Here is a 56,119-nt window from a genome sequence, read left to right on the forward strand (position 1 = left end):
GATATAAGGCCTTCTGCCCGGGGGTCGCGCTCAAATATACCGGTACGCTACAATATCGGTTTTGGCGCGCAGATCGTGCACAGCCGGGCTATATGCAGCCCCGAATAGAGACGCTCGGTTCGCTGGTTGGAACCCGACGTTCATGTCGCCCTCGCCGCCGCCCCACGAATTCCGTATGCAGGAGCCTGAATGACTCACGTTGTGACCGAAAGCTGCATTAAGTGCCGCTATACCGATTGCGTGGACGTGTGCCCGGTGGATTGCTTCCGCGAAGGTCCCAACTTTCTCTCGATCGATCCTGACGAGTGCATCGACTGCGCCGTGTGCGTCGCCGAATGCCCGGTCAATGCAATCTATGCCGAAGAGGATGTCCCCGGTGATCAACAGCACTTCATTGAACTGAATGCCGAACTGTCGCGCGGCTGGCCGAGCATCACCAAGACCAAGGCGCCGTTGCCCGAAGCCGACGAGTTCAAGGACGTGAAAGACAAGCTCGAACTGTTGGCGCGTTGAGCCCGAGGGGCTGCAGGTTGCCCTGCTGTCGTTGTCGCATCCCTCGTAACGCTTCACTTGTTTGTGACTTTTTAAATTGAGATGAACGCAGGGTGTTGACAGGCTAGATTCCCCTCCATATAATTTCGTTTCTCTGCTGCAGATGTTCCTCGATAGCTCAGTTGGTAGAGCGCCGGACTGTTAATCCGTAGGTCCCTGGTTCGAGCCCAGGTCGAGGAGCCAGAAGAATCAAACGCTTAGCCCAACTTCAAAGAGTTGGGCTTTTTGTTTTGCGGGACCGTGTAGGCACCATGTAGGTTTTTGCCAGAAATCCTAGCCCGTCTTAACTGTCACCTTCGCAGGTCATGAGCCAGACCCTCACCTATTTATCAACTCTGGTCAGCTTGGTTTCGGGCGCAATGACCATCCTCGGCGTCAGCGGCCTGTTGACCTGGAGCCTGACCGACAAAAAGCGTGGGACATTCGATGACAACGTCATTGGTGTAATGGCCGCGACAACCAAGTTGGCTATTGCAGCCGTCGTTCTGCTTGTCGGCGCAGGCATTGGCTTCATCACGCACTTTTTTGTTTTGCTTCTTGCCAAGGGCAGCATTACCGCGTCGGACAACATCTATTGGGATGATGCTTTCGCTGGCGCGCACATAGCGGGGTACGCGGCGGCAGTCATTCTTTGGCTGCCACTAGTGGTCCTCTGCGTCTCCAGCGTATTTTCGTGGTCGCTCTCGCCGTTTGTTCGCTTCTATCGCGCTCTTTCGAACAAACAGCCGTAGGCAACGTAGAAGGGAATTCAAGGCCCGCGTCATCCCGACGTTACCCGGCGCACACTACTTCGGCCACTCGGGCGGCAGAATGGTCTGCCTATACCAACGGAAACGTCGAAACATGCCTCGGCAGCCGATTCGAACGACTTCGCCCCTCGAAGACAAAGTGCGGCGCCTCGAAGACGACCTGTACATGGCGCGGGCTGTGATTATCGATTTGATGCAACCGGAGTTGGAGAGGCTGCTGTGGGGCCAGGTATCATGCGAGACCTTTGACGAGGTGCGGAAGTGGGCAGACGTTGCCACTGAAAGCATCATCGAGTTCGCATCTCGGGCTGAACAGCCAGCGGAAGTTAACTGGGACGGTCGGCTCCGTGTACTGTGCCCTCTCTGCAACCGAGGGCCGCAGTCCCCGTATGACAATGGCTTCCTGCTCACTGAAGGTCTAAGGCGGCATTTGCTGGGCACATACAACTCCAGACAATGCTCCGTCTTCGCGGCGGCACATGCGATGGCGCTTGACCGTGCGCGACGCGCCGCCGGCCGCTAGCTCTGCGCCGCCCGGTCGATAAGCTGCGCCTGCGGCATCAGCAAAGCCAAAACCTGGATACTTCAGAAAGCTGGCATCGCGCTCGAATCTGAGAACGACCCGCCGAGCGGAACGGAGGAAGCGCGGCAAGTCCTGAGCGCTTTCTAGGCCAACGCGTAGGCCTGTGTGGAATGGGCCTACCGCGTTGCGTTCACTAGACTCTCACTTTTGCTAGGGTCTTTTTGCCTTTGGCCGTCAAATAATCTTCAGGAAGGTCTCGCAGGTTATAAAAATATTGAAACCCGCACCGGCACCCCTCTTCCTCTAGCGGCTTCGTCGTTTCGTCTGTGAACCCATCCCCGTGGCCGATTAGTCCCTTCTCCAGCGCCCAGTTTCCCCGAATAATGTACACAGCGGCATCGCGGGCTTGGTGCTCGGGCCTGTAGCAGCCGGTTGTTCCGCCGCGCCAAATCCATTTAGCAGCGATGGCGCCGCCGTTCACCGCAGTCGATTCATGGTCGAGTGCTATCTTTTGAAAAGGAGTGAGCGGCCTGCGAGCCGCCGTGCGCCGTTTAGTCAACGAAACGCGTTCCGGCTCCATCGGCGGCGCGTCGCTTGCAGGCTCGCTCTCGCGCCGACCAACGAAGCTAAATAGCTGTCGCAACTTCATGTCATATCACCGCGTCATAGCTGCACTGACAGCACGCCGCCGAGCATGTTTGCACCGGCAGAGTGGGCGCTTCATTTATCAGGTATGTCGCTCGCAGACGTTGAACTTCCCGACAACTGTCCGGAATGCCCATCGGCGATACGCGCACTTTTTGAACCACGCCCGACTGTCGATACTGCACGAGATGTTGCCGCCGGCTGATAACGTGGAAAGCGGCGATGTGCATATTACGCACAGCACTTTTCGGTTCGACGCTGGCGAACATATCCGGGCGACAACATTCTATAAACGCGTGCGAGTACTTCATTCTCGTGTTGAGCCCCAGCCGTTTCTTCTCTGCCACGGAGAGGAGCGTCTCGCCTGCGAACGCTGCCTCAGTGTCGATATGCTGAAAGGGCCCGGTCTTCGCACGCACACGGTCAACCAAGAGAGGCACCTTCTCCGGCCAAAAGAGACCGGACTGAATGAGATGCGCCTCAAGCAACTTCAGCATTTCGGCCTGACCGCTTACCTCAGCGTTCACCATCGAAGGCGTCGCAGGAATGCTCATGGGCGTTGAGCGGCCATCGCCAGCCGTCGACTGCGCCGGCTTTGCCCCGAACAGCTTTCTGAAAATATTCATACCTGCCGTCAGTCGTCCAAGCCCGGGATAATCGGCTTGTATGCGCAGAAGCAACGCTTTCCATTGCAGTCCGGCACTGGAAGCACGGGAGCGTTGTCAATCGGATATTTCTTCGTCAGCTTTTTGACCTTCGCGCAGGCACCCGTGTCTTTGACAAAGGTTATCCGCACGGACTCAATGCCGATGCCCTTCATGCGAAGCAGCGCGTGCCGATTCCGGGCAAGGTTGGCGCTGTGCGTACACGCTTGCTGAAGGAACGTTGCCGGTTCCGCGCCGGATGGGAGCGTGGGAGCCAGACAGTCTGCCAATGTGATGCGCACTCCCTCCGCGTCGGGGCGCGCTTTTTTCCCGAGAATCAAATGTGCGTTGACCGGCGTGAACGGCGGGCTGTTCGCCCGGATGGCGGACATCATGGCTGGCACAGCCTCGGGTTTGAACATACCGGAGGTCGTGAGCTGCGATTCAATCGACGCGAACGCCTCCGCTTGCATCTGGCGTTCAGATTCGACACGCTCAGGACTAGCCGTAACGGTCATCGCCTCTGCGCGCGGGTCGTGGCGAGGCGTTGGTGCATCGGCCGCTAATGCTGCCGGCTTCCGACCGAACAATCTCCCGAAGATGCCCATGGCGTTACCCCGCGTTTGTTTTTTGGCAGCTTAGCACTGCGCTATTCAATTCGGCTTCCGAATCCCCGTGGCGACGCTTTTTTGGGTCGCAGCCTGCCACTACACCTGCTACTTCCTGCGCTGACCACGCCCCGAAAATCATCGCTCTCCATGCGAACCTGAGTGCGAACCTCGGCGGTGCGAACCTCGTTCGATGTTGCATCGGCTGTTAGAGCGCCTCCGATTACGAAGTTGGAAATTCGTAATTTCGTTCGTAATGTTGTACGCGGCGTTCGGGTTTATGTGCGAGGTTATCGTTTCGAAACTCTTGGGCGCGTGAGCCGATGCCCGTTGTGGCGCAAGGGGTTCGGCGTATTGGAGTGTTTGGAAATCTGCGCGGAAACTGCGGAAATTACTTCGGCTTTATATTTCGCCGAACGCGATTTGATAAATGTCGATATTTTTTCAAAGCGGCGTCCCGGCCACCAGAACCTAATTGCCGATTGCGTTCGATTGGGTTAGGAAACGGCCCAACCCGTGGAAACGCCACTGGAAACAGGGGCGGTGGAAACAGGCCCAAACCGTGGCAACCAGAGTGGCAACCAATGCATTGGCAACCACGGAGATGACGGCTTTCCCTGCGTACCGGTCTGCGTACTATCCATCTGTGCGCCACCGCTGAAAGGGTCATTCTGCTGTTACAGAGGCTGTTACAGGAGCATGTGCCGCAGGCTGCAACTCCTCGGGAAGTGGAATCGGATTCCATCGATACCGCATTAAACTCGGCGCTAACCGCAAAAAGGGCCGTTCCCTTGGTAACTATGCTTCACGGAAAGGGGCGCGGGGCTGAAACCTTGCCCGTAACCATGGTCGGGCCCTCGGTTCGGTGCGGATTTATTGGGGCGCTTGCTCGCCCCGCTAGCAAGCATGCTGAGCGGGTTCGAGTGCAGACTAATCGATTTGTTTACATTTGAGATTTCAGCCCCAGTTGACAATTGCTTGCACATGTCGCGCGCCTCGGGGAAAATGCGCGCAGACTAGTAAGTTGATTTACAAAGCCGCGCATACGTCGCGGTAGCACACACGGGGAGAACTGCGATGGCGAGTGTTTTCGACGTTGCACATTACGTTCTAGAGCGCCAAGGAGCCATGTCAGCGATGAAGCTGCAAAAGCTCGCGTATTACTCGCAGGCGTGGTCTTTGGTCTGGGACGATGTGCCGCTATTCGATGAACGCATCGAGGCTTGGGCGAACGGCCCAGTTGTCCGCGACCTGTATATGGCCCACAAAGGACAGTTCACCGTTCATCACAAACTTCTCGGAGAAAAGGGCTCTTCCGCGAATCTCACCAACACCCAGCGTGAAACCATAGACGCCGTTTTAGATGCCTATGGAAAACGTTCTGCGCAGTGGCTAAGCGACCAGACTCACGCGGAAGCACCTTGGCTAAACGCACGCGAGAACCTTCCTGACAATGAGCGGGGCAACGCCGAGATTACCTTAGCGTCGATGGCCGAGTACTACTCCTCCTTGTCCTGACGCTTCAATGAACGGCAAAAAGGGAAAGGCGGTTCCGGGTAAAGCGGTCCAGCGCGAGGACGAAAAGCGTGTGCGCGCGCCCGAGCAAAGCCTGTCGCGCACGCCTTCGTGGCGGTTCTCCACGGTAGACCTCAATGGACCTTTTGCGTGGCCGAAGTCTGAACAGGGCGAATTGGATATCCTGCAAAAGCTCCATGGCTTTGATTCGATGGCATGGCCGGAAATCGAGGGGCCGGACCACCACGCCATCGACGTCGGCAAATTGTCTGGAGAGGCACGCAAGCGGCTCGAACAGATAGGGCAAGACGATATTTCAGAGGTCTTTTCATTCCATTTTTCCGGGAAAAGCCGAATCATTGGGATACGCGACGGCAGCGCCGTCAAGCTTCTCTGGTGGGACGCCGAACATCAGGTGTGCCCAAGCCCCAAAAAGCACACGTGACCGATACGACTCCGTGTTGTCGCCACCTACACCGGCCGTAACCGTGGATACCTAGTTGGATACCGAGTACCTGGCTACCGCAACAACGACCATGCGCGCCGCCTCAACTTTGACGGGCGCTTCGGCGAAAATCCCGCATAGCCTTGGCGTACTTTGGATTGGAGCGAATCGACCCTAGGATTCTGTCAAAGCTGGGTCAAAGTAATAGACTTCGAACGCCACTGCAAGATAGACAGCTCTCTGCCCAAAAATCCCGGAAACCGCCGCCGCGCATCGAGGTAGCGGAAACCGGCACCTCGGTTTCGTCAACGCTGGGTCAACCTAGGCGTACGGTCTCCGACGCGTAAATCTTCCAGCACCACTGCACTCGACCGGCCAGGGCAACTAGGCTCTCCGAATCCGTATCGGCTGGGTAATGGTAGCAACGGAGTGGCGCAGGCACTTGTCATGCGCGACCTCATTCATGAGGTTGTTTCGATTAACTGCTACATGCGACGCTATAAAGCACGGCGGTGATTGGAAAGCGCGCCAACTAACTGATTCAGCAACAGCTTTCGGGACGCGGCCCGCGTCGTTATCTGCGAACTTATTACCGTCTCTCCGAGCATTAAACGCCTCGCGCCGCCCCGTCCATCAAGGGCTGATACCTTTTAAGGCTGCGAACTTATTCACCTCTTACGCTTCAGCGCTGCCGCTCGCCGGCATGATGCGCAGGAGAAGAGCACGCGCCGCCGCCCGCAACGCTGTTTGGCCGTCGGCGATTGCTCCTACGTCCCGGCGTTCCATGTAGGTCCCGAATGCCGCTCTCGTTTCATCCGCGCGGCCATTGGCCTTGATTAACTCTTCTGAGTAATAACTCGCGTTCATGATGCGGATTGACGCAGCACCGAGAAATTGCCTTTGCTCTTCATACAGTTCGGGGAAGTAGAGCTCTCCAAGCGTTTGGAGCTCTGCCCTAGGGTCGTGCAGGTCGTTCAGCTTGCCACGACCGGCACTGCGCTCTGTTGCTTCAACGTAGCGGACGACACCGTGGGCGTGGTTCAGGAACTCCTCCAGCTTGACGCGCCGGAGGTTTGTCCATTCTCGCTTAGCCCAGTCTTGCTGCCCGATGTCCGTCTTGACTTGCTCGACAATCTCGGTTATCTGGCCTACGTCTTCTTTGGTGGCGAGCCCTTTCCCCTTTTCTTGAAGGTAGGCGCCGAAGTAAGCGCCCACGCCAGCGACCACGAACGTTAGGAGCATTGATAGAACTTGGGCAAGAGTCATCGGTGCTAGACGAGTCGTAAAAGAGTGTGGAGTTTAGCGCGCTTGTCGGGCGCGCCAGACGCAACGCCCTTCAGTTCGGCACGTTGTATGGCGAACCGTGGAACGCCGTCTCCCATCGCCCATTCGGATTTCGCTTTCCAATTCATGCGAGACGTCAAACATCGCGAGTGTCCCTCTGGCTTCCTTTTACGGAGACTGCACTCGATTCCAACGAATCGACCGACCAGCGTAGCGCCACGGCAAATTTCCACCCGAAAACCGTAAGAGCCAGGTAAAACTAAATCGCTACAACTGCAGGAGTGTTCCCAGTTGTTTCGGAAACGGGCGAACCCGTGGAACTCGGTGGAAACAGCGCCATTGGAAACCGCCTACGAACGTGGTAACCGGCTGGTAACCACACGATGGTAACTATCGGTTTCGCTGCGAACCCCGGCGGCACGAACCGAGACCTTTCCCGTGCGTACCCGTGCTGCGACCCCGGCGGCGCGCCGCCTTGCGCTGTATGAAATTCGAAAGATAAGCCGTAATAATCCGGCAGACCGTGCGGACTTATCTGCGTCGAAATCCGTTCGGAAATCCGGGGGCGCGCCGACCGCCCTGCCTTGTCACATAAGGGTTTTAATGTTTCGAAACGTGCGAACAAATACGCGGAAAAATTCGGCCCTTTCAACGCTCTGAATGGTCTTCGGGGCGCTATCATCTGCCGACAAATATACCAAGGGGAAGCGTCGTGTTTCGCAAGCTAATTACTACAACCATTGCCGGAACTGTCGCCGTCCTCGCCGGATGTAATCAGCCGGCGAGGACGGCGGCATCCCAGGCATCCGCTTCTACCGGTTCTGCGCCGGCCGTCTTGCTCCCCGCTTCTCCAACGGCTGCGCCATCAGCTAGTTCTGGCCTGCCTGTCTCTGGCCTGCCTGTCTTTCCGACTGCGCTTGAGGGACACCAGTCGTTCGAACTGGGCCAACTGATATACCTGCTCATGCCGGCACCGAGCATTAGAGTCGGCTGGGATTGGGCGGTCGATTCGCCAATTGTATGGATTGACGATGGCTTCGTAAGCACCGACGTCTCGACCTACCGGCGAGGGTTCTCCCGGGTGAACTTGATGGGCAAGTGGAGCACCGAGCTGAGACAGAAGAAGGACGAACTTGGCTGGGAGGTACAGCTCTTCACGACGGCACCGGCCAAGTTTGGGCCTCAGGAAATCAACATCCAACCCGGCACGGATGACGGCGACGATGCCTGCTTCGGTACCCGGTTCGACAACTGCTGGTTTGACCCGCGTCCGTCGCTCAAGGCAGCCGGTATCGAGGCAAAATCGGTGTGCCAGTACGGCCCGAACGAGGCGAACTCGACGCATATCTATCAACTCGCGGCCCCCGGGAAAGCCCCCATACTGTTCTCATGGCTGCAAAGCGAAGGTTCCGGCGGCGACAGCGCCAGCGTCTCGCTACTGCTTGATGCTGACAAGAAGGCGGCCTGCACGCCACCCAATCCATGACCTCAGCCGCCGATGAGAAGATGCCACGGGACCGCGACCGTCTCGCGCGCGCGCGTACTGGTCGCGAAATGCGGCGGGCGCCTTAGCAATTCTGAGCATGGCGTTTCGCGAATTCAGTTTTACGGTGAGGTGAGTGAATTTCCCAAAAAGCACCGCCCAGCAGGCGTTTCAGGGAAATAAGCAGTCAGAATCCGTCAAGGCTGGGTCAAGGTAAATCCCGTCACGGCTTTGTCTTGCTCGGGCACTCACGCTCCTCGCCGAGTATCTCGAACAGCACTGGGCGGAATGCCGGTTCCACGATGCGCCACGCAGTGCCCAGACGCATCACCGCACCGCGCCCCGTCAACCTCGCCTCGTGTCGCCGTAGCCATTTGCCCATGTCAGCGGGGCCGGTCAGGCGCGGACTGCCGAAGCGCCAGATGGACCGGGCGCGTGCGTTCTCATGCAGCCACGTTTCGAGCGGCACGAGGCGTTCGACTTCGACCACCTCGGATTCAGTGCAGGTCACGGTTACCTCCTTGCGGTCCCCCGCACACGATGCGGAGCTGAGGCGGTTTGCGTTCATGGTCGCCGCAGCAATCATCAGCCATCGCTCGGCGGAGCTCTCCGCTGGCCGGGTCGACGAAGCTCACTGCGTTCCAGCAGCCATCAGCTTCGTCGAACGAGGTGCAATTTGCGCAGCACTTCCCTGGTCGTCCGCTCATGGTTGCCTCACAGGTCATCATTCATGTCGTCGAAGCCGCTGCCGTACATCCGGCGGCCCTGCTCGGCTCCGTCCATCATCTGGCTCTGTGAAGTCGGAGCGCAACCGGAGGCTGCATGACTCTTCTCTAACGTCGGAGAGGTGGGCGAACCTACCGTGTCACCTTGTACCTGCTGGCGCTTTCGTCGAACGTGGTACGTGGTCAGAACGGCATGGGCCACAAGGTCGAGCGCCGGTTTTGCCTCGCCGTTCCTATCGGTCCACACCTTCGGCGTCAGTGCGCCCGCCAGCGCCACGCTATCTCCATCACCGAGTGCCAGCAAAGCGGTCTTCGCAGCATCGTCAAACGCAATCACGTTCGCGAACAGCGACTCGCCATCACCCATGGCGGCGCGCACCTTGGCGGTCACGAATGTCTTCCCGCTCTGTCCTGTCCGGCTGCTCGCCGTGCCGTATAGCTTGCCGCTCACCAGTCCGTCAATCATGTTTCACCTCACAATCGGCAGCGACCGCCGCCCAGGCCTCAATCGAACCCTCACAGGTCCATTCGTAACCGCTCCACATGCAACCGTGCTGCACGGCCAGTCCGACCGCCAAAGGCCACACGGCGCGCCAATCGTCGCGGCCCCGCCGGTAGAACAGGACGGGCAACTTGCCCTCCGCTGTCGCCTGCCGTGCTGCCTGTCCATACCATGTGCGGATGTCACCGCGCGCCGCCGTCGCATGCCGCTTCACCTCGGCGCACCACTTGGGTATGCCCTCAAGGTCGCTATCCCCTCCGTGCTGTCTGACCCGTCGTTTCACATCCCAACCCGTGAGGTCTTGAATCAGCCCAGCAATCTCGCGCTCGCCGGTCTTGCCCTTGGTTCTCGACTTCATGCCCATGGCGACACCTCCCGGGCAAGCACAGCAAGCTGCAAAAGCGTCGGACGAGGCGAAAGCAGCGCGCCGCCGACTAAACGTTGATTGGCGTTCATTCGCGTTCCCCTTCGCTAGGCAAGGTGTCCAACTTGTCCATGTTGTCCATGTTTTCCACGTTGGACATGCTGGACAAGTTGGCCAAGTTGGACGACTTGGGCAGGCTCCAATACCACTTCCCGCCGTCTCCTCGCCGCTTCTTCACGCCCAAAGTGTCGGACGCTCGGCGGATGGTTCGCCACGCAATGCCGGCATCTTTTGCTTCGGCTTCCACCGATTTGGTGGGCACCACGTCATCGCCCAAAACCTGCAAGAGGAAATCGGCGGCGGCATCTTCAGCGCTCGCCTCTTCCTGGTCTTCGTCGGACGGGTCCGTAAGTAACTCTCGCGCCGAACCCTCAACGGAAGTGCCCCAGGCCACATGCGAGGCAAAGATTCCCGGCAGGGGCTCGGACTGCTCAAGGTGATACTGGAAGCCGCCATCGTCCGGCCCGATGTTCGATTTACTGCGAGCGAGAATGCGCCGGTCCTCGCCGTCCTCGGACTTAACCTTGGCGGCGACGAGCACCACGCGCGCGACCGCCGTGAAGGCGATTGAGCCGACCACCCGCTGCGTCGGGTCGGAACCCTGCCCGCCCTTTGAAAAGTGGGTAATGCCCAGAAGCGCGGCATCCATCGCAGCAGCCAGGTCCACGAGCGGCTGCAATGCCCTGCGCGTCTCCGTGTTTTTATGGCTGTCGCCGGTCACCGCGCCCACGACCGGGTCGACGACGATTAGCCGGACGTTACCGATATGCTCGGCCGCCTCTTGAAGCGCCACCATGTCGCGGCTCGGGTCGAATGAATGGAGCTCACCCGCGACGCGTGCGCCAGTGACGAAATAGACTCGGGCCCGGTCCGCCCCGGCAGCGATAAGCCGGGGGAGCAACGTATCTGCAGGGTCATCTTCACCGGACCACACCAGGACGTTACCGGTGGGGCACCTGGAGCCGTCCGGCCAGCGACCACCGGCCGTCACTGTGGCAGCGAAGCCAATCGCGATGGTCGTCTTGCCCTGCCCCGGGGCGCCGGCCAAGATGTGGAGCTTCCCTAACGCCAGCCAGCCATCCCACAACCAGCGAACCGGCTCGGGCGTCAGGTCGGCACCGTTCACCAACACCACGCCGTCTTTGGGCGGCTCGACCTTCCGAAACCGCTCAGCCTTGGCCAGAACTTCGCGCATGATTACTTCGGGTGCGCTCATGCAGCCTCCCGGAGTGCGTCGTTCAGGTCGTTCTGAGCCTGCCGAGTAACCAGCACTTCACAGTCGGAATCAACCCACCGTTGCGCGCACGCTTGCGCCGCGCCGATTCCGGCAGCGTCGTTGTCCGCACCAATTACCAGGCTTTGAATTCCGGTCAGACGTGGGAAGGCGGTCAGGTTGCCGGCGTCGATACAGGCCCAGACCGGCTTGTGCGCCCACGCGAGACTTAGCGCCGTCTCGATGCCTTCGGCAATGCCGAGCCCGATGGTCACCGCGTCGTCCGGCCACAAGCGAATCACGCCGCCCTGCTTGCGGTGGCCGCCGAGCAACATGCGCGAAGGCTCAACATCTGCCTTGGTGCCGTCGGCGCAAATCCACGTCCGATGCAGGCTGAGCGGGCGGCGCGTGACCGCGTCGGTAATAAGCGCCACGAGCGCCGGTCCCACGTACCCTTCCGGGTGCTTCAGTGAAGGATGAAAGCGCAGGTCTCCGTCGGCGGGCGGGACGACGCACTTCCTAGCCTGGAGGTATGCAGCACCAACACCGCTGAGCTTCTTGCACTCGCGCCACAACGCGTCGCCGAAGTCCGACAGCGCTTCATACCGTTGAGCGGTAGCGGCCTTTACACGGGGTTGCGCTGGCGTCGTCAGCCGAGCGCCGCGCTCCGGGCGGAAGCTCTCCGAGAGGTCGCAGCGAAAGCAATGGGCCACGCCGCCGCCATCCTGCTCGATGGTCAGACCGAGCGTCTTGTCCCGGTCGTTGCGCCCGCAGGCGGGGCAGCTTAAGCGATGGCTGCCTACTTCATAGTGGGTCCATGCAATCACGCAGCACCTCGCAGGGAGCGCGCGGCCAGGATAGTCTTCGGGTCGAGCCAGTAGCGCTTAATTGGGCGGTGATAGCCGGGCTCTTTTACCCATTCGCTCTTGACGGGCCAGCCAAGATAATCCAGCTCCTTCACGTAGGCGGCGAGCCTCCAGCGATTTGTGCCGAACGAAGGCTGGGTAATTCGCTCCCCCGTCAGCATGCGGTCGAGCGCGGCTTTCGGGTTCGTACCGTGGGTAGGCCAGACGGGGTTAAATTCAGGCGGCGGAAGCAGTTCAAACTGTTCCGGTTCGCGGGTATTATCGGAGGGTGACTTAGGCGTTCCGAAGAAACCCGATTTTGCTTGGCGGCGGTCGGGTTTTTTCATTATTGGCCCCCGTTCAGCAGAGCCTGGATGTCCGAGACGCGCCAAGCAAGGCGGCGGTGAATGCGGACTGGGCGAATCGGACCGTTCTCAAGGCATGCCCATTTGCGAAGCGTCTGGGTCGCACGGTTCAGCGCGCAAGCAGCTTCCTCGGTCGTGAGCGTGGCCTCGATGCCTCGTGCGGCGAGGGTGATTCTTGAGGTTGATTGAGTGGCATGCATCGTCGTGTTCCTTCCCGCCTATTGCGGTTCGTTGATTGACGATGCGAAGATTCGGCGCGCAAGCCACCCTTGCGACAAGGGGTCGACGCAAACCCCTTATGGGATGATGATTCGCGGACCGCAAGCGCAAGGGCTTGCGACTCAACCACAAGGGGGTTGCGACGCGCGCTAACTTCGTCTTGGAGGCTTCCCAAGGCGAATGTTGAACGGGTCGTGAGAAGCGAAGATATCCTTTGGAGCCCCTTTCTTTGGGGCTACCAACTGCCTGACTCGTTCGGCGGAAATACCCAGTTCACGCCCTGCCGCAGCTTTATTTCCCCCATGTTTTTTGAGCACGGCCATGACTCGCTGCCGACGCTGCTCCGGCGTCTCCGGAGCTTTTTCGGCGCCGCTGTCGGGCTGCATGGGCGACTCTACAGGCAGCCCCTTATCACGCGCCCACTGAAGCCACGGCACGACGAAGCCCTTCCGTTGCGCCCACTCGACGTAATACGCAGGTGCACTTCGGGGCGGATGGTCGCCGCTGCTCCACACCCGCTCCGCCTTGGTGAGCTCTTTCGATACCCGGTGCAGCATCACCGCACCTACCGGGTAGTAGTGTTCTTCAAGCGACGGACATTCAGCACGGCGTTTTTGCATGTCCTGGAAGTCATTCCAGCCCTGCCAAGCGTCGAAGCTGACGAGCGAGCCATCTAGGTGACGCGCACTTACCAGGCGGGCGGCCCCTTCTTTATCCGTGTACCGGACAAGGTCGTCTGGCGACAAGCCAAATAAAATTGGCAGCGCCTCCTCCGCTTTCCACGTGTCGTGTCCAAGCCAATCAAGTAGCGCAATTGGTTCCGAACCGTCATGATGCGCCCGAACTTTCTCGTGTTCGGCTTCGGCCAGCACGGTCAGCACGCCTTGAAATGTTTCTTCTGCGAGAGCTTCTTGCGAAGCGGTATCGGGGAAACGTGGTACATCGTTCAACAGACTGAGAAGCTCGTCACCATCAATCACGGCGCCATCGATAGCGTCTGTTGGGACGAACCGAACCGGGTCGAAAAGCTTCAGAGTTCCTTCTGACGCAAGCCGGCCGACAATACGCCACAAGTAGGTATGCTCGACGCGCTGAACTGCGTACATAGTCGACAAGTAACCGGGCGCTCCGCCGGCCTTTTCTAATGCGGCGGCGGCCGATTCCTCCTCGCCGTGGTTGCTCCATCTGAGCTCAGCCAGTTCTGCGACAATCTCTGCCAGTGGCACAAGTGCGGCTGGCGTCTGTTGCGCTATGCTTGCCAGCGCTCGCATTTCATCAGGCACAGTCCATCGCATTGTGTTCAGCGCCCATTCCGCGAACCTAGCCAGGTACACCTCACCATCGTTGCCCCCTGTCACTGTCGACAACGTGCCGCCAGTTCCAGCATGGCTTTTTGCGATTCCGAGCCTGCGCGATATTTCGCCTCGCACGTCCTTGCTGGCGGCGAATTGCGGCAACAGTTCCGCTACGAAGAATGCGCCCACGTCATGTGGGACTGCTCCTGGCGCGGTATTGCAAGACAGGCATACAGCATCACGTAGAGTCAATTTCAAAGCATGACGCCATACGCCCCAGTCTGGCTCGTGGGGATTGTCAGCGCCAACCGCATTGGCTTCGTCGGTCGCGCCTGAACTGACCAACTCGTTCTTGCGCACCACTAGCACTGCGCCGTCCGGCAGGTCCTGTGCATGAGGCACTGCGCCATCGACCGGCTGCAATTGCATCAGGCGGTAAATCTCATCGCCTCGCTGCACGAATATTCCGAACGTGACTTCAGGGGTGTCTACGGTCGTTCCGTGTTTGAGTGCAAAGTATCTGCACCTGACGACGTACAGATTGGCGTTGTACAGCTTCTTGTCGTCATAGAGAGTAAGGTCCCAAACGTACCTCACACGCCGTAGCTCGTTGGCGACAGATGCTTTCACGTCCCCGTTGTCCGTCAACCAAAGCGGATTTGAAGTTTTAACCAATTGCGCGGGAGCGTTCTTCGCAAAGAACACGGACGCTTTTAATCTGCCATCGAGGAACCGCTCGTAAATGCCGGCTTCGTCGGTCCCGATGATTTTCGCGGCCTCTGCTATGGTCCAATGCTCGTCAAAATCAGGCGCAGGCATGTCCGGTGTGGTCCAGTTAGTAGCCGCAAGCGCCGGCCAGCATTTGTCAGCGATTGCAACGGCTCGAACGTCCGCGACGGCCAGATATTGATATTCGCGCACGTCAATGCCGACGACAGGAACGCCCTTAGGCTGGCTGGCGGGTAAGCCGTTGTAGGTCCTGCATTGCAGGCCAAGCGATTCGAGCCATCGAGTGACGCCGAGAATCTGTCGGGAGCGGCCCTCGCCCTGTGGCGGCGCGTCAGGTGTGAGAATGACCATTGCCCATGCGACGTGGTCAAGGCGAGCGTATCGCTGCTCGATAATCTTTCGCGCTTCCTCCCTGTCACCGTGAGTTACCGCGCCAAGGGGAACATCGAGAAAGTTGGAAAGTTCGGCGCGGGCGAAGCCGATTTGATGCTCGCGCATGAAGTGCTTGCCATAGTCCCACTGCCCGCCGTTCGGGTCGCGCGGTGCCGGCCCGACAACGGCGGGGTCGAGGTCAGTCCGAACGCAAGCCATCGTGTGCTCATAGTGGTTCGTGGTTTCGCGGCCGTACCATTCTGCAGCATGCATCAGGATAGCCATGCCTTCGACGGCAACCGTATCGTTGAATAACGGCCTGCCGATAGTTGCGTGTATCTCAGCCCATCGCGGGCTGTTACCCAGAGCGTTGTGCAGACGCTCGTAGAGCATCTTGGCAGCCTCAGAGGCCCGCCACATCGGCTCATCCTCAACGGTAGTACGCCCTTTCGGTACCTCGACATCCCTTGCGATGAAGTTCAGTGCTTCGGCCAGAGAGATAGCATCCATGCTATTGGGCAGTGTTGTTTGGGGGAGAGGTGATGCTCCTGCCGTGGTGCCCGAGGGCTGATTCGCGGCAGGCAGATAGGACTCCGGCTGTGCGTCGTACCTAAGCCGGTTGGCTGTCACGTCTAACTTCGTGTACGTCAAGGTGTCGTAAAGGTTGAGGTCGCCGTCGTAGACCGCGCACAATAGCTGGCGGTCGTAGCGGACCATTACGAGGTCTCGGAGCCGGGAAACCGGATTCGATGGCTCGGCAATGTCATGCGCGGCCTTGAGTTGCAGTCGGGCGTCATCCGGGCTGGTGCCCTCGGGGACGACGTTCCACGCCATCGCGTCCGACAGAATTTCATATGAGACGTAGTGATGGTCGGTGGTGTAGTCGCCAGTCCTATCTGGCTTGGCAAGCAGGCTTTCGAACGAAAGATGGAGTTTGTTCGAGACGGCCCACGAGTCCAATTCGGCCACGCTGAACATCGCGCCATTCGCGCACTCGATTACAGCCAGATGGCGGTTCTTGTGCTTCTCTGCAGCGTCCAGCTTCCCGGTTTTTGCCCCACTGTCTGCACCGAGCGTTATCGCCGGTCCATCATTTGGGTATGCATCGCCCAGCAAGTAGCCGGCTTCAACACGGGCGCCGAGGTCCTGCTCATTGCGCAACGGCAAGGCGCCGACTGTATCCAGCCATGCCAGTAGGTCAGCGGTCAGCACCGTCGATTTCTCTGGGTCGACCGGCGCGATGGCGGTGTTGGTCCACGTGGCGAGAAGTGGCTTTACGTCGGCCGGGAGGCGTTTTAACTCTGCCGCTTCAGCGAGAAGCGAAACCGCGTCGGCCCATCCGCCCCCGAGCCTTTCGATTATGAGATATGCAGCCTCTTGGAGCGTCACCCGCTGTCTGTGCCGGAGTAGCCGAGCACGGTCGTTATGGTTCATCAGCGCCCTTCAAGCGCAACCTTCAATTGGGTGCCCCTGCCAGGCCGGTGAAGGTCTCCGACTTTTCGCTCCGTCGAGCTAGGCAGGGGCAAAGTGGTTCAACTTGGCCATGCTGTCCACATTAGCCACATTAGCCACGTTGGACAACATGGACAAGTTGGACAACATGACCGACTGGGATAGTGTCTCTTATCTCGCGTGATGTGTCCGGAAAGCTTTCAGGTCGTCCATATTCAGCTGATAGCGTTCCACGACCTTGGCGAGTTGGTCATCGTTCGCGGCAGGGCGAATAACAATGAATGTTGGCCCGTCGGCGGCCTGTCCCGCCCAACACGCGGCATCGTCAAGGCAGACCAGGCGCGGGTCGCCGTAGGTCGTCACGATGACTTCGCGGTTGCTGAAGCTGCCATAGTCCGTTTGCTCAAGCATGGCTCACCTCTTCCGTTTCGAGTTCGGCGTGGCTGGTGCTCCTGGCCCTGCCGTTCATGGTGACAACGCCACATATCCTCAGGTCATCGCTCATTTCCACCATGCGGTCTGACCAAGACGGATTGAGCGCCTTCAGATATTTGGTGCCGCCCTCGGTGACGAGTTGCCTGAACGTCGACCATGCCCCGTCGTGAGACTCGACGACAACCACCGAGCCGTTTTCTGCGTCACTCTGCGGCCGGACAAGGATGAAGTCACCAACGGCGAACGAGTCGCGGTCGGCTGGGTCGTACATGCTGTCGCTGACCACGCGAAGGAAGTATTCAGAGCTTACCGACTTATTCATGGCATACCTCCGCCACGACACGTTGCTGCGCCCCGTCAAACATCAAACCCGCTCCAACGACGTTAGCAGGACCCACGACGCGGCAATAGCGAACCTCGTCGAGCCCGAGCCTGTCTGCCACGGCTTGCCCGAAGTCCGTCGCCCCGTCGTGGGTCGGGAAAGTGCCGTACTCGTTACCCTTCGCGTCTCGCACCGCCCAGTAGACCGGCCTGTCCGTCATGAAGGCGAAGGTGCTCGGCGGGACAATCATGTCAACCCGGTAAATTGCCGCGATATCACACCAACGCACCTTCAATTGAGACGACGGGTGCCAAGCCGAAAGTGTAACTGTGCGCGCCGAATATCCTTGTACCGTTCGGAGGTGCCATTTGCCATCATCAAGTTGCGCCAGCACTTCCTCTCCCAACTCATCCGCGATGTCACCGCAATTCTCCAGCAGCGCAAATTCGCCCATCTTGATGCGCGGGTGCATGGAATCGTCCGGCATCTCAAAGGCCAGGATACGGTTCGGCAACGTAATGAGAGCATCGGCGGCGCGTACGCGGGTCACTTTATGCTCCGCATCCAAAACGGCGGTGGCTTCCTCAGTACTACTTGAAAGTTGGTTCACGGTTATGCCCTTTATCCGAATGAACCGCCGGCCGCCGAGACGGCGGGGTGGGCGGGCGCAAAGCAGGGTTAGCAGACCGGTCACGTAAGCACCCGGCAGACCCGAAGGTCTCCCCGCCAAGGCCCGCCCATAGAAGAGGCGCACGAAGGCGACACGCACAAAAAAACCGCTTAGCGCGGTTAGTGCGCTTACATGATGCGGGCTGCTAAACCCGGTCGCGTCTGTGTTCGCGACAGTTGAAGTTTACGAGCGTTCGATAACACACACAAGCCTTTTAGCGTTGCTTCACAGTCTTTTCGTGAAAAACGGATGAACGCTCATCAACTATGGTGCAGATTACCGAATCGCTTGAAGGTTTGATTGCGCGAATAGGCGGCGGAAAGCGAGTCTGTTCGCGCCTGCCGCCGACCGCGAGCGCAGGACTGCCGCCGCTCTTGGCCGAAACCGTTAGGCGGCGGCAACTACTTTTAAGGTCGGTTTGCTCTGTTCAGCAGGCTTGAAATCTATCCCGGCCTGGCTGAGCATCCAGCCTTCAATCTTGTCGTGCCACATACGCAAAAGGTCCAACGGGCGGCGACGGTAATGTTTCTCCGCGATTGCGCTCGGCTTGTGCCCTTGAATCTGCGCCACCACGCCTACCGGAACTTCACACCACTCGGACAGAGTCCCAAAAGACCGGCGCAGCCCGTGGATGCTTAGATGAGGTAGGCCGGCAGCAGTCAACGCCGCGCCGTGTCCGGACCTCGGGTCTGCAATATTTCCATCAGCGGCAGTTTTACTCGAAAACACCCACGGCGAGGGCTCCCATTTTCTTCCGACCTTCTCAAGCCTTACGAGCCGGCGCACGGTAGGTGGAGTGTCATTGATGCGCTTAAGCTCCAACAGCAGCGAAGCCAAATAAGGCGTCAAGGGGATGACTCGACCACTGTCTTCTATCTTGTCTGCGATGGACAAGCTGCGCCATTGGAAGTCGATGTCTGTCCATTTCATTCCGGCCATCTCCTCGCGGCGAGCGCCCGTGATGAGTAGTGCCTGGAGATAAGTCGAAATCACCGGATTCGGAATCTTGCGCACGGCATCGAACCACGCCGGTAGTTGCTCCCGTTGGAGGCAGTCGCCGTCCTTGGCTTTTATACTAGGAAGCGCGTCTTTGACGTCGCGAGTTTTGTACGAATCAGCAGGCACTGTGCCGCGATAAGCGGGCGTGTCAGCCATCCAACGAATGAAGGCGCGCAACAGCCGGTAAGACAGGGCTGCCATTGCCGGATGCAGTGATGCCTCGCCTTCGAGCCAAGCAGCGACCCTTTCTCCAGTCAGGTCAGAAAGCCTCGCCGGCCTAAGTGACGCCAGCGGACCTGCCGCCGTCACACCTGAGCCCCGAATCTTTTTCTTACCGCCTTCGGCAGCGAGATGAACATGGTCGTTATAGTGGCGCTCGCTCCACTTCGACTTACGAGCCTTGAGATAAACCTCCCAGGCGTCGGCGAATGTCACAACCTGGCGGCGCGCTTCTGCCGAGCGCGCTTCATGGGCGGCGCGCTCCTGGGCTTTCAGCTCACGGGGGTCCTTACCATCGTCAACCAGCGTCTTCAGCCGACTCGCCTCTGTCCGGGCCTTGCCGAGGTCCCAGTTCCGGGGGTCGCCGATGGTGATACGCAAGGTCTTCCCGTGCAAGCGGCCCTCGAAAACGTAGGCCCGCCCTCCGCCGACTGAAACGCGCAGACCTAGCCCCGGGGTTTTCGCGTCCCAATAAATACTTTGCTGCTTTCCAGCTTCGCACTGGAACCCGGCAACCCGCTCACCGGTGAAATTTGCTTTCGTCATCGCCTATCTGCTCCGCCCAAATCAAGTGTAGGCACTGTGTAGGCAAAACATAGCGCAATAAATCAACATTGGTCAACGCAAAAATCAGATGGAGTGGCTCCGACAGCCTTTATCTACGGCAAATGTGGTGCCTACACGACTACAAATCAACTCAGAGGAATACCGACTCATGCGGACTGTTAATCCGTAGGTCCCTGGTTCGAGCCCAGGTCGAGGAGCCAAAAAGTTTTCACGCAAAAAGCCCAATCGAAAGATTGGGCTTTTTGCATTTCGGGGCACCAAATCAAGTTATCAAATCTGCGCTGATGCTCGGCACCCTGCTCACGGTTCTGTGAGATGCGGACGGCTTGCGCCGAAGGGTCACCCAACTCGGTTTATTGTGTCATCGCCTCCATTCGTGCGAGGCAAATAGTGCAGATCCGACCCTGGCACCTCTCGGTCAGCTTTTTCACGGACTGCTAATGATATTGCGCGACCGAACCCCATCAGAAATGCACGGTCATCAGCGTGCACAGTTCCGCAAATCCGACATCAACTGCGGCGTCCGCCAAACCGGCATTAATGGTATATATTTTTGCTATATATCGTTTCTGGAGTCGCATATGGATACCGCAAAGGTTTTTTGGTCGGGCCGGTCCCAGGCCGTGCGCTTGCCGAAGGAATTCCGGCTGGATGCCGATGAGGTGCGCGTTCGCCGTCATGGCCGCGCGATCATTCTCGAACCGATCGCTAGCGATTGGGCTTGGCTCGATTCGGTTGTCGGTCCCATAGATGACGACTTCGCCGAAGCCGCGCAGGAAAAGCTGTCGGAACAAGACCGCCCGGATCTGGACTTTTTTAAGTGAATTATTTACTCGACACGAATGCAGTTATCGCCTTGATGAAGGGCCACAGCGGTTTTTTGGCGCGGCTCCGTCAGCACCAGCCGCGGGATTTCGCCATGCCGTCTATCGTCGCTCATGAGCTCTATTTTGGCGCTTACAAGAGCCGACATGCCGCAGGCAATCTCAGGCGCGTTGAAGCGCTGCAATTCGAAATTCTCGACTTCGATCCGGAAGACACTCGCCGCGCCGGTGAAGTGCGCGCGCAGCTCGCTTCGGCAGGAACGCCGATTGGGCCCTACGATGTCTTGATTGCGGGACAGGCTCTAGCGAGATCGCTCACGCTCGTGACTCACAATATGCGCGAGTTTCAACGTGTGTCCGGCCTGAGTGTCGAGGATTAGGAAGGCTGACGCTGTATGCATGAGCCCTGCCAAACCATGGCGCATCACAGACCACGAGATTATCCGGAACAAGCCCGGATCCTGCGCCCACTGCACGCCGATACCAGACCGGCATAGCGCGCAATCCGCTGCGTCATCAAAAAAGGGACGAGAAGGCGAGACCTCGCTTGACGCCCTTCCCCACGCCTCACCTTTCCCACCGCGCCTAACCGACCCGATCTCCCGCCTCCATCGAATCTTTAAAATTGATAGTCGTCAGACAACGGTATAATCTATCGATCAACCGCATCTCCGAACTACAACATCGCCACCCGGCTGACCCAAGGAGCGTTTCTGATGGTCGAATCCCTCACATCCGTCGTGACACCCCGACGCGCCCGTAACCTGGCGGAGAGCGTGTTCGACTACGTGATCGAACAGATCGAATCCGCAGCGCTGAAGCCGGGCGACAAATTGCCCACGGAAGCGAAACTCATGCTGACGCTCGGCGTGAGCCGAACCGTTGTGCGCGAAGGTATTTCTCGCCTGCAGGCCAACGAGGTCATCGAAACACGTCATGGCATTGGCAGTTTCGTACTCGAGCCGCGCCGCGAGAAACTGGGTATCGACATGGTTCCGGCCACGACGCTGCGCGACGTGTTGTCCGTGCTCGAATTGCGCATCAGCCTGGAAACCGAATGTGCGGGCCTGGCAGCGCAACGCGCACAGCCGGAAGACCTTGTGCGCATGCGAGCGGCGCTCGACGCGATAGAAGCGACCAGCCGCAACGGCAGCGACAGCGTCGCGGCCGATCTGCAGTTCCATATCGCGCTCGCCCGGGCGACCGGAAACCGCTATTTCGTCGATATCCTGACCCAGATGGGCGCCGCCTTGATCCCGCGCAACCGCATCGATTCAGCGGGGATCGCGAAAGCCGATCCGAAAGCGTACGTCTCGCTCGTCAATCTTGAGCACGAGAGCATTCTCGAAGCAATCACGCGACGCGACGCCGAAAGCGCTCGCGCAGCCATGCGCATGCATTTGTCGAACAGCCGGGAACGCTTGCGGCGCGCGAATCAGTCAAGCGAAGCAAATGGCTGAAAGCGCGCCGCGTAGTAACCGCTTATCTATCTGCGGCCGGGACGGCGGAGATAGATAAGCGGCGCGAACCACCAAGCCAGTCGCGCCGACACATCGGTCTCGCAGGCGGGCGCCCAAAACCGCATCAACAGGCGCCCGACCATCCAGTAGCGAATCCGCGAATATCAACCATCTCGTCTGACGTCCTACTTTAACTCATAACCCCTTCAGCGCAATTAATGGGAATGCCATCCCATTCATCCAGAATTGCAGAGCGTTTCCGGGTTAACACCCATTTTGGCAGTCCTCATACAACTCTTAGAATGTCATCAGACAACGTATCACACGTTGGAGACTGCCAACCTGCACGCTATTGCTCAGTCGCACGAGCACTTGCGCCGACGGCCCTGACCGACCGGGCCGCCATCCGGAGATGAATTTGTGACACCCGACGCGCTGACATCGGCGGCCTCAAAAGTTAAGCGCCACGTGCTGCCTCTGTTCCTGATCACGTTCATCGCGAACTACATCGACCGGGTGAATATCGGCTTCGCCAACACGCATAGGGAGACGGACCCGGGGATCGGTGCGGCGGCCTACGGGTTGGGGAGTGGCTTGTTTTTCATCGGCTACGCGCTGTTCGGAGTACCGCCGAATGTGCTGATGGGCCGGGAATTGCTTCGATCATCGCGGCCGTTGTCGCGTTTTTCGCGAAAGACCGGTTGACCGACGCCGCCCTGAACACACTGCCGACCCGAATCCAACTCGCGCCGCTTAAGAGCTCGCCACACACCACGCGCATCGCCCCAATCAACTCACACTGAGCACGTTCATGCCCACGAACTCAACCGTATCAACCGCCGCGAACGCCACGCCCACCGTCACCGAACTGCGCGTGATTCCAGTTGCCGGCCGCGACAGCATGTTGCTGAACCTGAGCGGCGCACACGGCCCGTTCTTCACGCGCAACATCGTGATCCTGCGCGACAGCGCGGGCCACACGGGCGTGGGCGAAGTGCCGGGTGGCGAGAGCATCCGTAAGACGATCGATGACGCGCGTCCGCTCGTCGTCGGCCAGTCAATCGGCAATCTGCACGCCGTGCTTAACACCACGCGCAAGCAATTCGCGGATCGTGATGCAGGCGGACGCGGTACACAAACCTTCGACCTGCGCACGACCATCCATGCCGTGACGGGACTCGAAGCCGCGTTGCTCGACTTGCTCGGCCAGCATCTGGGCGTGCCGGTCGCGGCGCTGCTGGGCGAAGGCCAGCAGCGCGATGAAGTGGAAATGCTCGGCTACCTGTTTTATATCGGCGATAGAAACAAGACCGATCTACCCTACTCCGCCGGGACCAACGCGACCGATGACTGGACCCGCGTGCGCAACGAAGAAGCGATGACACCTGAAGCTGTCGTACGACTGGCGGAAGCCGCGCACGCGCACTATGGCTTCAATGACTTCAAGCTGAAGGGCGGCGTGCTCTCGGGCGATGCGGAAATCGAAGCGGTCACGGCGATCGCCGAACGTTTCCCCAAAGCCCGCGTGACGCTGGACCCGAATGGCGCGTGGTCGCTGTCCGAAGCCGTGCGCCTGTGCCGCGACCAGCATCACGTGCTGGCCTACGCAGAAGACCCGTGCGGTGCCGAAAACGGTTATTCCGGCCGCGAGGTCATGGCGGAATTCCGTCGTGCCACGGGCCTGCCGACGGCCACTAACATGATCGCGACCGACTGGCGCCAGATGGGCCACGCAATCCAGTTGCAATCGGTGGACATTCCCCTCGCCGATCCCCATTTCTGGACGATGCAAGGCTCGGTGCGCGTGGCGCAAATGTGCAACGAGTGGGGCTTGACGTGGGGGTCGCACTCGAACAATCACTTCGATATTTCGCTCGCCATGTTCACGCACGTCGCGGCAGCGGCGCCCGGCAAGATTACTGCCATCGATACCCACTGGATCTGGCAGGACGGCCAGCGCCTGACGCGCGAGCCGCTGCAGATTGTGGGTGGCAAGGTGAAGGTGCCGGCACGGCCGGGACTGGGCGTGGATATCGACATGGACGAACTCGAGAAAGCCCACGCGCTGTATCAGGAACACGGTCTCGGGGCCCGCGATGACGCCATCGCAATGCAGTACCTGATTCCGAACTGGACCTTCGACAACAAGCGCCCGTGTCTCGTGCGCTGATTTCCTCAACGGCTGACTAAACGGCTGACTGAACGGCTGATGCAGCGACTTACCTCAAAACCAATTCACGACCGACCATGACGACACCTCAAGAGCTCAAGCAAATCGTTTCCGAAGGGCTGCTGTCCTTTCCGCTGACCGACTTCGACGAACAAGGCGACTTCCGCGCAGACACCTACGCCGCGCGCCTGGAATGGCTTGCGCCCTATGGTGCGACAGCGTTGTTCGCGGCCGGCGGCACGGGCGAATTTTTCTCGCTGACGCAGAGCGAATATTCGAACGTAATTCGCACGGCGACGGAAACCTGCAAGGGCAAGGTGCCGATCCTCGCCGGTGCGGGGGGCGCGACACGGGTTGCGATTGCTTATGCGCAGGAGGCCGAACGGCTGGGCGCGAACGGCATTTTGCTGATGCCGCATTACCTGACCGAAGCCAGCCAGGAGGGTATTGCCGCGCACGTCGAACAGGTGTGCAAGGCGGTGAAAAATATTGGCGTAATTGTGTATAACCGCGCCAATTCGAAGCTCAACGCCGACATGCTCGAACGGCTAGCCGATACCTGCCCGAACCTGATCGGCTTCAAGGACGGCGTGGGCGAGATCGAAAACATGGTGACAATCCGTCGCCGGCTGGGCGACCGGTTTTCGTATCTCGGCGGATTGCCGACGGCCGAGGTGTACGCAGAAGCGTATAAGGCGCTGGGCGTGCCGGTGTATTCATCGGCGGTATTTAACTTCATTCCGAAGACCGCGATGGAGTTTTATAAAGCGGTCACCTCGCAGGATCACGCGACGACAGGCCGTCTCCTCGATGAGTTTTTCATGCCCTATCTGGCTATTCGTAACCGGAAAGCGGGTTACGCGGTGAGTATTGTGAAGGCCGGCGCGAAGCTGATCGGCCGCAGCGCCGGTCCCGTGCGCGCGCCGTTGACCGATCTGACCGAAGATGAAATGGCACAACTCGATGTGCTGATCAAGAAGCTCGGCGCTCAGTAAATCCGGCAGTAGTTAAAAAGCCGTTCCAACGTAAGTTGGAACGGCTTTATTGCATCTGCCCCGCGTATAAACCCGCCCGACCTAAGCCTTGAGCAACACCACCGTCAGCGAGCGCACACCTTGCGCGCCGCGAATCAGCACACCTTCAATATCCGCCGTCGCCGATGGCCCCGTCACCAACACCGCATAACGCGCGGCCTTGAAGTCATCGCGCCGATACGCATCCTGCAGTCCATCCACGATTTGCGCTGGATCGAGCAGCACGATCAGATGCTGCACCAGATAGCCGATCGAATTGACAATGTATTCGTCCTCGCTGAACCACACCGAGCCGGTTTCGGCCACGCCGAAGCGCGCGCGCACCACGCCTGCATCGACGTCCTGAAGAAGCGCAGGCGACATATCGGCGGCCAGCGCACGATTCCCTTCGATACCCGGCACAGCCGACGCAACTATCGCATCCGGGCCAAAACGGTCGCTGAGCAGCGTACGCACCGTATCGAGCGATTCACCTTCGACCACCGTCCCGCCCATCGCGGCCAAGGCGGTGCGGAAGCGTTCGAGGCGCTCACCGGGCGGGGTATCGAAGAGCGGTACGTCCGGACGCGGCCTTGCAGCCGGTTGCGCCGCGCGGATCTTCGCGAGAAAACTTTCACGTGTGGTCGTGGTCATTTCTTGCCTGCCTTGCGATTTTTCTTGTACCACTCGTGGAACGTTTCCGCGGGCGTTTCGGGCAGGTCGCGGTGACGCCCCCAAATGTTCAGCGGGTTATAGAGCACGAAGTTGGGCAACCGCTTGAGCGCGCCGCCGAGCGACGCGACCGTGCCTCGATACAGCGTCGGACTGGCAAGCAGGCGCCCTGCCATCTTCAGCACTTCCTGCTTCACGAACGGCACTTCGTGATTCGCCGCAATCACTTCGCGCCACTTGTAGATCTGCTCGTGAATGTTGACCTTCGTGGGACAGACGTTGGTGCAACTGCCATTAAGCGTCGATGCAAACGGCAAGCTGCTGAAGCGTTTCATATCGTAAGTAGGATTGATGATCGCGCCGATCGGCCCCGAATACGTAAAGCCGTACGACAAGCCGCCGCTTCGCCGATACACCGGACACGTATTCATGCACGCGCCGCAGCGGATGCATTTGAGCGAATACCAGAAGTCTTCCATCGCGAGGCGTTCGGAACGGCCGTGATCGACAAGGATGTAATGCATCTCCGAGCCCGGTCGAGGGGCGCGAAAATGCGAGGTGTATTGCGTGATCGGTGACCCGAGCGCACTGCGCGACAGCATGCGAATGAACACGCCGAGATCGGAGATTCTGGGAATCAGCTTTTCGATACCGATCGATGCAATGTGCAACGGCGGCACATTCGCGGACAAATCCGCGTTGCCCTCGTTCGTGCACACCACGACCGTTCCCGTCTCCGCCACCGCGAAGTTGCAGCCTGTCATGCCCGCGGTCTTTTCGCGTACGAAATACGGTCGCGTGTTCATGCGCTGGCTTTCGGCGAGATAGTGGATGTCGCTGTTCTTGGGATCGGTGCCGATCGTGCGGCCGAACAACTCGGCAACGTCGGCGCGCAGTTTATGCACGGCGGGCACCACCATGTGGCTCGGATCCTGGTTATCCAGTTGCTGGATGCGCTCGCCGAGATCCGTTTCCATCACCGTGATGCCGCGCGGCTCGATGTACTCGCGCATCTTGCATTCATCGGTGAGCATGGATTTGCTTTTGACAAGCGTGGTGAGACCGCGCTCGGACATCAGCTTGTAGACGATCTCGTTGTGCTCTTCCGCCGTCGATGCGTAATGCACGATCACGCCGTGCGACTCGGCCTGGGTGATGAACTGGTCGAGGTAATCGGCGAGATTCGAGAGCGTGTGCTCCTTGATCCCCGATGCCAGGTCGCGCAGCGTCTCCCACTCGGGCATGCCGTGGGCTTGGGCGTCGCGTTTGCTGCGCAGGTCCCAGAGGCGTTTATCGTGGAAAGCAACGTGATCTTCCTTCGCGATAAACGCGCCCGCCGCCTTCGCGTGATCGAGCCGCTTGCTTTTGCCCTTCGCAGCGTCGCTCATGAGCGTGCTCCGTTCAGGATCTGGGCGATATGGATAAAACGGGCATCGAGTTTCAGGCGTTCGGCGCAGCCTTGCTGATGCATGAGGCATGACATATCGCCTGAGACGATATATTGCGCGCCCGCACCGAGGTGATCGCGGACCTTGTCCTGCCCCATCCTCACCGATACCGCTTCTTCCGTCACTGAAAATGTGCCGCCGAACCCGCAGCATTCGTCGGGGCGGGTGGGCGTGACGAATTCGATGCCTTTAACGCCTTCCAGCAGCGCGCGGGGTTTGGAAAACGGCGCCCCGCCAATCTCGGATGCCGATACTTCACGCAAATGCCGGATAGCGCTGCAGCTATTGTGCAATCCCACGCGGTGGGGAAATTCGGCCCACGGGAATTCGCGCACCTTGAGGACATCGTGGAGAAATTCGACGAGTTCGTAGGCGCTCGTCCGAACCTTGCGCACGGACGCCGTCTGCTCGATAGCGGTCAGATGTTCGCGTACGTGATGAATACAACTCGCGGATGGGCCGACCACGTAGTCGTAATCCGCGAAATTGCGGGCGAACACGCGCTCCGCGCCGGCCGCTTCCTTTTGCGCGCCGCTGTTCGCCATTGGCTGGCCGCAGCAGGTTTGTTCCTCAGGGTAATCAACTTCCAGCCCCAGGCGTTCGAGCAATTCGAGTGTCGCGATGCCAACTTCGGGATAGAACGCATCGATGAAACAGGGCACGAACAGGGCGACTTTCATTGGATTGAAAAATGTGAGGAGCCTGAAAACCGAAGGATTTCACCGCTCTTGGTCAGCTTGGTCTGACCAAGACTTTAAAGTTTGCGATCTTTCATGTCAAACTAGGAGAAACATCGAGCCGTTTTTTACCCACTTTTCTGCGCACTCATGCCTTTTCAACCCGTCCATTCCTACACCCGCACGCGCATTGCTGACGTCGTCTCCGACCAGATCCGGGCGTTGATCGCGAGCGGTGCATTAACGCCCGGGCAACGTCTCCCCGCCGAACGCGATCTCGCGGAACAACTCAACGTCTCGCGTCCCTCGTTGCGTGAAGCGCTGATCCGGCTGGAATCGGATGGATTTATCCAGGCTGCCGCGCGCAGCGGCTTTGTTGTATCGGATGTCACCGCCCCGCTCGTATCCGCGCCGCTCGCCGCTCTGCTAAGCCAGCATCCGACCGCCAGCGCGGACGTCCTGGAACTCCGCCACGGCCTCGAATCCCTTGCAACGGGCTACGCGGCTGAACGCGCGACCGCAGGCGATCTGGTGCGTATCACCGAAGCGTTCAACGCACTCAAAACCGCCGCCATCGAGCCAAAACGCACGCGCATTGCGGAACACGACGCGGCGTTCCATCTCGCCATCGCCGATGCCACCCACAACCTCGCCCTCGCCCACGTGATGCACGGCCTGCAAGAACTCGTGCGCGAATCAATGCTGACGTCGCATAGGCTGGTGGATTACGACAACGACGTGGAAGCGAACTTGCTGGCGCAACATCAAGCCATCTTCGATGCCATCCTCGCCCGCGACCCGCTGCGCGCCCGCGAAGCTGCTGGCACTCACTTGGACTACGTCAGCCAGCTTTATCGCGACCGCTTACTCCGCTTACCCAAGCCGGAAACAACCCGCCATCCTGCTAAAACTGCAAAAACCGCAAAAAGCCAGAATCCGGAGACCACGCCATGACAATTTCAAGCGCCCACTGGGGCGATCTCGCCGACGGCACGCCCGTCGATCTTCACACGCTCAGCCACGACAACGGCTTGCGGGTATCGGTGACAAATCTGGGCGCGGCCCTCGTCTCATGGTTCGCGCCGGATCGCGACGGCCATCTCGCGGATATCCTCCTCGGCCACGACACCCCCGCCGCTTACACCACCGGCACCGCTTACATGGGCGCGATCGTCGGGCGCTGGGCGAACCGCATTGCGGACGCACGCTTTTCCCTGGATGGCGTGGAGTATCAGCTCGAAGCCAATCAGCCGCCGAACTCACTGCACGGCGGCTTCCAGGGCTTCAGCCACAAGCTGTGGCAAGCGCGGCATACCGAGGACGCGTTGGTCCTCACGCTGGAATCGCCCGCTGGTGATAGCGGTTTTCCCGGCGCGCTCACCGTTCAGGTGACGTACACGTTCAGCGACGCGGGCGCACTCACGATCATCTACGATGCCTTCACGGATGCTCCCACGCCGCTCAATCTCACGAACCACGCGTACTTCAACTTGTCGGGCGTGGACTCGACGACTATTGATGACCACGAGATCGAGCTTGCCGCCGATCAGTTTTTTGCCATCGACGAACACACGATCCCGACCAAGCTGGAAGACGTTGCCGATACCCCGTTCGACTTCCGTACTGCTGCGCCTCTCGGACCGCGTCTCCATACCCGCGACAACGAGCAAGTGACGCTGGCGGGCGGCGGGATTGACCATTGTTTTGTGTTGCGCACTGAAGCGCCGGTCACCGAACTGCCGGAAATGCGGCGTGTCGCGGCCGTTTATCATCCGGGCAGCGGACGCGAACTGATTGTCTCGACCACCGAGCGCGGTTTGGTGTTCTACACCAGCAACAATCTTGAAGGCGTGCCGGGCAAGCATGGTCTGACCTATCACAAGCACGGCGCGCTCTGTCTCGAAGCGGGCGGCTTTCCAAATCAGATCAATATGGATGACGCGGAAGATGTCGTGTTGCGCCCCAACGAGCGATATAGGCAAATCACGCGCTACGCCATGCGTGTAAGGTAAGAACGTGCCACCCGCCATGCCGCTGATAGGACCCCGCCTACAGTCGAATAGGACTGTGACGGGCATCGGCGGGCGGACCTCTCATCGATACTGAATTCATTGAATCAGAGATCGAATGGAGGAAGACAATGCCTTATCTACTGGGATGGCTGCTTGGTGTGCCGGTGATCGTGTTGGTGATCCTGTATCTGATCTTTCACTGATCGCTGCACTACGCACAATATTGAACGTGAAAGCGCGAGACGCGGGTTCACGTGGATTGAACGAAGGCGTCGTTACAATACGACGCCTTTTTCAATTCCTCATTCCCCGAAGGATTCCGATGAAACGCGCTCTCTTCGCCTTGACGTTCATGACGTCGTTTGTTGCGTTGCTTGCTGCGCCTGCCCTGCATGCCGAGGAGATAGCCAGCGTCAACACGAATTTCCGCTTTACCGGCTCGGACCGTGTCACGGTCGAGGCTTACGATGACCCGGCTGTCACGGGCGTCACGTGTTACGTCTCCCGCGCGCGCACGGGCGGGGTTAAAGGAACGCTTGGAATAGCCGAAGACCCGTCTGAGGCATCGATTGCTTGCCGCCAGGTCGCGCCGATCAAGATCGATGCACCGCTCAAGCAGAAATCCGATGTGTTCTCGGAACGTATGTCGTTCATTTTCAAGACGCTGCATGTGGTGCGTATTGTCGATGCCAAGCGCAATACGCTGGTTTATCTGACGTATAGCGACCGGATTACCACCGGCAGCGCGAAGAACAGCGTGACAGCCGTGCCAATGCCTGCGGGCACGACCATTCCCGTCAAATAAGACGAGAGCGCCGGTTGGCCAGCCTTCGACTGAATAATTGAAAGCTGGCCTAAAGTTTTCCCTCCCCGCGCCGATATACAGACGAACGGCCGTCGCCCTCATGGCAACGCCGACTGTCTTCCCGCGCCGGTTCAGACCGACAAGCGGGATCGGGAACCGGGAAACATCATGGGTCAGATCACCCTTTCATTCAAAGACGAGACGATCGCGGCGCTACGTCGCGACTTCGAGACGTTGATTCGTCTGTCGCTCAAGTTCGACCCCCAATTCGTCACGCCCACGTTCGAAGATTTCCTGCGCGCAAAACTGCTCGACAACCCCACGCCGCTCACCGAACTGGCTGTCCAGCGAATGCTGCAAAACGGTCAGTACGCGTGGGCGAAACGGGCACTCGACAAGGAGTTTCCGGACGTCGTCGAAATGATGATGCGTCAAGCCGCGGAACACGGTTTCGGCTTCGCGGTGCGCTCGGACTGGAAACCGGACGATCTCGTGAAGGCATCGCGCGCGTGGGCCACGGCTATCGTGACCGAAGCGAACGGCGACCCGACGCAGATAGACACGCTCGCGGCCCAGATCAAGGAAGCGGCATCGGACATCCAGGAACTGGAGATGAAAATGCAGACGCCCGCATGGCGTCTCGCCGACTCACTGCGTCAACGCGTGTACGAAACCAAGATTGCGACCGAACACAGTGTGGGATCGACATCGCGCGAGAAGCTCGGTGAATTGCGCTGCCTGCTGCGCCTTGGCATGTTTCATGGGTCGATATCGAAGCAGGAAGCGCAGCAAGTGCTCGAGCAGATACGCATGATCAAGCCGGAGATTTTTATTGAAGAGCCATACGACGGTTTCACCCGCTTCGGCAACTGGCTGCGTGCGATTTTCACGCCGGAGCGCAAAGCGCCAAAGCCTTCGCGCGCTGAGCGTTGAGCCGGTCCCGAGCTCAACTGAAGCCCTTCACTCCCACATCTTCTTGAGCCGCGCGGCGATATCGACTTTCGCCTTTGCTGCAGCGGCCAGCCCCGCCGCCGTCGGCGCGCTGGGCTCAGGGACCAGCGGCCACGCGCACGCTTCGAACTGCGGCATCAGATGTGCGGGAATGAATCGCGTGCGCGCCGCCCAGACATGCCGGTCACCCATATGCGTCTGGTTGTGCACGTAGAAACGCTGCGGCGTGACAATGTGCAAATCCTCTTTCGCACGTGTCATGGCGACGTACAACAGCCGCCGTTCTTCGTCGATTTCCTCGTCGCTGCCCGTGCCCATATCGGACGGAATGCAGCCGTCCACGCCATTCAGCACGAACACGTTCTTCCACTCCTGGCCCTTGGCCGAATGGATGGTGGAGAGAATCAGATAATCCTCATCGATAAGCGGAACACCCGATTCGTCGCTGGTGGCATCGGGCGGATCGAGCGTCAGTTCGGTGAGAAAACGCTCGCGCGTGGGATACGTGGATGCGATGCTTTCCATCTGCAACACGTCGCCATGCCGGATGGACGCGTCTTCGTGATTGCGCTCCAGATGGGGTTCGTACCAGCGCCGGATCATCTCGAACTCAGCGGGCCAGCCGCTTTCGCGCGCGCAAACCTTCGACATCATAGTGACGAGCGCCGGCCAGTCTTCGCTCGCGCGCAACGGCGCGGCGAATCCGGCTAACGCGGCCGGCGTGTCACTGCGCTCGGCCACCTGATCAAGCACGCGTCCGGCGATTGCCGGCCCCACTCCCGGCAGCAACTGCAGCACGCGAAACCCGGCCACGCGATCACGCGGGTTCTCACCCCAACGCAATACCGCGAGCACGTCCTTCACGTGAACGGAATCGAGAAACTTCAGCCCGCCGAACTTCACGAACGGAATGTTGCGCCGCGTGAGTTCGATTTCGAGCGCGGCGCTATGATGCGCGGCGCGAAACAGCACCGCTTGCTGCTTCAGCGTCATGCCGCCTTCACGCGCCTCCAGCACCTGCTCGACGATATACCGCGCCTGATCGGCTTCGTCAGCCACCGAAACAATGCGCGGCCGTTGCGCCGAAGCCTTGTCGGTCCACAAGTTCTTCGTATAACGCTCGGCGGCGAGTCCGATCACCGCATTCGATGCCGCCAGAATGGGCTGCGTCGAGCGGTAATTGCGCTCGAGCGTCACGCATTTCGCGGGCGGATTGAAGTGACTCGGGAAGTCGAGGATATTGCGTACCGTCGCGCCGCGAAACGAATAGATGGACTGGGCGTCGTCACCGACTACGGTCAGGCCGCGGCCGTCGGGTTTCATCGATAGCAGGATGGACGCCTGTAGCTTGTTCGTGTCCTGGTATTCATCGACGAGCACATGGTCGAAACGGCTCGACAGATCCGCGGCAATGGACGGCTCGGCAGCGAGATGCGACCAGTAGAGCAGCAAGTCGTCGTAGTCGAGCACGCTTTGCTGCTGCTTCGCGTTGACGTACGCGGCGAACAACCGTCGCAGATCGTCCTCCCATTCGCGGCACCACGGGAACGCCTGGTCGAGCACCGTGGCAAGCGAAGCGCCGGTGTTGACCACGCGCGAATAGATGGAGAAGCACGTGGACTTGGCCGGAAAGCGCTTTTCCTTCGCCGATAACCCGAGTTCATGCCGCACGAGGTTCATGAGATCGGCGGAATCCTCGCGATCGTTGATGGTGAACGACGGCGACAACCCCACGAGATCCGCGTAATCGCGCAACAAACGCGCGCCCACGCTGTGGAAGGTCCCGGACCACGTGAGGCCCTGCGCGATCACGCTCCGATTACCCAAAGCGTTCACCGCAATACGCGTCACGCGCCGGGTCATCTCGCTGGCTGCGCGCCGCGAGAACGTCAGCAAAAGTATTCGATGCGGGTCCGCGCCCTTCACCAGCAAATGCGCCACGCGATGCGCCAGCGTATTCGTCTTGCCCGATCCCGCCCCCGCGATCACCAACAGCGCGCCGGCAGGGTCGCCAGCGTTCGATGCTTGCGTGCCGTACTCGACCGCTTCCCTTTGGGCGTCGTTCAGTTTGGTCAGGTACGACGCGATTTCTTCCCGCGCCGGCTTGGGCGCGAGATCGTCGTCGGTGGCGGAATTAAGCGTGAGCACGTCGCAAGGGCTTTAAAAAAGGGTGACGCACACTGTATATCCATACAACTCATTCACGCAAGCAACTGATGCAACAGGCTTTTGGCCCTATAAAAAATGGCCCGGTGCGCTTACGCGCACCGGGCCATCGTCATTTCCCTGCAACGGGATCTACCGCGAATCAGTCCGCTTTCTTCGCGTTTTTCAGGTTCGCATCGGCGGCGGCTTCATTCGCCTTCGCCTGGGATTCCGTCTTTTTCTTGTCGGCCTTGGCCTGCGCTACATTTGCGTCCTTATCCGCTTCGGCCTGCTTCTTCGCCGCTTTCTTCTCGGCGTGCGTGGGTTCGGCCGTGGTCTGCGTCTGCGCGACCGACACAGTAGCGGCCGTCGCGAATGCGCCCGCGAGCAACGCTGCGAACAAGCGCTTCGTGGTCATGGTCATGAATTCCTCCTTACCAGCGGCCCCGCTTAAGGGGCCGCGTTCAATTCATCAAGCTTAAAACTTAGTGCTGCAGGCCCGTATCCTTCGGACCATCCGGCTCGGCGGACTTCAGTTGGTCGTTGGCGGTCTGCCTGTCGGCCTTCTTGTTGATCTTCGCGTTGCGCACCTGCTCCTTGTATTGCGCCTTCGCTTCCTTGTTCGTCGCCTTCAGATCCTGCTTCGATGCCTTCTTCGACGCCTTGTATTCAGCACTAGCCTGCGCGTTGGCATTGCGCTTCACAACCAGCGGATCGGTAGGCGCCGGTGCGACGATATTCTGCGGCGGCGGCGCGGTTTGCGCGGCCATCTGGCCGGCATCGGCAGCGGCAGGCTGCGCGGTCTGCGCGAACGCGGACGCGGACAGACCCATGGCGACAAAAGCGGTACCCAACAGCATTTTCTTGACTTGCGACATATTCATTTCCTCTCTGGCAGTTTTTATTCCGGGCGGCCGATTGCAACCATTGCAATCAACCGCGACGCCCAAGCGATGTGTGTTGTGTCCTCAAACACCGCGCGCCGCAAATACCCGTCTACACTTCTGATGACCGGCATGACGCGTAAAAAGCCGCGTAAAAAACGCACCGATCACTATGACTGACCCGGGGCCGGACGCTGGAGTTCGCAAAAACACGTCATTGTTACCGAAGGTTTCACTTACTGACATATTGCAAACAGCCATACGCTCCGATATCCGGGAGTCTGGGCTGTAGACGCACTTTGCGTGCCCGGCTGGTTTATCATGGGCGCCCTTTCCGCCCCACCCTGCAAAGACCGCTCACATGCCGCGACTCGAATTCACGCTCACGGGCGACTACGTCGAACTTCACAACCTGCTCAAGCTGATGGGCCTGGCCGACAGCGGCGGCTCGGCGAAAGCGCGCGTCGCCGAGGGCGAGGTGAAGGTTGACGGCAAGATCGAGTTGCGCAAGACATGCAAGATCCGCGCGGGCCAGACAGTGGTTATCGAAGACACCACGATCAAGGTTCAGAAACCGAAATGATCGGTGCAAGCGATGCGTAAGCGAGATGGATGATGTCAAATACCGCGTCGTTATCGACATAAACGCAATCAAGCAATAAGCTAGACGGCTTTCGTTCCCTTTCGCCGCTTTCAGCTTGTTGACGGTTGCAGCCAGCTTTTCAAGTTGGCGCGCTTCAAAACCGAGACTTCAAGCTGAGATTTGAAGCCGGGTTTCAAAGCTGAAATTCAAAGCAGAAATTCAAAGCGGAGCTTCAGCTCAATCAGGCTGGAGCGCGGCCGGAACGAGCGGGCGATGCAGGACCGGTAACGGTTCGCTGCATCGCCCGTTGCCGTTTTTGCGCGGTTGTTGCCGTGCAGCAAAGCATCCAGATAATCCGTCATGCCATCCAGAATGATCCGCGCGAACGCGCCGCCAAGCCTTTCCCGTCATGCCGTCGATACCGCGAGGCTCGCCGCGCCGCTCGCCATCTCGCAACTGGCGCAAATGGCGATGGGCGTCACCGACACCATCCTGCTCGGCTCGCTCGGCCCCGATTCCCTCGCGGCCGGCGGCCTGGGCGCAAACCTGTTCTTCGTGGTCGTGGTGCTGCTGCAAGGCGTGCTGACGTCGGTGAGCGTCTCCGTCTCGCACGCGCGTGGCGCGAACAACGATCACCTCGTGCCGAATATCTACTGGACCGGGGTGGTGCTGTCGCTGCTGCTCGCGATTCCCGCATTCACGCTGCTGAGCTTCGCCGAACCGATCCTGCTCGCGTTCCACGAACCCGCCATGCTCGCCAAAAATGTCGGCGAATATTGCGCGATCCTGCGCTGGGGTGCGCCGGGCAGCCTGCTCGGGATCGGCATGATGCGCGCGTTCCTGCCGGCTATCGGTGCGGCGAAGCGGCTGCTGTGGGTATCGATTGGTGGCGTGTTCGTGAACGGGTTTCTCAACTACGGCCTGATCCACGGCGCCTACGGCCTGCCCGAACTCGGTTTTCTCGGCTCGGCAGTCGCTACCACGATCACCGTCTGGCTAACGGCGCTGGTGCTGATCGCGTTCCTGCATTTGCGTGCTCGATACAAACATTTTGTGGTGGCGTCACGGCCGCGCCTGCCGCTGATGGGCGAATTATTCGGCATCGGCTGGCCGGTTGCGATCACCTACGGCGTCGAATCCACGCTGTTTCTCGCCACCGGGATGACTGTCGGCACGCTCGGCGAAGCCCCGCTCGCAGCGCACCAGATCGCGCTGAACGTGGCGTCGGTGGCGTTCATGGTGCCGCTGGCTATCGGCCAGGCGGCAAACGTGCGCGTGGGCTACTGGATCGGCGCAGGACAGCCGCTGGCCGCTCGCCACGCCGGGTTCGTGGCAATTGCGCTAGGCGTGGCATTCATGGCGATGTCGGGCTGCGTGCTGGTGCTGGCGCCGCATGCGATCGTCGGGCTGTATCTCCATCTCCATGACCCGAAGAACGCCCAGACCGTCGCGCTGGCTGCGTCGCTGCTGGGCGTGGCGGCCGTGTTCCAGATCGTCGACGGCATGCAAACAGTCGCGTCGGGTGTGCTGCGCGGGCTCAAGGACACGCGCGTCCCCATGCTTGCGGCAGCGCTCGGTTATTGGGGCATCGGCTTTCCGACGGGCTACATGCTGGCGTTTCACTTCAACGGCGGCACGAAAGGTTTGTGGTGGGGACTGGCTGCGGGACTTGCGAGCGTCGCGGTGCTGATGACCCTTCGCTTCGACCGCATGAGTCGCCGTCTGGTCACGCGCAGCGCGCTTGACTCAGCTAAATCCGTGCAGGCTCCCAGCCATACGGCTTGAAGTAGTGGCTACGAATCTTCGGATTGGAGCGGGCATAAGTTAAGCAGACATTGTTGGTTGGATTTGGAGCGGCGCGAAGATACGATCAAGCCGTCTCCTTGAGATTCATCCAGTAACAGGGGTATTAAGCCCGCTTCGTCGAAGCGGGCTTTTTTTCGTCCGCGCGTGGTAATAACACGGTTCTTCAAGCTCGCCCCCTCCGCTTTTTCGCAAATCGACGCATTCGCCGTGTCCGTAGACGATTTCCAATAAAATGACCGCGCATGATCCTTGGGCAGACTCGCGCGAGATCCGGCGCTGCACGCGGCCACTGCGTGCACAACAACCGCAAGCAGTTCATAAAAATCGCTCGGGCAAAACAAGAGGAATGGACGTGTCGGAACGCAGCAGGCAGTTCTCTGAGTCATCTATGTCCCAAGCCGGACAAGGCCAGCACACCGGCAGGCGCACGGGGCGCCCCCAAGCCGGACAGGTTTCATCCCAGCCTATCACCCAGGAACGGCCCGTTCCCACACCACGGCTGTCGCGCGGCCTGGCATTCGCCGCCGCCGTGCTCACGGCGCTGACGCTCGCCGCCTGCGCCACGCGGCCGCCTGCAACCGCGTTCGATCGCCCCGCCACCCACGCGCTCTCTGCCACCGCCGACACCCCCTTGCGCACTGCGCTCCTGCCAAAGGAAGCTGCGCACCCGGGCGAGTCCGGCGTGCGCCTGCTTCCCACCGGCACCGAGGCGCTGCAGGCCCGCATTGCGCTTGCCCGCGCGGCGACCAAGACGCTCGACATGCAGTACTACATTGCGAACGAGGACAACACGGGCAAGTTGCTGCTCGGCGCCGCGCTTTACGCGGCGGATCGCGGAGTCAAGGTGCGCATGCTCGTCGATGACCTGAATTTCAAGGACATCGACCAGATCATGGCCGCGCTGAATTCGCATGACAACATCGATATCCGCGTGTTCAATCCCTTCGGCAGCGCGACCCGAAGTTTCGGCGAACGCACGCGTAACCTGCTCACGAAGGTCGATCATTTCACGCGCCGCATGCACAACAAGGCGATGATCGCGGACAACCAGATCGCGATCGTGGGCGGCCGTAATCTCGGCGACGAATACTTCAGCGCGAGCGCAACGCTGCAGTTTCGTGATCTCGATGTGTTTGCGGCCGGGCCAGTGACGCACAAGATATCGGCGAGTTTTGACGAGTACTGGAACAGCTCGATTGCGTATCCGCTGCGCGCGCTGAACAAGCAAAAATTCGATCCCGCCGATCTCGACAAAACCCGCGAAGACCTGCGCCAGCACTGGAAAGAACAGGCCGATCCGCTGAACGCCAAGCCACTGAACGCCACGCCGCTCGCCCGGCAAATAGCACAGGATGGGCTGGGCCTGACCTGGGCGCGCACGGAATTCGAAGCCGATTCTCCGGTGAAGATCGAACATCCCGATAAAGACTACAAAAGCCCGCCCATGCAGCGCCTGATCGAACTCGCGAACCAGGCGCGTAGCGAGGTCCTCATCATTTCGCCGTATTTCGTGCCGCACGACGAGGGTGTAAAGGCGCTTGCCGCCATCACCGCGCGCGGCGTGAAGGTGAAAGTGCTGACCAATTCGATGGCGGCCACCGACGCCGTCGCGGTGCAGGCGGGTTACGCGCCGTATCGCGTGCCGATGCTCAGGGCCGGCGTAGAGTTATACGAGTTCAAGCCGGTACAGGCCCAGGGCGACAGCCGGCCGCGCACCGGGCTGTTCGGCTCGCAATCGCGGGCAAGCCTGCATGCCAAGGCTTATACGATCGATCGCAGTATCCTTGTGATTGGATCGATGAATCTGGACCCGCGCTCGGCGTCGCTCAACACGGAACTCGCGCTGGTGATCTACAACCAGCAAATTGCGAGCGAGGCAGCACGATTGTTCGATGCCGGCACGGCGCAGGCGAGAGCGTATCGTGTGGAACTCGCTTCGCCGGCTGTGCTGGCGGGCCTGAAGAACATCGGCGCGCCCATGTCCCCGCTCATCTGGACCACTGAGGACGACGGCCTGGTGCGCACTTACAATTTCGACCCGCAAGCGGGCCTTTATCGCAACGTGTTGACGGGTCTGTTCATGCTGCTGCCCGTCGACTCGCAGCTTTGAACTTTTAGATTCTGAAATGTGCAGGCTAACCGGATTCAGAAACGCGATGGCGCGGTCCATATTCAGCCCCGATTCCAACCCGAACCTGAAGCAAGCCGAAGGAGCATGAAGCCATGACGGACGACGTAAGACTCGAGAAGGACACTTTCGGCGAAATCGCCGTGCCTAACGCAAAACTCTGGGGCGCACAAACGCAGCGTTCCTTGCAGAACTTCAAGATTTCGAGCGAGAAACAATCGCCTGAACTGATCGATGCGCTCGCGATCGTGAAGCGCGCATCGGCGGAAGTGAATGCTGAACTAAAGGTGCTCGCCGCCGATAAAGCGCAGGCGATCATCGCGGCCGCCGACGAGATCCTGGCCGGTAAACACGCCGACGAATTCCCGCTCGCCGTGTGGCAAACGGGGTCTGGCACGCAGACCAACATGAACCTCAACGAGGTGATTGCGAACCGGGCGAGCGAATTGATGGGCGGCGAGCGCGGCGAACAGCGCAAGGTGCATCCGAACGACGACGTGAATCGCGGGCAATCATCGAACGACGTGTTCCCGACTGCGATGCACATTGCCGCCGCGGTCGCGATCACGAAACATCTCGTGCCTGCGCTCAAGACCTTGCGCGAGACGCTCGACAAGAAATCGAAGGCGTTCGAGCGAATCGTGAAAATTGGCCGTACGCACTTGCAGGACGCCACGCCGCTTACGCTCGGACAAGAGTTCTCGGGTTATGTCGCGCAGCTTGACCAGGGCATCCGGCACGTTGAATCGACCTTGCCGCATCTGTATCAACTGGCGTTGGGCGGCACGGCGGTTGGCACCGGTTTGAACGCGCATCCCGAGTTTGCAGTGAAGGTAGCCGGCGTGATCGGCAAGCTAACCGGCTTGCCGTTCGAAACCGCGCCGAACAAATTCGAAGTCATGGCTGCCGCCGACGCGCTCGTGTTCGCGCACGGCGCGCTGAAGACCATCGCGGCGAGCTTGATGAAGATCACCAACGACATCCGCTGGCTCTCGAGCGGACCGCGTTGCGGGCTTGGAGAATTGTCGATTCCGGAAAACGAACCGGGTAGCTCGATCATGCCGGGCAAGGTCAACCCGACCCAATCCGAAGCCGTCACCATGCTCTGCTGCCAGGTGTTTGGGAATGACGTGGCGGTGAATATTGGTGGGGCGAGCGGTAATTTCGAGCTCAACGTGTTCCGCCCGATGATCGCGCACAACGTGCTGCAATCGGTTCGTCTGCTGGCCGACGGCGCGCAGAGTTTCAACGATAACTGCGCGGTGGGGATCGAGGCGAACGAATCACGTATCGATAGTTTGCTGAACGAATCGCTGATGCTCGTGACGGCGCTGAATCCGCATATTGGCTACGACAAGGCCGCAAAGATTGCGAAGAAGGCGCACAAGGAAGGCACGACGCTGAAGGCGTCCGCGCTGGCGCTTGGGTTTGTGACCGAGGCGGAATTCGACGAGTGGGTGAAACCGGAAGACATGGTCGGCAAGAAGTAACATCAGAATAGGGAGCAGCGGTTGATGAATCCGCGCTTTATCAACCGCCTCCCCCTTATCGTGCCGGTTTTTGCGCACGCCAGAAACCAAGATGTTCCGAATGCGCAATGAGCTTCTTGCCCGAGTCGGCAAGAATATGGCCCAGACGCATCTCAATATCTTCAGGCGACACCTCCGCGCCGGCAATCCGCAGACGCAGACCTGTTGCGACCAACGAGCGTTTGATGCGTGCAATCAGCTCGTCCGTATCCTTGCTGAGTGCCTTGGTTCGGTCGGTCTTCTCGTGGAGCGACGCCAGCAGCAACTGGTCCAACGTGCCGACAGCCGCGCCACCGCCCATGCGCGGAGACGCAAGCGCGTTCCAGACCTCACCCCGTTCGGCCCGCGAGAGCAGCACCGCGTTTAACCGGTCCGCCGTCTCGCACGGCTGCTCGGCGCCGTAGCGGATCGACGTTTCGCCGGTTGCGATCGACAAACGCAGGATCTTGAGAATGTCATCGAGCATCAGACCGGTGAATTCAGGGGAATCGAAAATCTGGGCCAACGTCATTTCCGAGCGGCGCAAAAGAGCGTAAAGCGTGTGATGGAACTCGGGACCGCGCGTCACCGTAGCATGTTCCGATGCGACTACCCGTTCGTATGCGACAGACGCGTTACCCCACACATGGATATGTTCAGCTTGCTCGCGCAGACGGGCATCGTTGAGCGGCATGTTTCCGCGCACAAAAATATCTCTACGGAACAGGCGGTTGCTGCAGTAATCGTGCACTTCCTCGGCGTCGATTGGATCGGCAATGGTATTCACCATCTCTCGCTGCTCATCGGTCAACCACTCGACCGGCAACATGTGCGAGAAGCTGGCGCTGCCCGCGAAAGTCAGTTTCGCCTCAGACATTTCACGCGCGATATCGGCGAAGTAAAACGGCGTCCATGCCTCTTGCAAATACTCGTGGACGAGGTAGCGTGGATCCATGGCATCGAAATCGTGGATACGCAACAGCGAATCAGGATTACGCTGAAAATGCAACGCGTCGATACCCGCTAGCGTCCTGGCAAGCGCCGACGCCTTCGTCCACGTCCCGCCCTCTCGTTTGGCCCCCAACGTCAGCAAGCGTTGAAGCGGCATTACTTGAGCGCAACCGGTCATCGCGTTGTAGCCTGCCTGAACGACCCCCCCTGGTTTCAGATAGCGCCTCAGGAATTGCACGATCTGCGCGCGGGTTTCGTCTGATATCCAGGAAAGGATACCGTGCATCGTGATGTAGTCGAATTGGGGCAGCTCGACCTTTCCCTGAGCAAGTTCGCCGAAGTCGTTTTCCAGCAAGGTGAGATTCGGCAGACGGGCTTCATCTCGTACCGACACGGCCGCCAGCACGTGCAACGGGTTGAAGTCGCAGGCGTAGAAATCGCCGTTGGGATGTGTTGCCGCCAGGATCAACGCGGTCAGGCCTTGGCCGAATCCCAGTTCACAGTACGTAAATTTATCGATGGAGGGCGGTGATACACGCTGCATTACAAGGCAGGCGTTCAAGAAAGTCGGACTTTGTTCGTGGTGGTAACTATTGGTATAGGCGACAGAAGTGTTGTAGCCCGCAGTCCAGTTCACGGTGTTTCCTCATTTCATGGGTTGTAGTTGCGCGCGGGCTCAGTGGGCTTTTACGCGTGCGCGAACTATGCCGATAGCTCAGCAATACATGAATGAGAAACGTCTGATTTGTTTGCTCTATTTTCTGCAAATATCGAAGGGGAGCGGCCGCTTGTGCCAATTATGGGCGCCGCGCTGGCGGTTTTGCGGCCAGCGCCCCTTATCCCTTTTAAACCTTCCCCGCCGCGACTTCTTCCGGCTTCAATTCCACGATGGCGTCCAACGCGTCCTTGACGTCCATCGCATATTTCGCCAGCCGCTTTTGCTCGTCCGTCACGGGCACGAACGAAGGCACCGGCACAGGCTTGCCCTGTTCATCGACGGCGACGAACACCATCAGGCAATCGGTGGTCTGTTGCAGCACGCCGCTCTTCGGATCGCCTGCGTGCACCGAGATATGCAAATGCATGCTCGTGCGCCCCGTTGCCACCACGCGCGCGCGTAATTCGACCAGGTTGCCCACCAGGATCGGCCTGCGAAAACGGATATTGCCCACGCTGACTGTCACGCAATAGCGCCCGGACCAGACCGCGGCGCACGCGTAGGCCGTCTCGTCCATCCACTTCATCAGCGCACCGCCGTGAACCTTCCCGCCGAAATTGACGGACGTCGGTTCGGCGAGAAAACGAAACGTGGTCTCCGACCGATCGGTGATCGGGGCGTCAGTGGATTGAGGGATGGGCGCCGCAGGTTTCATGTCGATGTAAGACAAGCCCGACGGGCCTGCCTGATAAGTGGAGTTACCGAATTATACGAGTCTCAAAAAAGCGCTCGCCGGCCCGCTCCAGCGCTTAGGCACAACTTAGGCACAACTTAGGCACAACTTAGGCACAACTTAGGCACGGCTTAGGCGCTCATTTGCGCACGGAAATGCCCTCGTCGATCACCCCGTACATGGTGATGCCGCTCGACCCGCTTGCTGACGGCGACCCGCCCGAAGGTCCCGCACAACCGGCACACGCCGCCACAAGCAGCGTTGCCATCAAAATTTTTACCATGGAAGTCTCCTGCACGGCCTTCACTCGACGCGAAACATCATTCTAGCGCGGGGCTTACGCGGCGCTCATGATGATGTCCAGCCCTGAATCAATACTTCAGGTTTCGATGAAACATCGCGTGCAAGAAGCGGCTAAAGTAGAGCGTATCCAAGGAGGCTGCGATGACGCTCGATCACGACGATGCACGCCCATTTCCCGGTTTATCACGCATAGGTGCCCTGCTCGCGGACCCCGGCCGCGCCGCCATGCTGTGGTCGCTGATGGACGGCACCGCCCGGCCCGCCGGTGAACTCACCATGATCGCCGGTATCTCGCCATCCGCCGCCAGCGGGCATTTCGCCCGGCTCGTCGAGAGTGGCCTGCTGGCGCTCGAAGTGAGCGGGCGGCATCGGTATTACCGCATTGCAACACCCGATATCGCCATGGCGATTGAAGCGCTGGCTAATCTGGCGCAAGCCAGCGCGCCGCTGCGGGAAGCGGCGCAGGCGCATCGGCCTGCGCCACGGCCGGCGTCTGCCGTACCGCTCGACATGCGCTATGCGCGGACTTGTTACGATCATCTCGCGGGCGAACTGGCTGTGCGGCTGTTCGACCGGATGCTGACATCGAAATGGCTGGAAGTCGCGCAGAGCGCTCAAGGCGGCGCGCAGGCCGGCTCGAAGCAGCCCGGCCCCACCGCGCTCGATGCAACGCCGCAAGGAATCGATGAATTTTCGCGGCTCGGCATTGATCTCACGGCGCAGAAAGCACGGCGCAGGCGGTTCGCCTGCACGTGCATCGACTGGAGCGAACGCCGGCCGCATCTGGGCGGCGCGCTGGGCGCGGCGTTTCTCGACGCCTGCACCGAACACGGCTGGGTTGAAACAACAGCCAAGCGACGGGTCCTGCGAGTCACCCCCGCGGGCGAGCGGCATTTCGCCGCCGTCCTTACTGGCGTCTAGCCGCATAGCACCGGCATAGCACTGCCGAAATCACAGCCACGGCCATTCCGACTGAGCGTTCAGTTGGAATGGCCGTGGCTGTGTGCGGACGAAATATGACACTTACAAAACCGGTTCACATGTAAAGTTTTTGGCTCGCTTTCGTGTTCAAGGCGCGAACTCAACCCGCTTGTCAAATTACAACGGGAATACGCCAAATCATCATTATTAGGAATACAAAATTTATTGAATTCAATGACCTGAATCTGAGAAAAGCGTAGTAACGGAAACCTCGTCGAAGCCCATACCGCGCCTTGCATCGAATCAGGCATGAACAACGCAAAAAACACAGCTTATCAACGGAGATAATAATGATCGCAACGCCGCACCGGCTCACGCTTACCGCGCTCGCGGCTCTCAGTTTGCTTGCCACGCCCTTTGCGCTCGCGCAGCAAGCCGCTTTCGCGCCCGCCAAGGACGCCACGGCCATCACCCGGCAGGATAACCTGGCGGTCTACCAGCAACTCCCCTTCGCCGACAAAACGGATTTCGACGACGCGCAGCGCGGTTTCATCGGCAAGCTCACGACCGGCACGTTCCCAACCGACGACGGCCGCACCAGCTGGGACCTGAACAAATACAACTTCCTGAAGGGCGACGCGCCGGACACCGTCAACCCAAGCCTGTGGCGCATCGCTCAGCTCAACATGTTTACTGGCCTGTTCAAGGTAACGGACCGCGTGTACCAGGTGCGCGGACTCGACCTCGCCAACATGACGATCATTGAAGGCGACACGGGCATCATCCTGATCGACGTGCTGACAACGCGCGAAGCCGCGCGCGCCGCGCTGGATCTTTACTTCCAGCATCGGCCGAAGAAGCCGGTGGTCGCCGTTATCTATACGCACAGCCACGCGGATCACTATGGCGGCGTGAAGGGTGTGATCGACGAAGCAGATGTCAAGAGCGGCAAGGTCAAGGTGCTCGCCCCGGAAGGCTTCCTGCAGGAAGCGGTGGCCGAGAACATTTACGCCGGCAACGCAATGGGGCGCCGCTCGCTGTATCAATACGGCGCAATGCTGCCGGCAAGCGCCCGAGGCCAGATCGATGCGGGACTCGGCAAAACCACGTCCCGCGGCAATCTCGGCTTGATCCAGCCTAACGACACCGTGGAAAAAACCGGCGATACCCGCAATATCGACGGCATTCAGTTCGAGTTCCAGATGGCGCCGGGCACGGAAGCGCCCTCCGAGATGCTGATCTACATGCCGCAGTTCAAGCTGCTCGACACCGCCGAGGACACCACCCACACCATGCATAACCTGTACACGCTGCGCGGCGCGCAAGTACGCGATACGGTGCAATGGTGGAAAACAATCAACGAAGCCATCGTCCGATACGGCGACCGTACGGACGTAGTGATCGCGCAGCATCACTGGCCGACCTGGGGCCGTCAGAAGGTGGTGAACTACATGGCGGACCAGCGCGACATGCTCAAGTATCTCCACGATCAGTCGCTGCGCCTCGCCAACGCCGGCTACACCATGAACGAAATCGGGGAACAGGTTCAGCTACCTGACAGCATTGGCAAGAAGTGGTTTAACCGCGGCTATTACGGATCGGTGAATCACAACGTGAAGGGCATCTACCAGCGCTATCTCGGCTGGTATGACTCGAATCCGGCTAACCTGCACCCGCTGCCGCCGGAAGAAGAGTCTGTACGTTTCGTCGAGTTCATGGGCGGCGCCGACGCGGTAACGGCGAAAGCAAAAGAGTCATTCGACAAGGGTGATTACCGCTGGGTTGCGACCGTGATGAACAAGGTCGTATTCGCCGATCCGTCGAACAAGGCCGCTCGCGAGCTGGAGGCAGATGCGCTCGAGCAGCTCGGTTACCAGACGGAGAACCCGACCTGGCGCAACGAGTACCTGATGGGTGCGTTCGAGTTGCGCAATGGCGTGCCGAAGGGCAAGGGCATCAATACGGCAACACCCGATGCCATTGCCGCCATGAGCCCTGACATGCTGCTTGACTACATGGGTATCCGGCTCAACGGTCCCAAGGCGGACGGCAAGCATACGGTCATCAACTGGAATCTCGGCGACGGCAGGAAGTACGGCATCGAGTTGCGTAATTCGGTGCTGATCTATACCGAAGGTGTCACGCTCGCGAACCCGGATGCCACGCTCACCATGAGCAAGAATGATTTCACCAGGTTGCTGACGGGCGGCGCGCAAGCACCGTTGGACGCGGACAAGATCAGCGGCAACAGCCAGAAGGTCAGCGAGTTGTTAACCCTGCTCGACACCTTCGACCCGATGTTCAACATCGTTACGCCGTGATGGTTTAATGGGCAGGCGTTCCGGCTTCAATTCATTGAAGCCGGAACGCGCGCGAAGGCAGCGCTTATTCCACGCTTATTGCACGCCCATACCGATCTAAATTGCGATCGGCGCCTTGATGCCCGGATGATATTGATACCCTTCGATCACGAAGTCTTCGTATTGGTAATCGAAGATAGACGCGGGTTTTCTCGCCAGTTCGAGCTTCGGCAGCGGATACGGTTCACGGCTCAATTGCAGGTCCACTTGCTCCAGATGGTTCAGGTAGATATGGCAATCGCCGCCGGTCCAGACTAACTCCCCCACCTCCAGATCGCATTGCTGCGCGAGCATGTGGGTGAGCAATGCATAACTCGCGATATTGAACGGCGTGCCCAGGAACACGTCCTGACTGCGGCAATACAACAGGCAGCTCAGCTTGCCTTCGTTCACGTAGAACTGCGCGAGGCAATGGCAAGGAGCCAACGCCATTCTTCCGGCACGGGCGTTATCGACGGGCGACATGGACTCGTCCGGGAAATCCGCCACGTTCAAGGCGGTCAGCATTAACCGCCGTGAGTTAGGCCGCGTCTTGATCTGATGCACAAGCGCGCTCACCTGATCGACCATCGTGCCATCGCTCTTTGGCCAGAAGCGCCATTGATGCCCGTATACCGGTCCGAGATTGCCATTTTCATCGGCCCATTCGTCCCAGATGGTCACACCGTTGTCGTTCAGATACTTGATGTTCGTATCGCCGTTCAGGAACCACAGCAACTCATAGACCACGCTCTTCATGTGGATGCGCTTGGTCGTGACGATGGGAAACCCCTCCGCCAGATCAAAACGCAATTGACGGCCAAACGTGCTGATCGTCCCCGTGCCAGTCCGGTCCATCTTGCGGGCGCCGCGTTCGAGAATGTCTTTGAGCAGTTCTTGGTACTGGATCATGAGGAGGGTCGTTCGTAAAAAGAGGGCGTGTCGCTATTTTGGCAGAACATTTCCGCGCACCTGCGGCGCACTCCCGCGCCAGCTTCCCGAAGCCCTGGAAAACGCGGAAAACGCAGCCGCCGATAAAACCAAACCGCGATTTTACCAAGCGCCGGACGGCGGGGTGCGAAGGCCTCTTATGGCGGATAAATGGGGGGACAAATGCGAGCGATCCGCGGGACTCGAGTGAACCCCGGGCTTGAATGTATCAGGCAGAGACCTTGGCGACCGACGACCGACAGGCGGCCGTCACACGCGGACCTTAGCCGCGCGTAACGTGCTCCGTCGGTGCATCGACTTCAATGTGCCGCATGCCATGCGCGCTCAGAAGGCGGTACAGCGTGACCCGCGAAATGCCGAGTTCCTGTGCGGCGTCGCCAAGACGGCCGCGATGGCGTAGCAAAGCGAGTTCGATAGCCTGCCGTTCCGCAGCCTCCCGTGCCTGCGCCAGCGACACCGGCGCGACTTCAACGTACTCGCCGAGCTCGAGATCGCGCGCACTGATCTGGCGCCCTTCGGACATCACAATGGCGCGACGCACGCGATTGATCAGCTCGCGCACATTACCCGGCCAGCCATAGTTATGGATAGCGGCAATGGCATCGGGCGCGAAACCGCGCAGACGCCGGCTCGCGTCCTTCTTAAAGCGGTCCAGCATGTGCTTCGCGAGCAATTCGATGTCCTTTCCACGTGCCCGCAGCGGCGGTTCATCGATTTGCAGCACACACAGACGGTGATACAGGTCGGCACGGAACCGCCCTTCGATCATGGCCGTCTGCATATCCACGTGGGTGGCCGAAATAATGCGCACATCCACTGGCGTTGAGCCATGTCCGCCAAGCCGTTCAACCTTGCGTTCCTGCAGGAAACGCAACAGGCTGGCCTGGCTTTCGAGCGGCAAGTCGCCGATCTCATCGAGGAACAGCGTGCCGCCGTTAGCCGCTTCCACGCGGCCGATCTTGCGTTGATTCGCGCCGGTAAACGCGCCGCGCTCATAGCCGAACAATTCGGATTGCAACAGGTGCGCGGGAATGGCGCCGCAATTGATAGCGACAAACGGCTGGTCGCGCCGCGCCGAACGTTCGTGAATGGCAACCGCGGTGAGTTCTTTGCCCGTGCCTGATTCGCCCGAGATAAACACGGGTGCATCGGTCATGGCGACCTTGCGGATAGAGCGGAACAACGCGAGCATGGCGTCGCACGAGCCGACCATCTCGCCTTCGGCGCGGCCGTCGCGCGCGTCGTTCGATGCGTTCTCGTGCAGCGCCACCATTCCATAGGCGTGGCCGACTGCATCTACAACGCGATCATTCGATGTGGGTAAGGTGACGTAGTCGAAGCAGTAGTCCCGAATCAGCCGGCGCACGGCCGCATCTTCGAGTTGGCCTGTCACCGTGGCCGCGACCCAGCCGACGTTGGTCAGCGTCAGCGACGCTTCGAGCGCCGCGAGTTCGTGTGCTTCAAAGCTGCTTGAGAGATCCAGCAAGCCACCAGTTGCCAGATCACTGCGAAGCCACCGACGGGCGTCCTTCGCGTTCGATACCACTTCTATGTGCCAGCCCCTCTCCTCGAACCGAGCACACAACGGCGGGCTCGGGTCACGAGTCACGTAGATTAGTTGCCGCCGAGCGACTTCCATTGTTCTGATCCTTTCGTCAACGGTCGTTGAAAAGGTCGCGCCGGTAACTGCCCTCAACCACGCTGCAGACGTCGAAGACTCGCATGCCCCAAGCGAACGGTCATTCGGAAAACTGCAAACGGTGAAACCCCGGAAGCGACGAGTGCTGTCGCGCGGTTCTATACGAACCTGTTTTGTTTCAGATGCTGTTTTTGAGAGACTACTATAAAGCGAATACTTCGAAAACAAATATCCGCAACAATGTCCGCGAACCCGTCCTGAAGCAGGGCCAGTGTGCGTTTCAGCAACGAGACCGCCTTTTAATAAGCAGTTTGCAAATAGTTTAAATAAGACAATAGCAATTACGCAATTTTTGATAAAAATGGCCGTTAACCGTCTATCGTTTCAGTCATGAAACGTTTTCGCCTTTTTTCTGATTCAGTTTTTCAGTTAGCTTGCCGCTGGTCCAATAACGGCAACGGAATGCGTGCCATGGCATATGTTTCGCTCAATGACAATGAATCAGGGAGATTGTCATGGAAAGCACCGGATGCGTTGCCAAGCGAGAAAATACTGCGACAGCACATAAGATAGCTGCCATTAGCGCCGTGTGCTTTGTACTGAGCAGCTCAGCCGACAACGTTTGCGCGCAAAATATCGCAAACAACGATGCCGTGATTCAGCCCACGTCCCCGCATGGAGTGTCCGGATATGAAACATTCTTGATGCGGCCAAATCCGCCAGCCATTATTACGGAAAGAAAAAATGGAAGCGGCGACGCTGGCGAAGCAGCATCGAACGAGCGCATTATTGTTAATCCTGTAACGGAACGGGAACAACCCGCATCGATTCAACCCATTGCGTCGGCGCCGCTCGCGATGCGGGACGCGGCCTCGGTTGAAAAAGTCACAGCGACGAGGCAAGAGTCCCCAGTCGCCGGGCACACGACCAGCGTCACGCTGTGGGATGAGATCGCGCCGCCGGTGCCTGCTCCCGTTCCCGCAGATGCAGCCACGCGCTCCACACCGGGGGACGTCGCGAGCGCGGCCACCCAGAGGGCGCAGTAGCCGGGAATGTGCAGACTATTGCAACAGTAAAGTCGTGTGAAGATCGACCGCCAGATACTCGATGCAACCGGGCAACATCGCGGTGAATAGGATTTAACCGGATTTGAACGACACGTCGGACAGTAGGACACTGATCGTATTTCTCAGCGAGTAGCGGGAGTAGCTGGAAGAAGCGAGGCCGCGTTGATTGCGCGGCACACCAGCACGCCGCGCAATCACGCGAGGAACGCGCCCGCAGGTTGTGCGCAGCGTCCCGCTCGACGACAACATGGATCGACAGCGCATTGCACCGCCGTGTCTGCCAGGACACCGATTGCGCCCGTTGCAAAGCCCGTTGCAAAAGGAGATCGCTCGTGCTCGAATCTGCCCCCGTCTCCGTACCCGTGTCGGGTAAAAACGCACTGGCTTCAATACCGCCAATGGGCGCCCTCCCCGCCGACGCCTCGATCACACCCGATCTCTCCGGTTTGGCGGTTCTCGCGAGCCTTCCGATCATCCCGACGCCCCATGCGGCGTCCGCTGTCCGTAACCTGCTGTACGTCGCGCAGGCGCCGAACGAGACGCTGGTCACGTACTTGAAGAGCCTTGGCTGGAAGGTATCGGCGGGGGCGCTCGCCACCCAGGCCAGCGTGCTGAAAACCGATACGCCGGTAGCCGGTATTGTCGATATGACCAGCTTTTCGGCGCGCGAGCTGGCCGCGCTCGAACCTGCGCTGCGTCATCAGCGAGCCGGCTGGATCGCCCTCACTGACGACAACCGCCTGGCAGACCCGGTCGTCTGCCACTTGATTCGGCACTACTGCTTCGACTTCGTGAAAGGCCCGGTCGCACCGGCGACCATCGGTTACCTCGTCGATCACGCGTACGGCATGGTGAGCCTCGGCGACATTGACCTGGCCGATACCCCGACCGTGTTCGGCGACGAGCAGATGGTCGGCACCTGCGAGGCCATGCAGCAGCTCTTTCGCACCATCCGCAAAGTCGCGAACACCGACGCCAACGTGTTCATCACCGGCGAATCAGGGACCGGTAAGGAATTGACGGCCGTGGCCATCCACGAGCGCTCGCCGCGCCGCAAGGGGCCATTCGTCGCGATCAATTGCGGCGCGATCGGCAATCATCTGATCCAGTCCGAACTGTTTGGCTACGAGCGCGGCGCGTTCACGGGCGCGAACCAGCGCAAGATCGGCCGGGTGGAAGAGGCCGACGGCGGCACGCTGTTCCTCGATGAAATCGGCGACCTGCCGCTCGACAGCCAGGTGCATTTGCTGCGTTTCCTGCAGGAACGCAAGATCGACCGGCTGGGCGGACACGACCCCGTCGCCGTCGACGTGCGGATCATTTCCGCGACTCACATCGACCTGGATGCCGCCATGGCCGATGGCCGGTTTCGTACCGATCTGTTTCATCGGCTGTGCGTGCTGCGCGTGGACGAACCGCCGCTGCGGGCACGCGGCAAGGACATCGAGATTCTCGCGCTGCACGTGTTGCACAAGTTCAGGAGCGACGGCAGACGCAAGATCGTCGGCTTTGCGCCGTCGGCGATAGAAGCGATGTACAGCTACGCCTGGACCGGCAACGTGCGCGAGATGATCAACCGCGTGCGGCGCGCGATCGTGATGGCGGAGAACAAGCTGATCACCGCCGACGACCTCGGGCTCGGTCACTGCACCGGCATTGAATCGACCACGCTGGCCGCTGCCCGTGATGCCGCCGAGAAACGCGCGATCGAACTGACGTTGCTGCGGCATCGGCACAAGCTCAGCGAGGCGGCGGCGGAACTGGGGATTTCGCGAGTGACGTTGTACAGGCTGATGGTCGCGCATGGGTTGCGCGGCGCGGCGATGACGAACGGCGCCGACGCGGGTTGAGGAAGCTTGCGGCGGCGGGCGTCGGGTAGAATCTGCGGCTTGATTTATCTCAAAGCCGGATACGGATCTCTACATCATGACGACGCTGACCCTGATCGTCGCCCGCGCGCGCAACGGCGTGATCGGGCGCAACAACCAATTGCCCTGGCGCTTGCCTGAAGACTTGGCGTTCTTCAAACGCACGACGATGGGCGCGCCTATCGTGATGGGGCGCAAGACGCACGAGTCCATTGGACGGGTGTTGCCGGGACGGCGGAATATAGTCGTGTCGCGCGACGCTGAGCGCCGCTTCGCGGGCTGCGATACGGTAATCCGGCTTGCCGATGCGCTGGAACTTGGCGCTCGCGACGACGCTGGCGAAGTATTCCTGATCGGTGGCGCCGAGTTGTTTCGCGAAGGCTGGCCGCTCGCGCACAAGCTGATCCTGACCGAGATCGACGCCGATTTCCCCGGCGACATTTCCATTGACGCACCCGATGAAGCCGTCTGGAAAGAGATCTCGCGGGAGACGCATCACGCGGCAGCGCCGAATGATTTCGACTATTCGTTCGTGGTTTACGAGCGCCGCACGGTTTAACTTCAGATTTCGAGCGCTTGATCGGCTAGCGGGTTAGCCCACCGCGCGCTTCCATTGAAAAAGCCCGGAACGGCGCCAACCGTTCCGGGCTTTCTCGCTTCTGCAGACGCTCTTACTGCCCCGCGATCGTCATCTTTTCGATCAGCACGGAGCCAATTTCCTTGTTGCCACGCACGACCGTATCGGCACCAATGGCCTCGATGTGCCGGAACATCTCCTGCAATGTGCTGGCGACCGTGATCTCTTCAACCGGGTACTGGATCTTGCCGTTCTCCACCCAGAAACCGGATGCGCCGCGCGAATAGTCGCCCGTAACGTAGTTTACGCCCTGCCCCATCAGTTCCGTCAGCAGCAGGCCCGTGCCCAGCTTCTTGAGCATTTCCTCGAAGTCATCGCCGGGTTTGGTGAGCGAGCTGCGCAGCGACAGATTATGCGAACCGCCTGCATTGCCCGTCGTTTTCATGCCGAGCTTGCGGGCCGAATACGTCGACAGGAAATAGCCTTGCACCACGCCATCTTCCACGACGTTGCGGCGCTGCGTGCGCACGCCTTCCTCGTCGAAAGGCGCACTGCCCATGCCGCCCTTCACATGCGGGTCTTCCAGCACCTGGATATGCGGCGCAAACACGGGTTTGCCGAGGCTGTCGACGAGGAACGTGGTCTTTCTATATAGCGCGCCGCCGCTCACTGCCTGCACGAAGGCACCCAGGATGCCGGCTGCCAGCGGCGCTTCGAACATTACGCGGCATTTGCGGGTATCGAGCCCGCGTGCACCCATGCGGGCGAGCGCGCGATGCGCGGCGTAGCGGCCGATTGCTTCCGGTTCGGCGAGATCGGCGGCATTGCGTTTCGATGTGTACCAGTCGTCGCGCTGCATGTCGCGCCCGGACCCCGCAATAGGCGCACACGCCACGTAGTGACGCGAAAACGGATAACCGCCCATGAAGCCGCGCGATGTAGCCAGCACGAACTGCGAGTGCTGCGCCGACACGCTTGCGCCTTCGGAGTTCTGGATGCGTTTATCGACGGCGAAGGCGGCGTCTTCTGCTCGACGGGCAAGATCGGCGGCTTCTTCAGCGTCGATATCCCACGGGTGGTAGAGATCGAGATCTTGCGGCGCCTTTTCCAGCAATTCTTCTTCGGCGAGTCCTGCGGCGCTGTCTTCGGCTGTGAAACGCGCGATGTTGTAGGCGGCGGCGACCGTGTCTTTCAGCGCTGCGCGCGTGAAGTCCGAGGTGCTGGCATTCCCGCGTTTATTCCCGATAAACACCGTCACGCCGACCATTTTGTCGCGATTGTGCTCGATGGTTTCGACTTCGCCGCGGCGCACGCTGACGGAGAGGCCGTCGCCTTCGGAGATCTCGGTGGCGGAGTCGGTAGCGCCGAGCTCCTTTGCATGCCGCAGGATGTCGGACGCGATTTCCTTCAGCTCGTCCTGGGTGTGCGGGAAAAAGCGTTGCCTGACGTCCATGTCTGCTGCCATTTTATGTCTGCCTGTGGGTGCTCGATGTGTCGAGCGTGTTCGCGTTGTTGGTCGTGGTGACGCGGCGGGTTAGCGTCCGCTGTGAGCTTGAACGCGGCAGTGTGACCGGTTTTCGACCATCGCACGATGATAGCAAGTCCGGCGCGGGTTTGGTTTCGATGGGGATGCTCGTTCGCACCAGTGGACGCCGGCCGCTAATGCCAAAACACCCTCGAAACTACCGCCTCCTCCCAAGTTACAATACCGGGATGAACCGTAAAACCCGCACGCAACCGATAAACCCGGCCGAGGCCTCCGAACAGGACGGCAGCGAGCACGGCTACGACCGCCCCAGCAAATCCCAGCTCAAGCGCGACATGCTCGCGCTGCAAGTGCTGGGCGTAACGCTGATCGAGCTGCCGAAAGACGCGCTCAAACGCATGCCCATGCCGGAAAAGCTCGACGACGCCGTCCGCGCCGCCCGCCGCATTACCGACCACGAAGGCAAACGCCGTCAAGTGCAATACGTCGGGCGCGTCATGCGCTCACTGACCGACGAGGAAACGGCAGCGCTGCGCACTGCGCTGGATTCGTATCGCGGCGTGAACCGGGCGGAAACGGCCAAGCTGCACTGGATCGAACGCACCCGCGAAAAGCTCCTCGCCGACGACGCCGCCCTCACCGATTTCATTCGCCAACACCCCGGCGTCGACCCGCAAGAGGGCCGCACGCTGATCCGCAACGCCCGCAAGGAACGCGAACAGGCTAAACCGCCGCGCTACTTCCGCGAGCTGTTCCAATGGATCAAGACGGCAGCGGGCGTGGAGGACGAAGAAGACGAGAGCTTGATCGAAGGCGAAGCAGACGACGAAGGCGTCGAATTCCCGGAACGAGACGACGACGATGGCTACAAAGCGTAATCATCCAGACGAATTGGTGATTGGCCTGGTGTCGATCAGTGATCGGGCTTCGCAGGGCGTCTACGAGGACAAGGGCATTCCATCGCTGCAAGAGTGGCTCGCGAGCGCGCTGAGTTCGCCCTGGCGCGCGGAAACCCGGCTGATCCAGGACGACGCGGCGACCATCTCGGCCACGCTGATCGAACTCGTCGATGAAACCGGCTGTGACCTGATTCTGACCACCGGCGGCACAGGCCCGTCGCGCCGCGACGTGACGCCGGAAGCCACGCTCGCAGTAGCCACGAAGCCAATGCCCGGTTTCGGCGAACAAATGCGCCAGATCAGCCTGAATTTCGTCCCGACAGCCATTTTGTCGCGACAAGTGGCCGTGATTCGCGAAACGGCGGATCACGCAGCGCTGATCGTGAATTTGCCCGGACAGCCGAAATCGATTCGCGAAACGCTGGAAGGACTGCGCGACACCGACGGCAAACCCAAAGTACCCGGCATTTTTGCCGCCGTGCCCTATTGCATCGATCTGATCGGCGGTCCGTACATTGAAACGCGGCCCGAAGTAGTGGCCGCGTTCAGGCCGAAAAACGCGATCCGGCCGCCGAAATCCTGACCGGCTACGCGCTTAACCCGGCGTGGTCGGGGTGGTCGGCGCGGCACTATCCGCGCTACTCGCACTACCCGCTGCCGACGGAATCAGGAAATGCTCGCGGTAATACTTCAGTTCGTCGATGGATTCGTGAATATCGGCGAGCGCCGTGTGCATCGCGCGCTTCTGAAAACCCTTGTAAATGGCCGGCTGCCAGCGGCGGCACAATTCCTTGAGCGTGCTGACGTCAAGATTGCGATAGTGGAAAAACGTTTCCAGTT

54 protein-coding genes, 1 tRNA gene and 1 pseudogene (1 of these 56 running past the window's edge) are annotated in these 56,119 nt (G+C 59.7%); 27 read left to right on the forward strand and 29 right to left on the reverse strand.

Features of this window, described 5'->3' with window-relative positions:
• Positions 1–189 precede the first annotated feature (189 nt).
• The 3 genes from fdxA to SBC1_RS12160 all read left to right on the forward strand — a co-directional run bounded on the left by fdxA (position 190) and on the right by SBC1_RS12160 (position 1,283).
• Positions 190–513 (forward strand): ferredoxin FdxA, encoded by a 324-nt coding sequence (fdxA, locus tag SBC1_RS12150; protein ID WP_089159225.1) that lies wholly within the window; start codon positions 190–192, stop codon positions 511–513.
• Between the two features lie 146 nt (positions 514–659).
• Positions 660–735, forward strand: a tRNA-Asn gene (locus SBC1_RS12155).
• Positions 736–857: 122 nt separating this feature from the next.
• The gene (locus SBC1_RS12160; RefSeq protein ID WP_165987746.1) at positions 858–1,283 is read left to right on the forward strand and encodes a hypothetical protein; all 426 of its coding nucleotides are present in this window, start codon (positions 858–860) and stop codon (positions 1,281–1,283) included.
• Positions 1,284–2,017: 734 nt separating this feature from the next.
• Here the strand turns inward: SBC1_RS12160 and SBC1_RS12165 are convergent.
• From SBC1_RS12165 to SBC1_RS12175, 3 genes are read right to left on the reverse strand one after another with little or no spacing between them, the layout of a single operon-like run.
• A complete protein-coding gene (locus tag SBC1_RS12165; RefSeq protein WP_165987748.1) occupies positions 2,018–2,473 on the reverse strand; it encodes a hypothetical protein in 456 nt (151 codons plus the stop codon).
• Between the two features lies 1 nt (position 2,474).
• Positions 2,475–3,149, reverse strand: a complete 675-nt coding sequence (locus SBC1_RS12170) for a hypothetical protein (RefSeq protein WP_165987750.1) — start codon at positions 3,147–3,149, stop codon at positions 2,475–2,477.
• Positions 3,104–3,631 carry a hypothetical protein gene (locus SBC1_RS12175; protein WP_165987752.1) on the reverse strand — a complete coding sequence of 176 codons (528 nt, stop codon included), beginning with the start codon at positions 3,629–3,631 and terminating at the stop codon, positions 3,104–3,106. The genes SBC1_RS12170 and SBC1_RS12175 overlap by 46 nt, the downstream gene beginning before the upstream one ends.
• A gap of 1,227 nt (positions 3,632–4,858) precedes the next feature.
• Between SBC1_RS12175 and SBC1_RS12180 the strand changes: the two genes are divergently transcribed.
• Both SBC1_RS12180 and SBC1_RS12185 read left to right on the forward strand, forming a co-directional pair.
• Positions 4,859–5,239, forward strand: a complete 381-nt coding sequence (locus SBC1_RS12180; protein ID WP_207958398.1) for a Panacea domain-containing protein — start codon at positions 4,859–4,861, stop codon at positions 5,237–5,239.
• A gap of 7 nt (positions 5,240–5,246) precedes the next feature.
• Positions 5,247–5,681 carry a hypothetical protein gene (locus SBC1_RS12185; protein WP_165987755.1) on the forward strand — a complete coding sequence of 145 codons (435 nt, stop codon included), beginning with the start codon at positions 5,247–5,249 and terminating at the stop codon, positions 5,679–5,681.
• 675 nt (positions 5,682–6,356) lie between these two features.
• On the opposite strand, the gene SBC1_RS12190 is transcribed toward SBC1_RS12185, so the two are convergent.
• The gene (locus SBC1_RS12190) at positions 6,357–6,896 is read right to left on the reverse strand and encodes a hypothetical protein (RefSeq protein ID WP_165987757.1); all 540 of its coding nucleotides are present in this window, start codon (positions 6,894–6,896) and stop codon (positions 6,357–6,359) included.
• A 1,033-nt stretch (positions 6,897–7,929) separates the two neighbouring features.
• Here SBC1_RS12190 and SBC1_RS12195 point away from each other — a divergent pair.
• Positions 7,930–8,451 carry a hypothetical protein gene (locus SBC1_RS12195; RefSeq protein ID WP_165987759.1) on the forward strand — a complete coding sequence of 174 codons (522 nt, stop codon included), beginning with the start codon at positions 7,930–7,932 and terminating at the stop codon, positions 8,449–8,451.
• Between the two features lie 220 nt (positions 8,452–8,671).
• Here the strand turns inward: SBC1_RS12195 and SBC1_RS12200 are convergent, their stop codons facing one another.
• From SBC1_RS12200 to SBC1_RS12255, 11 genes are all read right to left on the reverse strand, one after another.
• The gene (locus SBC1_RS12200; RefSeq protein WP_165987761.1) at positions 8,672–8,959 is read right to left on the reverse strand and encodes a hypothetical protein; all 288 of its coding nucleotides are present in this window, start codon (positions 8,957–8,959) and stop codon (positions 8,672–8,674) included.
• A gap of 203 nt (positions 8,960–9,162) precedes the next feature.
• On the reverse strand, positions 9,163–9,639 hold the full coding sequence (locus tag SBC1_RS12205) for a single-stranded DNA-binding protein (protein WP_165987764.1): 477 nt from the start codon (positions 9,637–9,639) through the stop codon (positions 9,163–9,165).
• On the reverse strand, positions 9,632–10,033 hold the full coding sequence (locus SBC1_RS12210) for a hypothetical protein (protein ID WP_165987766.1): 402 nt from the start codon (positions 10,031–10,033) through the stop codon (positions 9,632–9,634). The genes SBC1_RS12205 and SBC1_RS12210 overlap by 8 nt, the downstream gene beginning before the upstream one ends.
• Positions 10,034–10,127: 94 nt before the next feature.
• A complete protein-coding gene (locus SBC1_RS12215) occupies positions 10,128–11,315 on the reverse strand; it encodes an AAA family ATPase (protein ID WP_165987768.1) in 1,188 nt (395 codons plus the stop codon).
• Positions 11,312–12,139 carry a toprim domain-containing protein gene (locus SBC1_RS12220; RefSeq protein ID WP_165987770.1) on the reverse strand — a complete coding sequence of 276 codons (828 nt, stop codon included), beginning with the start codon at positions 12,137–12,139 and terminating at the stop codon, positions 11,312–11,314. Before SBC1_RS12220 ends, SBC1_RS12215 begins: the two co-directional genes overlap by 4 nt.
• Complete coding sequence (locus tag SBC1_RS12225; RefSeq protein ID WP_165987773.1) at positions 12,136–12,504, reverse strand: hypothetical protein; 369 nt, start codon at positions 12,502–12,504, stop codon at positions 12,136–12,138. Before SBC1_RS12225 ends, SBC1_RS12220 begins: the two co-directional genes overlap by 4 nt.
• A 386-nt stretch (positions 12,505–12,890) precedes the next feature.
• On the reverse strand, positions 12,891–16,571 hold the full coding sequence (locus tag SBC1_RS12235) for a hypothetical protein (protein WP_165987777.1): 3,681 nt from the start codon (positions 16,569–16,571) through the stop codon (positions 12,891–12,893).
• A 189-nt stretch (positions 16,572–16,760) separates the two neighbouring features.
• Positions 16,761–17,000, reverse strand: coding sequence for a hypothetical protein (locus tag SBC1_RS12240; protein ID WP_165987779.1), 240 nt, complete (start codon positions 16,998–17,000; stop codon positions 16,761–16,763).
• Positions 16,993–17,346, reverse strand: coding sequence for a LexA family transcriptional regulator (locus tag SBC1_RS12245; protein WP_165987781.1), 354 nt, complete (start codon positions 17,344–17,346; stop codon positions 16,993–16,995). The genes SBC1_RS12240 and SBC1_RS12245 overlap by 8 nt, the downstream gene beginning before the upstream one ends.
• Entirely contained in the window at positions 17,339–17,956 is a 618-nt protein-coding gene (locus SBC1_RS12250) for a hypothetical protein (protein ID WP_165987783.1), read from the reverse strand. The genes SBC1_RS12245 and SBC1_RS12250 overlap by 8 nt, the downstream gene beginning before the upstream one ends.
• A 447-nt stretch (positions 17,957–18,403) precedes the next feature.
• On the reverse strand, positions 18,404–19,780 hold the full coding sequence (locus SBC1_RS12255) for an integrase family protein (protein ID WP_165987785.1): 1,377 nt from the start codon (positions 19,778–19,780) through the stop codon (positions 18,404–18,406).
• Positions 19,781–20,241: 461 nt separating this feature from the next.
• Here SBC1_RS12255 and SBC1_RS39810 point away from each other — a divergent pair, with 461 nt between their 5' ends.
• The 6 genes and pseudogenes from SBC1_RS39810 (at position 20,242) to kdgD (ending at position 25,250) form a co-directional block, all read left to right on the forward strand.
• Complete coding sequence (locus SBC1_RS39810; RefSeq protein ID WP_243830205.1) at positions 20,242–20,625, forward strand: antitoxin; 384 nt, start codon at positions 20,242–20,244, stop codon at positions 20,623–20,625.
• Positions 20,626–20,660: 35 nt separating this feature from the next.
• A complete protein-coding gene (locus tag SBC1_RS12265) occupies positions 20,661–21,005 on the forward strand; it encodes a type II toxin-antitoxin system VapC family toxin (RefSeq protein WP_243830285.1) in 345 nt (114 codons plus the stop codon).
• A 336-nt stretch (positions 21,006–21,341) separates the two neighbouring features.
• Entirely contained in the window at positions 21,342–22,085 is a 744-nt protein-coding gene (locus SBC1_RS12270; protein ID WP_165092196.1) for a FadR/GntR family transcriptional regulator, read from the forward strand.
• Between the two features lie 420 nt (positions 22,086–22,505).
• A pseudogene (locus tag SBC1_RS12275) lies at positions 22,506–22,730 on the forward strand (MFS transporter); the annotation flags it as partial.
• 166 nt (positions 22,731–22,896) lie between these two features.
• Positions 22,897–24,255, forward strand: a complete 1,359-nt coding sequence (gene gudD, locus SBC1_RS12280) for a glucarate dehydratase (protein WP_165987789.1) — start codon at positions 22,897–22,899, stop codon at positions 24,253–24,255.
• A 77-nt stretch (positions 24,256–24,332) separates the two neighbouring features.
• A complete protein-coding gene (kdgD, locus tag SBC1_RS12285) occupies positions 24,333–25,250 on the forward strand; it encodes a 5-dehydro-4-deoxyglucarate dehydratase (RefSeq protein WP_165092198.1) in 918 nt (305 codons plus the stop codon).
• Between the two features lie 81 nt (positions 25,251–25,331).
• Here kdgD and SBC1_RS12290 read toward each other — a convergent pair whose 3' ends face one another.
• Genes SBC1_RS12290 through SBC1_RS12300 form a run of 3 tightly spaced genes read right to left on the reverse strand, consistent with a single transcriptional unit; the run spans position 25,332 to position 28,068 of the window.
• Positions 25,332–25,922, reverse strand: coding sequence for an LUD domain-containing protein (locus SBC1_RS12290; protein ID WP_165987791.1), 591 nt, complete (start codon positions 25,920–25,922; stop codon positions 25,332–25,334).
• Complete coding sequence (locus SBC1_RS12295) at positions 25,919–27,328, reverse strand: lactate utilization protein B (RefSeq protein ID WP_165987794.1); 1,410 nt, start codon at positions 27,326–27,328, stop codon at positions 25,919–25,921. The genes SBC1_RS12290 and SBC1_RS12295 overlap by 4 nt, the downstream gene beginning before the upstream one ends.
• Complete coding sequence (locus tag SBC1_RS12300) at positions 27,325–28,068, reverse strand: (Fe-S)-binding protein (protein ID WP_165092201.1); 744 nt, start codon at positions 28,066–28,068, stop codon at positions 27,325–27,327. Before SBC1_RS12300 ends, SBC1_RS12295 begins: the two co-directional genes overlap by 4 nt.
• A gap of 147 nt (positions 28,069–28,215) precedes the next feature.
• Between SBC1_RS12300 and SBC1_RS12305 the strand changes: the two genes are divergently transcribed.
• The 4 genes from SBC1_RS12305 to SBC1_RS12320 all read left to right on the forward strand — a co-directional run bounded on the left by SBC1_RS12305 (position 28,216) and on the right by SBC1_RS12320 (position 31,815).
• Entirely contained in the window at positions 28,216–29,019 is an 804-nt protein-coding gene (locus tag SBC1_RS12305) for a FadR/GntR family transcriptional regulator (protein WP_165987796.1), read from the forward strand.
• Entirely contained in the window at positions 29,016–30,077 is a 1,062-nt protein-coding gene (locus tag SBC1_RS12310; RefSeq protein ID WP_165092204.1) for an aldose epimerase family protein, read from the forward strand. Before SBC1_RS12305 ends, SBC1_RS12310 begins: the two co-directional genes overlap by 4 nt.
• Positions 30,078–30,399: 322 nt before the next feature.
• The gene (locus SBC1_RS12315) at positions 30,400–30,882 is read left to right on the forward strand and encodes a CreA family protein (protein ID WP_165987799.1); all 483 of its coding nucleotides are present in this window, start codon (positions 30,400–30,402) and stop codon (positions 30,880–30,882) included.
• Positions 30,883–31,050: 168 nt separating this feature from the next.
• Positions 31,051–31,815: a DUF4088 family protein gene (locus tag SBC1_RS12320; protein WP_165092206.1), complete on the forward strand. Its 765-nt coding sequence runs from the start codon at positions 31,051–31,053 to the stop codon at positions 31,813–31,815.
• Between the two features lie 27 nt (positions 31,816–31,842).
• On the opposite strand, the gene SBC1_RS12325 is transcribed toward SBC1_RS12320, so the two are convergent.
• The 3 genes from SBC1_RS12325 to SBC1_RS12335 all read right to left on the reverse strand — a co-directional run bounded on the left by SBC1_RS12325 (position 31,843) and on the right by SBC1_RS12335 (position 34,856).
• Positions 31,843–33,921, reverse strand: a complete 2,079-nt coding sequence (locus SBC1_RS12325; RefSeq protein ID WP_370469630.1) for an ATP-dependent helicase — start codon at positions 33,919–33,921, stop codon at positions 31,843–31,845.
• Positions 33,922–34,141: 220 nt separating this feature from the next.
• The gene (locus tag SBC1_RS12330; protein ID WP_165092208.1) at positions 34,142–34,402 is read right to left on the reverse strand and encodes a hypothetical protein; all 261 of its coding nucleotides are present in this window, start codon (positions 34,400–34,402) and stop codon (positions 34,142–34,144) included.
• Positions 34,403–34,463: 61 nt separating this feature from the next.
• Positions 34,464–34,856 carry a hypothetical protein gene (locus SBC1_RS12335; protein ID WP_165987801.1) on the reverse strand — a complete coding sequence of 131 codons (393 nt, stop codon included), beginning with the start codon at positions 34,854–34,856 and terminating at the stop codon, positions 34,464–34,466.
• 367 nt (positions 34,857–35,223) lie between these two features.
• Here SBC1_RS12335 and SBC1_RS12340 point away from each other — a divergent pair, with 367 nt between their 5' ends.
• The gene (locus SBC1_RS12340; RefSeq protein WP_165092210.1) at positions 35,224–35,445 is read left to right on the forward strand and encodes an RNA-binding S4 domain-containing protein; all 222 of its coding nucleotides are present in this window, start codon (positions 35,224–35,226) and stop codon (positions 35,443–35,445) included.
• Between the two features lie 206 nt (positions 35,446–35,651).
• Here SBC1_RS12340 and SBC1_RS12345 read toward each other — a convergent pair whose 3' ends face one another.
• Positions 35,652–35,807: a hypothetical protein gene (locus SBC1_RS12345; protein WP_165092211.1), complete on the reverse strand. Its 156-nt coding sequence runs from the start codon at positions 35,805–35,807 to the stop codon at positions 35,652–35,654.
• On the opposite strand from SBC1_RS12345, the gene SBC1_RS12350 reads away from it, so the two are divergent.
• The 3 genes from SBC1_RS12350 (at position 35,806) to fumC (ending at position 40,869) form a co-directional block, all read left to right on the forward strand.
• Positions 35,806–37,230, forward strand: a complete 1,425-nt coding sequence (locus SBC1_RS12350) for an MATE family efflux transporter (protein WP_165987805.1) — start codon at positions 35,806–35,808, stop codon at positions 37,228–37,230. The genes SBC1_RS12345 and SBC1_RS12350 overlap by 2 nt on opposite strands.
• Before the next feature lie 409 nt (positions 37,231–37,639).
• Positions 37,640–39,361: a phospholipase D family protein gene (locus SBC1_RS12355; protein WP_165987807.1), complete on the forward strand. Its 1,722-nt coding sequence runs from the start codon at positions 37,640–37,642 to the stop codon at positions 39,359–39,361.
• Positions 39,362–39,474: 113 nt separating this feature from the next.
• Positions 39,475–40,869: a class II fumarate hydratase gene (gene fumC, locus SBC1_RS12360; RefSeq protein WP_165092214.1), complete on the forward strand. Its 1,395-nt coding sequence runs from the start codon at positions 39,475–39,477 to the stop codon at positions 40,867–40,869.
• A 55-nt stretch (positions 40,870–40,924) separates the two neighbouring features.
• Here the strand turns inward: fumC and SBC1_RS12365 are convergent, their stop codons facing one another.
• From SBC1_RS12365 to SBC1_RS12375, 3 genes are all read right to left on the reverse strand, one after another.
• The gene (locus SBC1_RS12365; RefSeq protein ID WP_165987809.1) at positions 40,925–42,475 is read right to left on the reverse strand and encodes a class I SAM-dependent methyltransferase; all 1,551 of its coding nucleotides are present in this window, start codon (positions 42,473–42,475) and stop codon (positions 40,925–40,927) included.
• A gap of 208 nt (positions 42,476–42,683) precedes the next feature.
• Complete coding sequence (locus SBC1_RS12370; RefSeq protein ID WP_165093304.1) at positions 42,684–43,211, reverse strand: acyl-CoA thioesterase; 528 nt, start codon at positions 43,209–43,211, stop codon at positions 42,684–42,686.
• A 157-nt stretch (positions 43,212–43,368) separates the two neighbouring features.
• Positions 43,369–43,512, reverse strand: coding sequence for a hypothetical protein (locus SBC1_RS12375; protein WP_165092217.1), 144 nt, complete (start codon positions 43,510–43,512; stop codon positions 43,369–43,371).
• A gap of 161 nt (positions 43,513–43,673) precedes the next feature.
• Here SBC1_RS12375 and SBC1_RS12380 point away from each other — a divergent pair, with 161 nt between their 5' ends.
• Both SBC1_RS12380 and SBC1_RS12385 read left to right on the forward strand, forming a co-directional pair.
• Positions 43,674–44,453, forward strand: a complete 780-nt coding sequence (locus tag SBC1_RS12380; RefSeq protein WP_165092218.1) for a helix-turn-helix transcriptional regulator — start codon at positions 43,674–43,676, stop codon at positions 44,451–44,453.
• A 350-nt stretch (positions 44,454–44,803) separates the two neighbouring features.
• A complete protein-coding gene (locus SBC1_RS12385; RefSeq protein ID WP_165987811.1) occupies positions 44,804–46,774 on the forward strand; it encodes an alkyl/aryl-sulfatase in 1,971 nt (656 codons plus the stop codon).
• Positions 46,775–46,870: 96 nt separating this feature from the next.
• Here the strand turns inward: SBC1_RS12385 and SBC1_RS12390 are convergent, their stop codons facing one another.
• A complete protein-coding gene (locus SBC1_RS12390) occupies positions 46,871–47,704 on the reverse strand; it encodes a thymidylate synthase (RefSeq protein WP_165092220.1) in 834 nt (277 codons plus the stop codon).
• Between the two features lie 301 nt (positions 47,705–48,005).
• The gene (locus tag SBC1_RS12395) at positions 48,006–49,382 is read right to left on the reverse strand and encodes a sigma-54 dependent transcriptional regulator (RefSeq protein ID WP_165092221.1); all 1,377 of its coding nucleotides are present in this window, start codon (positions 49,380–49,382) and stop codon (positions 48,006–48,008) included.
• A gap of 515 nt (positions 49,383–49,897) precedes the next feature.
• Between SBC1_RS12395 and SBC1_RS12400 the strand changes: the two genes are divergently transcribed.
• The 3 genes from SBC1_RS12400 (at position 49,898) to SBC1_RS12410 (ending at position 52,876) form a co-directional block, all read left to right on the forward strand.
• The gene (locus tag SBC1_RS12400) at positions 49,898–50,428 is read left to right on the forward strand and encodes a hypothetical protein (RefSeq protein WP_165987812.1); all 531 of its coding nucleotides are present in this window, start codon (positions 49,898–49,900) and stop codon (positions 50,426–50,428) included.
• A 419-nt stretch (positions 50,429–50,847) separates the two neighbouring features.
• Positions 50,848–52,299 carry a sigma-54 dependent transcriptional regulator gene (locus SBC1_RS12405; RefSeq protein WP_165988834.1) on the forward strand — a complete coding sequence of 484 codons (1,452 nt, stop codon included), beginning with the start codon at positions 50,848–50,850 and terminating at the stop codon, positions 52,297–52,299.
• A gap of 76 nt (positions 52,300–52,375) precedes the next feature.
• The gene (locus SBC1_RS12410; RefSeq protein WP_165987814.1) at positions 52,376–52,876 is read left to right on the forward strand and encodes a dihydrofolate reductase; all 501 of its coding nucleotides are present in this window, start codon (positions 52,376–52,378) and stop codon (positions 52,874–52,876) included.
• Positions 52,877–52,988: 112 nt separating this feature from the next.
• Here SBC1_RS12410 and pmbA read toward each other — a convergent pair whose 3' ends face one another.
• Positions 52,989–54,359, reverse strand: a complete 1,371-nt coding sequence (pmbA, locus tag SBC1_RS12415; protein WP_089163352.1) for a metalloprotease PmbA — start codon at positions 54,357–54,359, stop codon at positions 52,989–52,991.
• A 248-nt stretch (positions 54,360–54,607) separates the two neighbouring features.
• On the opposite strand from pmbA, the gene yjgA reads away from it, so the two are divergent.
• On the forward strand, positions 54,608–55,258 hold the full coding sequence (gene yjgA / locus SBC1_RS12420) for a ribosome biogenesis factor YjgA (protein ID WP_165093309.1): 651 nt from the start codon (positions 54,608–54,610) through the stop codon (positions 55,256–55,258).
• Positions 55,242–55,862: a molybdopterin adenylyltransferase gene (gene mog, locus SBC1_RS12425; RefSeq protein WP_089163351.1), complete on the forward strand. Its 621-nt coding sequence runs from the start codon at positions 55,242–55,244 to the stop codon at positions 55,860–55,862. The genes yjgA and mog overlap by 17 nt, the downstream gene beginning before the upstream one ends.
• Positions 55,863–55,874: 12 nt before the next feature.
• Here mog and orn read toward each other — a convergent pair whose 3' ends face one another.
• Positions 55,875–56,119 carry the 3' portion of an oligoribonuclease gene (gene orn / locus SBC1_RS12430; RefSeq protein WP_165987815.1) on the reverse strand. The gene runs 412 nt beyond the window's last position, so 245 of the gene's 657 nt are visible here — the last part of the coding sequence; its start codon lies beyond the right edge, outside the window — the gene reads right to left on this strand; it ends in the stop codon at positions 55,875–55,877.

This window comes from Caballeronia sp. SBC1 (assembly GCF_011493005.1).
Classification (GTDB): domain Bacteria; phylum Pseudomonadota; class Gammaproteobacteria; order Burkholderiales; family Burkholderiaceae; genus Caballeronia.

Excerpts from the sequence above, each read along its gene's own strand:
- fdxA (WP_089159225.1), top strand. The coding sequence starts at position 190 with ATGACTCACGTTGTGACCGAAAGCTGCATTAAGTGCCGCTATACCGAT.
- SBC1_RS12160 (WP_165987746.1), top strand. The coding sequence starts at position 858 with ATGAGCCAGACCCTCACCTATTTATCAACTCTGGTCAGCTTGGTTTCG.
- SBC1_RS12165 (WP_165987748.1), bottom strand. The coding sequence starts at position 2,473 with ATGAAGTTGCGACAGCTATTTAGCTTCGTTGGTCGGCGCGAGAGCGAG.
- SBC1_RS12175 (WP_165987752.1), bottom strand. The coding sequence starts at position 3,631 with ATGACCGTTACGGCTAGTCCTGAGCGTGTCGAATCTGAACGCCAGATG.
- SBC1_RS12180 (WP_207958398.1), top strand. The coding sequence starts at position 4,859 with ATGAAGCTGCAAAAGCTCGCGTATTACTCGCAGGCGTGGTCTTTGGTC.
- SBC1_RS12185 (WP_165987755.1), top strand. The coding sequence starts at position 5,247 with ATGAACGGCAAAAAGGGAAAGGCGGTTCCGGGTAAAGCGGTCCAGCGC.
- SBC1_RS12195 (WP_165987759.1), top strand. The coding sequence starts at position 7,930 with ATGCCGGCACCGAGCATTAGAGTCGGCTGGGATTGGGCGGTCGATTCG.
- SBC1_RS12205 (WP_165987764.1), bottom strand. The coding sequence starts at position 9,639 with ATGATTGACGGACTGGTGAGCGGCAAGCTATACGGCACGGCGAGCAGC.
- SBC1_RS12210 (WP_165987766.1), bottom strand. The coding sequence starts at position 10,033 with ATGAAGTCGAGAACCAAGGGCAAGACCGGCGAGCGCGAGATTGCTGGG.
- SBC1_RS12215 (WP_165987768.1), bottom strand. The coding sequence starts at position 11,315 with ATGAGCGCACCCGAAGTAATCATGCGCGAAGTTCTGGCCAAGGCTGAG.
- SBC1_RS12225 (WP_165987773.1), bottom strand. The coding sequence starts at position 12,504 with ATGAAAAAACCCGACCGCCGCCAAGCAAAATCGGGTTTCTTCGGAACG.
- SBC1_RS12235 (WP_165987777.1), bottom strand. The coding sequence starts at position 16,571 with ATGAACCATAACGACCGTGCTCGGCTACTCCGGCACAGACAGCGGGTG.
- SBC1_RS12240 (WP_165987779.1), bottom strand. The coding sequence starts at position 17,000 with ATGCTTGAGCAAACGGACTATGGCAGCTTCAGCAACCGCGAAGTCATC.
- SBC1_RS12245 (WP_165987781.1), bottom strand. The coding sequence starts at position 17,346 with ATGAATAAGTCGGTAAGCTCTGAATACTTCCTTCGCGTGGTCAGCGAC.
- SBC1_RS12255 (WP_165987785.1), bottom strand. The coding sequence starts at position 19,780 with ATGACGAAAGCAAATTTCACCGGTGAGCGGGTTGCCGGGTTCCAGTGC.
- SBC1_RS39810 (WP_243830205.1), top strand. The coding sequence starts at position 20,242 with ATGATATTGCGCGACCGAACCCCATCAGAAATGCACGGTCATCAGCGT.
- SBC1_RS12265 (WP_243830285.1), top strand. The coding sequence starts at position 20,661 with ATGAAGGGCCACAGCGGTTTTTTGGCGCGGCTCCGTCAGCACCAGCCG.
- SBC1_RS12270 (WP_165092196.1), top strand. The coding sequence starts at position 21,342 with ATGGTCGAATCCCTCACATCCGTCGTGACACCCCGACGCGCCCGTAAC.
- gudD (WP_165987789.1), top strand. The coding sequence starts at position 22,897 with ATGCCCACGAACTCAACCGTATCAACCGCCGCGAACGCCACGCCCACC.
- kdgD (WP_165092198.1), top strand. The coding sequence starts at position 24,333 with ATGACGACACCTCAAGAGCTCAAGCAAATCGTTTCCGAAGGGCTGCTG.
- SBC1_RS12290 (WP_165987791.1), bottom strand. The coding sequence starts at position 25,922 with ATGACCACGACCACACGTGAAAGTTTTCTCGCGAAGATCCGCGCGGCG.
- SBC1_RS12295 (WP_165987794.1), bottom strand. The coding sequence starts at position 27,328 with ATGAGCGACGCTGCGAAGGGCAAAAGCAAGCGGCTCGATCACGCGAAG.
- SBC1_RS12300 (WP_165092201.1), bottom strand. The coding sequence starts at position 28,068 with ATGAAAGTCGCCCTGTTCGTGCCCTGTTTCATCGATGCGTTCTATCCC.
- SBC1_RS12305 (WP_165987796.1), top strand. The coding sequence starts at position 28,216 with ATGCCTTTTCAACCCGTCCATTCCTACACCCGCACGCGCATTGCTGAC.
- SBC1_RS12310 (WP_165092204.1), top strand. The coding sequence starts at position 29,016 with ATGACAATTTCAAGCGCCCACTGGGGCGATCTCGCCGACGGCACGCCC.
- SBC1_RS12315 (WP_165987799.1), top strand. The coding sequence starts at position 30,400 with ATGAAACGCGCTCTCTTCGCCTTGACGTTCATGACGTCGTTTGTTGCG.
- SBC1_RS12320 (WP_165092206.1), top strand. The coding sequence starts at position 31,051 with ATGGGTCAGATCACCCTTTCATTCAAAGACGAGACGATCGCGGCGCTA.
- SBC1_RS12330 (WP_165092208.1), bottom strand. The coding sequence starts at position 34,402 with ATGACCATGACCACGAAGCGCTTGTTCGCAGCGTTGCTCGCGGGCGCA.
- SBC1_RS12335 (WP_165987801.1), bottom strand. The coding sequence starts at position 34,856 with ATGTCGCAAGTCAAGAAAATGCTGTTGGGTACCGCTTTTGTCGCCATG.
- SBC1_RS12340 (WP_165092210.1), top strand. The coding sequence starts at position 35,224 with ATGCCGCGACTCGAATTCACGCTCACGGGCGACTACGTCGAACTTCAC.
- SBC1_RS12350 (WP_165987805.1), top strand. The coding sequence starts at position 35,806 with ATGCCATCCAGAATGATCCGCGCGAACGCGCCGCCAAGCCTTTCCCGT.
- SBC1_RS12345 (WP_165092211.1), bottom strand. The coding sequence starts at position 35,807 with ATGACGGATTATCTGGATGCTTTGCTGCACGGCAACAACCGCGCAAAA.
- SBC1_RS12355 (WP_165987807.1), top strand. The coding sequence starts at position 37,640 with ATGTCCCAAGCCGGACAAGGCCAGCACACCGGCAGGCGCACGGGGCGC.
- fumC (WP_165092214.1), top strand. The coding sequence starts at position 39,475 with ATGACGGACGACGTAAGACTCGAGAAGGACACTTTCGGCGAAATCGCC.
- SBC1_RS12370 (WP_165093304.1), bottom strand. The coding sequence starts at position 43,211 with ATGAAACCTGCGGCGCCCATCCCTCAATCCACTGACGCCCCGATCACC.
- SBC1_RS12375 (WP_165092217.1), bottom strand. The coding sequence starts at position 43,512 with ATGGTAAAAATTTTGATGGCAACGCTGCTTGTGGCGGCGTGTGCCGGT.
- SBC1_RS12380 (WP_165092218.1), top strand. The coding sequence starts at position 43,674 with ATGACGCTCGATCACGACGATGCACGCCCATTTCCCGGTTTATCACGC.
- SBC1_RS12385 (WP_165987811.1), top strand. The coding sequence starts at position 44,804 with ATGATCGCAACGCCGCACCGGCTCACGCTTACCGCGCTCGCGGCTCTC.
- SBC1_RS12390 (WP_165092220.1), bottom strand. The coding sequence starts at position 47,704 with ATGATCCAGTACCAAGAACTGCTCAAAGACATTCTCGAACGCGGCGCC.
- SBC1_RS12395 (WP_165092221.1), bottom strand. The coding sequence starts at position 49,382 with ATGGAAGTCGCTCGGCGGCAACTAATCTACGTGACTCGTGACCCGAGC.
- SBC1_RS12400 (WP_165987812.1), top strand. The coding sequence starts at position 49,898 with ATGGAAAGCACCGGATGCGTTGCCAAGCGAGAAAATACTGCGACAGCA.
- SBC1_RS12405 (WP_165988834.1), top strand. The coding sequence starts at position 50,848 with ATGGGCGCCCTCCCCGCCGACGCCTCGATCACACCCGATCTCTCCGGT.
- SBC1_RS12410 (WP_165987814.1), top strand. The coding sequence starts at position 52,376 with ATGACGACGCTGACCCTGATCGTCGCCCGCGCGCGCAACGGCGTGATC.
- pmbA (WP_089163352.1), bottom strand. The coding sequence starts at position 54,359 with ATGGCAGCAGACATGGACGTCAGGCAACGCTTTTTCCCGCACACCCAG.
- yjgA (WP_165093309.1), top strand. The coding sequence starts at position 54,608 with ATGAACCGTAAAACCCGCACGCAACCGATAAACCCGGCCGAGGCCTCC.
- mog (WP_089163351.1), top strand. The coding sequence starts at position 55,242 with ATGGCTACAAAGCGTAATCATCCAGACGAATTGGTGATTGGCCTGGTG.